The following is a 56,383-nucleotide window of genomic DNA, read 5'->3' as shown; positions in this document are numbered from 1 at the left end:
CGACGTTCCGAAAGGGAATGACCACCATGGACACCATGCGTGACCGCCTCGCGCCCGTGCTGAGCCGGCTGCTCGACGAGGACCCCAGGGTCGCGGTCGTGCTCGCCGAGATCGGCAAGGACGGCTTCACCGACGCCCTGCGCACCCACCCCGACCGTGTGCTCAACGTCGGCATCCGGGAGCAGTTGCTCGTCGGCACCGGCGCGGGGCTCGCGCTCACCGGAATGCGCCCCGTCCTGCACACCTTCGCCAGCTTCCTCGTGGAGCGGCCCTTCGAGCAGGTGAAGCTCGACTTCGGGCACCAGGGCCTCGGCGGCGTCCTGGTGAGCGCCGCCGCCTCCTTCGACTGGCCCGCGGGCGGCTTCACCCACATGTCGCCAGGGGACGTGGCCCTGATGAGCACCCTGGACGGCTGGACGATCCATGTGCCCGGCCACCCCGACGAGGCCGAGACCCTGCTGCGGCACGCGGTCGCGGCGGGCGACGACCGGGTCTACGTACGGCTCTCCCTCCAGTCCAACGCCACGGGCCTGCCGGTGGACGGGGCCAGGCTGCTTGCGGTGCGCGAGGGGCGGCGCGGTGTCGTCGTCGCGGTCGGGCCGATGCTGGACGCGGTGCTCGACGCCACCGAGGGCCTCGACGTGGCGGTGCGCTACGCCACGACCGTACGGCCGCTGGACGCCGGGGCGCTGCGGGCCGCGGTGCGCTCCGCGACGCCCGACGTGGTGCTGGTGGAGCCGTATCTCGCGGGCACCTCGACGGCTGCGGTCAACGACGCGCTCTCCGACGTCCCGCACCGGGTGCTCGGGCTGGGCGTGGCCAGGCCGGAACTGCGCAGGTACGGGCAGCTCGACGAGCACCTGGCCGCACACGGCCTCGACCGCGCGGCGCTGCGCGAGCGGATCGGCGGCTTCCTCGGCCTGCCGCCGTCCGGCGGCTGAGCTGGCCGCGTCCGCGGCCGCGCGGCGGCGGCCCGCTCAGTGCGGCTCGTGCGGGGCCAGGCCGGCGTCGGGGCGACCGGTGCCACGGGGGGCGGCGGGTGCGGGGCCGCCCGCGGCGGACACGGGCGGGTCGGCCCGTACCAGGTTGCGTATCGCGGGGACGCAGAGCAGGGTCGCGGCCACGATGAGGGTGACGACGGCGCCCGACAGCAGGACGCGGTCGGTCCCGAACACCCCGGCGGCGGGGCCCGCCAGGGCCTGGCCGACCGGCACCATGGCGAGGGAGCCCGCGACGTCGTAGGCGTGGATGCGGTTGAGGACGTCGGAGGGGACCTGGGTCTGGACCGTGGTCGCCCACATCACGCCCCAGAAGGCGTTGCCTATCCCGGCGACGGCCGCGCCCGCCACCATCACCGGCACCCCGAAGCCGCCGCCGACGACCGCGGGGAAGACGGCGAACAGGAACAGCGCGCTCGCCCCGGCGCGCAGCATCCTGCGGGGGCGCAGGGAGAGCGCCAGCAGGCCCCCGACGACGGTGCCCGCGCCGAGCGCCGAGTTCACGAGGCCGTACGAGCCCGCGCCGTGGCCGGTGATGACCTGGGTGGCGACGAGCGGTACGAGGGGTCCTGAGGCGCCGAGCATCAGCAGGCACCAGATGGCGATGACGCCCCACAGCCAGGTGCGGGAGCGGAACTCCCGCCAGCCGACCGCCAGATCGGTGCGGAAGCGCGCGGTGGGCGCGCCCGGGGCGCGCTCGGGCGGCAGCCGTACCAGCAGCAGGCCGAGGGCGCTGAGCGCGTAGGTGCCCGCGTGGGCGGCGAAGACGGCCCCCGGCGAGGCGAAGCCGACCAGGGCGCCCGCGAGGGCGGGCCCGGCGAGCTGGGCGCAGGACTCGGCGACGCGTATCGCGCCGTTGGCGGCCTGGACGTCGGCGGCGATACGGGGCACGGTGCTGGCGACGCCCGGCTGGAAGATGGCGGACGCGGCGCCGTTGACCGCGCCGATGACGCACATCTGCCAGAGCGCCACATGGTCGGTGAAGAAGAGCGCGGCGGCCGTCAACTGGCTGACCAGGCGCGTCAGATCGGCGCCGATCATCAGCTTGCGGGGGCTGAAGCGGTCCGCGAGCACACCGCCGAAGATGACGAGCCCCGCGAAGCAGGCCACCGAGGACGCCGTCGCTAGGCCCACGGCCCCGGCCCCGTACCCGTACTGGAGCAGTCCCGCGGCGAGGGCCACCGGGAGCATCGTCTCACCGAGCTTGGCGACGGCGCGCGCGGTGAAGAACGAGGTGAAGTTCCGCGACCAGAGGCGGCCAGAACCCCCGCCCAGCACGTCCTTGCCCCGCGGGCGCCCCCGCCCCGGCCGCCCGGCCGTCCTCATCATGCCCCTCCGCCCGCCGTCGTGCCGCACCGCGTGGATCATGCCACGGGGCGCGCGGCCCCCGCCGCCCCTTTACCGGTCGCCCGTGACCACCCCGAGGCCCGGGTGGGCCTCGACGAGCCGGGGCGGGGCGGCCTGGCGCCAGGAGTCGGCGAGGATGTCACGCAGCTCTGCCGTGCCGTCGAGGGCGGAGAGGCGGACCCTGATCCAGGCGAAGGCCGCCTCGTGGCCCGCTATCCAGAACTTGCCGGGCTCCGCGAGCACCAACTCGTCCCGCTCCTCGCGGGGGCAGCGCACGGCCATCGAGGTCTCGTCCTCCGGCAGGGTCGCGAACATCTTGCCCGCGACCCGGAACGTGGGCATGCTCCACGCGGTCTTCTCCGCCGTCTCGGGCAGGGCGAGGGCGGTACGGCGTACGTCGTCGGCATCCGGCATGGCAGAAACCGTAGCGGGCACCACTGACAGCGCCCCCGACAGAGCCGCCGACCGCCCACGGCGGGCGCCCGCGGCCGGTTCAGGGCGCCCCGTGCTCCAGGCGGTTGACGCGCTCGGCGAGTTCCGCGGCGAGGGTCTTGACGGTGGCGAGCCCCGCGGGCCCCCAGCGGCGCGGCCCGACGTCGAGGGCGCAGAGCGCGCCGAGGGCCATGCCGGTGTGGTCGATGAGGGGTGCGCCGAGGTAGGAGCGCATCCCGATGAGGTCGACGAGGGGGTTGCCCGCGAAGCGGGGGAAGTCGGTGACGTCGTCGAGGACGAGGGCGGTGCGGCGCACGACGACGTGCGGGCAGTAGCCGTGGTCCCTGCAGAGGCGGCGGTCGAGGCCGCCGTGGGCGCCGGGTCGGGTCTCCATCGGGGTGTGCAGGCCCGCGAAGTACTGGTCGTCCTCGGCGACGAAGGTGACCATCGCGTACGGGGCGCCGAGGAGCCCGGCGAGGTGGTGCGCGTAGGCGTCGAAGGCGGGCTCGGGGCGCCCGCCGATGCCGAGGCCGCGCAGCCTCCTGACGCGGGCGGGCGCGTCCTTGTCGACGGGGGTGAGCAGCAGGCGTCCTGGGAGGTCGAAACTCATGTGTGGGCTCCATGGCTCGGGGCGGCCTCGGGCGCGTGCGCCAGCAGATGGCGTACGAGGGTGACCAGGGTCTGGATGGCGGAGCTTGAGATGCGCGCGTCGACGGGCACGACGGGGACCCGGGGGTCGAGGTCGATGGCGGCGCGCACCTCCTCAGGGGGGTAGCGGTGGGCGCCGTCGAACTCGTTGACGGCGAGGATGAAGCCCATGCCGCGCTGCTCGAAGAAGTCGACGGCGGGGAAGCAGTCGGCGAGCCTGCGGGTGTCGGCGAGGACGACTGCGCCGAGCGCGCCCCTGGACAGCTCGTCCCAGAGGAACCAGAAGCGCTCCTGCCCCGGGGTGCCGAAGAGGTACAGGACGTGGTCGGAGTCGAGGGTGATGCGGCCGAAGTCCATGGCGACGGTGGTCTCGGCCTTCTGCTCGACGCCGTCGAGGCTGTCGGTGCCCTCGCTGACCGTGGTGAGCAGTTCCTCGGTGCTGAGCGGCGCGATCTCGCTGACGGCGCCGACAAAGGTCGTCTTGCCCGCCCCGAAGCCGCCCGCGACGAGGATCTTGAGCGCGGTGGGGAAGGAGTCAGAGCTGTCGTCGAAGTCCATCGAGCACTGCCTCCAGCAGCGACAAGTCGGTTGAGGGGTGGTCCACGGCGGGGGCCTGGGTGGTGAGGGCGCCGCAGTCGAGGAGGTCGCCGAGCACCACCTTGGCGACGGCGGCGGGCAGTCCCAGATGGCCCGCGACCTCGGCGACGGAGACGGGGGCGCCGCAGAGCGCGAGCGCCCTGTCGTGCTCGGGGCCGAGGTAGCCGAGGGGGGTGGCGCCGGTGACCCTGACCTGGGAGAGCAGGTCGAGGGCGGCGTTGGTCCTGGTCCTGCCGTTGCTGACGGCGAAGGGGCGGACCAGGCGCCCCGCGGCGTCGTCGAGCCAGGGCCCGTCCTGGGTGGTGGGCATCGTCAGCGCCTCAGCGCCGCGGGCCGCCTCGGGGCGGTCACCAGGAACGGCCGTACGCTCTTGACCAGCATCGCCATCTCGTAGCCGAGGACGGCGGCGTCCGCCTCGCGGCCCGCGAGCACGGCGAGGCAGGTGCCGGAGCCCGCGGTGGAGACGAAGAGCAGCGAGGAGTCGAGTTCCACGACGACCTGCCGCACCTCACCGCCGTCGCCGAAGCGGGCCCCCGCGCTGCGGCCGAGCGCGTAGAGCCCGGAGGCGAGTGCGGCCATGTGGTCCGCGGTGTCCTCGTCGAGGCCGTGGAGGGACTTGACGAGGCCGTCGCTGGAGAGGAGCACCGCGCTGCGGGTGTGCGGCACGCGCCGCACCAGGCCGCTCATCAGCCAGTTGAGGTCGGTGGCCCCGCCGGTCGGCGCGTTGCTCGCCATGGTCGATCGACTCCTTGGTCATGAAGGGCCGCGGGGCGCGGGGGCCCCGCGCGGTCGTGCGGTGGTGGGGGTCGGCCCGGCCCCCGCGGGGGTCAGCGGGCGTCATGGGCGGCGTCCTCGGGCGTGTCGTGCGGGGCGGTCTGCGGGTCGGTGCGGTCCGGCCCGTGGTCGGGCCGGGGGGCGGAGCGGGGGTCGTGGTCGGCGCCGCGGTCGTGGTCGGGGGGCGGGTCGTCCTCGGCGGGCTCCTCGGGGTGCGGGGCGGCGAGTTCGGCGAGGGTGACGCCGCGCTGGAAGGCGGCCATCAGTCCTGGGTCGTGGCCGACGTGCCCGTCACCGTCGCCGCCCGCACCCCCCGCGCCGTCTTCGGCGCCGCCCCAGGCCCCGTTTCTGAGCTGGGGCGCGAGGTGCTGCTGCGCGTGCCGCCTGGGCAGCGCGGGCCTGTCCGGCGGACCGTCGCCGACAAGGGTGTCGGCGGCAGGGGTGTCGGCGGCAGGGGGCGCGCCGTCGGGCGCGAGGACGCCGGGCGGGGGCGCGGGGACGGGCAGGGGGTGGTCGGGTACGGGGGCTTCGGGGGCGGGGCGGTCCGGTGCGGGGCGCCCGGGCCGTGGGTGGTCCGCCGGGGGTGCGGGGGAGCGGTCGGCGCGCGGGGCGCCGGGGGCGAGCGCGGGGAGCGCGGGGGCGCCTCCGGGCAGGGCGCCGCGCTCCCGTGCGCCCACTGCCTCGCGGTGGGCGGCGTGTTCCGCGCTGCCGTCGCTGCCGAGCAGTTCCCTGGGCAGCACGAGGACGGCCTGGACGCCGCCGTAGATGTTGCCGCCGAGGCGCACCGAGATGCCGTGCCTGCGGGCGAGTTGGGAGACCACGAACAGCCCGATGCGGCCGTCCTTGAGCAGCCCTCCGACGCTGGTGCGGCAGGGGTCGGCGAGCAGTGCGTTCATCCGCTCCTGCTCGCCCGCGGGCATGCCGAGTCCGCGGTCCTCGACCTCGATGGCGAGTCCCGAGGTGACCGGGTCGACCTTGAGCAGCACATGGGTGTGGGGCGCGGAGAACACGGTGGCGTTCTCGATGAGTTCGGCGAGCAGGTGCACCACGTCGGCGACGGCGTGGCCGTGCAGGGTGCCGTTGGTGGGCGGCACGAGCCGCACCCTGGAGTACTGCTCGACCTCGGCGGTGGCCGACCTCAGGACCTCGGTGACGGGTACGGGCCTGCTCCACTGGCGGCGGGAGACGGCGCCGCCGAGCACGGCCAGGTTCTCGGCGTGGCGGCGGGTGCGGGTCGCCAGGTGGTCGATGTGGAAGAGGCTCTTGAGCAGGTCGGGGTCCTCGATGGCGTCCTCGATCTCGTCGAGGAGCAGGATCTCCCGGTGCACGAGGGCCTGGAGGCGGTGCGCGAGGTGATTGAAGACCTCCATGGCCTGGGCGGGCGGCAGGGGCGCGCCAGGTCCTGGCCCGACGGGCTCGGCGGGGGTGCCGGCCCGGCGCACGGCGGCGAGCGCGGTGTCGTGGGCGCGGCGCAGCGCGTCGGCGAGCAGGTCGAGGTCGTCGGGCTCGTCGACGGGGGCGCCGCGGCCGTGGCGGCCCCGTACGGCGGGCGGCTCCTCGCCCCTGGCCAGGGCCTCGGCGACGCCGGTCAGGTCGTCGGCGCGGCGGACGGCGGTGCGGCGCAGGGCGACGATCCGGTCGCGGAAGGTCTTGGCGACGCGGTCGGCGGCGACGGCGGAGATGACGAGGCCCGCGAGGACCAGCGCGGCGGCGCCCGCGAGGACGACCCAGAGCGCGGGGTCGGGGCGGCGGCCCGTGGTGCGGACGGTGAAGAGGACGACGGCGCAGGAGCACAGGGCCATGGCGAGCGAGGGCAGCACCGCGAGCCTGAGCATCTGGGTGCGTATGTGGGCCTCGGGAAGCGGCAGCGCGAGGCGGCCTTGCGGCCTGCCGTGCCTGCCGCCCTCGCGGCGTTCGGCACCTGGGGAGGGTGCGCGGAGCTGGGGCATGGGTGTCCTTAACACGGGTCGTTCCTGCGGCGACTCACGGTAGTCGGATGGGTGTGTGCGGTGAGGCGGAGTCGGCGCACGCCACTCGCGGGGGCGAAGTGTCGAATGTATGTTCGTTATAGGGTGGCGCCGCCGGGACGTGCGGCCCCGCGGCCGGTGAACCGCCTCGCGGCGGCGGCACGCCCGGGATGGCCGGTTCACGCTCCAGCCAATCCGGTACGGGGCCGTCTACTGTCGGCTCTGGTCGCCGAGGCGGGGGCACGTCGGCACGCGGCGCCATCCAGACCAGCCGTCGTCCGTGAAGGAGACACGACATGGCCACCGAAGGGATCACCACGGTCCTCCCCCCGCCCCGCCGAGGCGAGGCCGCAGGTCACCGAGGGAACGGGGGCGGGCTGTGAGCGGCAGCGACACCCGGGTGGGCCCGGACGACACGGCGGTACGGGTGGCCCTCTGGCGGGCCCTGCACGTCCTGGTGGACGCGCCGCCGCATGTGCTCCACGACAAGGTCGGGCTCAGCATCGCGGACCCGGACCCCGGCTGGCGCGAGCGCGGCGACATGCATCCGGACGGCACCCGCGCCTTCCGGGCGGGCATCGTCGCACGGGCCCGTTTCGTCGAGGACCTGGCGGTGGAACGGGCCGCGCACGGCCTCACGCAGTACGTGCTGCTGGGCGCGGGGCTCGACACCTTCGCGCAGCGCAGGCCGGAAGCGGCGGCGGGGCTGCGGGTGTTCGAGGTCGACCGCCCCGGGCCGCAGGAGTGGAAGCGGCGGCGGCTCGACGAACTCGGCCTCGGCGTCCCCGGGTGGCTGCGGCTCGTGCCGGTGGACTTCGAGACCGACGGGGCGTGGTGGGAGCGGCTGACGGCCTCGGGGTTCGACCCCGGGATGCCCGCCGTGGTGGCGTCCACCGGCGTGAGCATGTATCTGACCAGGGAGGCCAACGCGGCCACGCTGCGTCAGCTCACCGCGCTCGCGCCGGGGTCCACGGTGGCCATGACGTTCCAGGAGCCGCTGGAGATGCTCGACCCCGGGATGCGGGTCGCGCGGCAGGCCGCGGAGCGCGGCGCCGCTGCGGCCGGCACCCCCTTCATCAGCTTCTTCACGCCCGAGGAGATCGTGGCGCTCGCCCTGGACGCCGGGTTCGGCGAGGCCCGCCATGTGTCGACGGATCTCCTGAACGAACGGTACTTCGCCGGACGGGCCGACGGGCTACGTACACCCAAGGGCGAGGAGATGCTGCTCGCCACCGTCTGACCCGGCCCTGTCCCGACTACCAGGAGGGGCGGCGCGGGCGGCGCGTACCGTGCATGTCCGCGCGCGTCCGCGCCCGCCGGGGCCCGGGTCAGCCGATGGGCTGGGCCTCGCGGGGGCCGCTGCCCGAGCCGTCGTGCCCCGCGGGCGGCTCGGGGCGCCCGGGGCCCTGCCCTGGCTCGGGCCAGCCGCCGGCGGGCGGGAGCGCCGCCTCGCGCCACCAGGGGGCGGTCGGCAGCCGGTCCCCGGTGGGCTCGAAGGGCTCGCCCGGGCGCGGCAGCGCGGGGGTGGCGCCCGCGGCCCTGGCCGCGGCGAGGGTGCCCTCGCCCGGCTCCGCCCAGGGGTGCGGCGCCAGGTTGAAGGTGCCCCAGTGGATCGGGAGCAGCACGCCCGCGGCGGCCCTGCCGCCCTGGAGGTCGCGGTGCGCGCGTACGCCCTCCTCGGGGGTCATATGGATGTCGGGCCAGTGCTCGCTGTACGCACCGATCTGGATCATGGTGGCGTCGAACGGGCCGTGCTCGGCGCCGATGGCCTCGAAACCGCGGAAGTAGCCGGTGTCGCCGCTGTGGTAGACGCGGTGCTCGGGGCCCCGCACCGCCCAGGACGCCCAGAGCGCGTGCTGTCGGCTGCGCAGGCCGCGGCCGCAGAAGTGGCGGGCCGGGGTGGCGGTCAGGGTGAGCCCCCCGGCCTCGGTGGACTCGCCCCAGTCCAGCTCCCGCAGCCGGCCCGGCGGCACGCCCCAGCGCTCCAGGTGCGCGCCGACGCCGAGGGGCACCGCGAAGAGGGTGTCACGGTGGGCGAGCGCCCTGATGGTGGGCAGGTCGAGGTGGTCGTAGTGGTCGTGGGAGATCACCACCGCGTCGACCGGGCCGAGCGAGGCGAGCGGCAGCGGCACCGGGTGCAGCCGCTTGGGGCCCACGAAGCCGAACGGGGAGCAGCGCTCGCCCCACACCGGGTCGAAGAGCACCCGGGCGCCGTCGATCTCGGCGAGGACGCTCGAATGGCCCATCCAGGTGAGCCTGAGGCCGCTGGCGGGGGGCCCGGCCAGCTCGGCGGCGGTGGAGTCGTGCACGGGGATCACGCCGCGGGGGGCACGGCGAATCCTGTTCTCCTTGCGGAAGTACGTCCTCGCCATGGCGAGAGGGGTGCCGGTAGGACTGGTGCGCGCCCCCTGCGGGTTCTGGAACGAGCCGTCCGCGAAATTCGGCGAGCGGTGGATACGCGCCAGCCGGTCGCCCGCCGGGTCCGCGCCGAAGGCGAGCGGCCGCAGCGAGCGCAGTCCGGAGTGCGGGGGTCGGGTACCGGGCACAACGCCTCCTGGGGGTAGAGCCATCTCATTCCATTATGTGATGCGCCGGTGACACTGCCGTATCACCGTGGTGAGTGGGATGCCGCACGGGCCCCCGGGGGAAGGACGCCGGCCGCGGGCCCCGGGATGTCACATCCGCCGGGTCTCCTTCCGTCTCCTCCGTGACGCACCGTCCACGGCACCCGCCGGGACAGACCTTCGGAGGTGGCACCCATGCCCCGCATTTCTCCCACCCACCAGCCCGGTACTTCCCCCACCCACCAACCCGGTACTTCCCCCACCCACCAGCCCGGTACTTCCCCCACCCACCAGCCCGGTACTTCCCCCACCCACCAGCCCGGTACTTCCCCCACCCACCAGCCCCGTGTTTCCCTCACCCCGCCCCGCACGCCCTTCTTCCGCATCATGGAGTGGTACTCACGGCGCGCGTACGGCAAGGTCCTCGACCCCGGGAAGGCGATGGCGCACAGCCCGCGCGCGCTCTGGACGTATCTGCGCTTCGAGCAGTCCGTGGCCAGGTGGCGGCGGGTCGACAAGGGGCTCGCGCACCTCGCGGAGCTGGTGGCCGCGGGGGCGGTCGGCTGCTCCTGGTGCATGGACTTCGGCTACTGGGAGAGCCACCGCGGCGGCATGGACCCGCGCAAGCTGCGGGACGTGCCGGTGTGGCGGGACAGCGACGCGTACACGGACCTGGAGCGCGACGTGATGGCGTACGCGGAGGCCATGACGGCCACCCCGCCGACCGTGGACGACGCGCTGTCCGGCAGGCTGCGCGCGGCGCTCGGCGAACCGGCGCTCGTGGAGCTGACGATGCTGGTCGCGGTGGAGAACCTGCGCTCGCGCGTGAACTCGTCGCTCGGCCTGACGAGCCAGGGCTTCAAGGACTCCTGCGACCTCGCCGACCACGCCGCCGCCGGGGGCGCCCGGGCGGCAGAAGACGGACGGGGCGGGTCCGCGTGAGAGCCCTTAGGGTGACCCTGTGGTGAGGAATGTGCGGCTGAGTGTGGCGGAGCGGCGGGAGGAGCTGCTGCGCGCCACCGTGGAGCAGATCGAGGAGCGCGGGGTCGCCGCGGTGCGGATCGGCGACGTGGCGACCGCGCTCGGGGTCAGCAACGCCCTGGTGCTGTACCACTTCTCCAGCAAGGAGAAGCTGGTCGCGGCGGCCTTCTCGCACGCGGCGGAGTGCGATATGGCGACGCTACGCGCGATGACGTCCCGGCGTACCAGCGCGGTGCGCAGGCTGCGCGCCTCGGTGCGCTGGTACGCGCCGTCCGGCGCCCCCAAGGGATGGCGGCTGTGGATCGAGGCGTGGGCGGTGGCGCTGCGCGAACCTGCGCTGCGCGAGGTGGCCCGCGACCTGGACCTGCGCTGGAAGGCCGCGCTCACCGGGTTGATCGAGGAGGGCGTCGCCGCGGGCGAGTTCCGCTGTGCGGACCCGGTGGCGGCGGCGCAGCGGCTGACCGCGCTGCTCGACGGCCTCGCGGTGCAGGTCACCTCGTACGACGGGGCGCTGCCGCGGGCGCGGGTGTACGCGTGGGTGGACGAGGCGCTGGCGAGGGAGCTGAGCCTGGACTGCGCCGCGCTGCGCGCGCCGTCCGCGGCGCGCTGAGCCGCGGCCCCGGGCTCACCCCGGGCTCAGCACGTGCCGGGCGCTTCGAGGGGTTCGAGTTCCGGGCGCTTGGCGTACGCCAGGTCTCCCGAGGAGCGGCCGCGCAGCCGCCGCCCGATCCAGGGGACGAGGTGCTCGCGGGCCCACTGGACGTCGTCGCGGCGCAGATCGAGCGGCGCCCGGTACGGGGCGGGCGGCCAGGGGCGGAAGGGGTCCGTGGGGACGTCGGCGCCGAGGAGGCGCCCGGCGAGCAGTGCCACCCTGGTGTGGCCCTCGGTGCCGAGGTGGAGGCGGTCCCCGGTCCAGGCGCGCCGGTCCTGGATGGTCTTCAGCGACCACAGGTCGAGGACGAGGCAGCCGTAGCGGTCGGCGATGCCGCGGACATGGCCGTTGTACGTCGCTATCTTGCCGCGCAGCCGCTGGAGCACCGGCACGCCCCGGGTGTCGAAACCGGTGGAGACCACGACGGTGCCGCCCGCCGAGGTGAGGGCGGCGACGGCGCGCTCGAAGCGGTCGGCGAGGTCGTCGGGGTCGGTACCTGGGCGGATGATGTCGTTGCCGCCGGCCGCGAAGGTGATCAGGTCGGGGGCGAGTTCGACGGCCCTGGGGACCTGGTCGCGGACGATCTGGTCGAGGAGCTTGCCGCGCACCGCGAGGTTGGCGTAGCGGAAGTCGCCCCCGGGGGCGCGGGCGGCGAGCATGACCGCGAGCCGGTCGGCCCAGCCGACGTAGCGGCCGTCGGGTCCTGGATCGCCCACGCCCTGCGTGAAGCTGTCGCCCACGGCGGCGTAGGAGGTGAACGGTTCTGGTGCCAAGGTCGTCTCTGCTGCCACGTCCGCCCATTTTGCTCCCGTCCGTCGGGCTGATGCCAGCGGGTCGGGGGCGGTACGGGGTGAGATGTGCCACCGCCGCCCCGCGGTGGGTGCCGGGGCGGCGGTGTGCGGGTGGGCCCGCGGCCGGTCAGAGGTCGACGCCGTGCGCCCTGAGGTAGGCGACGGGGTCGACGTCGGAGCCGTAGTCGGGTCCTGTGCGCACCTCGAAGTGCAGGTGCGGGCCCGTGACGTTGCCGGTGGCACCCGAGACGCCGAGCTGCGTGCCCTCGGTGACGGTCTGGCCCGCCGAGACGTTCAGCGAGGTCATGTGGGCGTACTGGGTGTACTTGCCGTCGGCGTGCTCGATCACGACCTGGTTGCCGTAGGCGCCGCCCCAGCCCGCGGTGACGACGGTGCCGTCGGCCAGGGCGTGGACGGGGGTGCCGGACGGCACCACGAAGTCCTGTCCGGTGTGGTGGCCGCTCGACCACATGCTGCCCGCCTGGCCCCAGGGGGTGCCGAGGGTGGCGCCCTTGACGGGGAGTGTGTAGCCGGTGCCCGTGGTCGCGGCGGCGGTGGTGGCGGAGGCCGTGGACGGCTTGGCCGCGCCGTCGAGGACGAGCTTGAGGCCGGGGTGGATCAGGCGCGGGTTGTCGCCTATGGCCTGGTGGTTGTCCTGGTAGAGCCGCTGCCAGCCGCCGGGGGTGTGCTGGGCCCTGGCGATGCTCGCCAGGGAGTCGCCCCGCTCGACGGTGTAGGTGTGGGTGGCGTCGGCGGCGTGGGCGTTCGCGGCGCCGACGAGCGGCAGTGCGAGCGCGGCGCCTCCGGTGCCTGCGACGGCGATGCCGCGGGCGAGTCGCCCGGGCCTGGGACGGCGGTGCTTACCCTTCGCGGGCATGGGGTTTCCTCTCCGGCGCCTGCGGGGTGAGCTGTCGGGTTCGGACTGGAGCTGCCCGGCCGCTGGTGCGGCTTCACCCCCAGCCGTCCGGGGGTCCGGAGCGGCGTACTGCCTGTGGGTCCCCCGCTCCTGCCGTCACGGGTGTCTTCGGGTTCCTCCGGGCGGCGGCAGGACTGGGCGTCCGCCGGGAGTCGGGGTGACGCTAGGCCGGGCGCCGCCGCCGCGACAAGCGAGGAGCGGGTTCCCGCAGGAGGGCCACGGGGCCGCCGGGGTGGGCGGGAGGCGCGCGGCGGGGGCAACTGGGCGCGTGGGACGGGCACTTGTGGGTGCCGGGTCGGTGCCGGTATGACCGCTATGATCCTGCTCACGTCGGCCGGTCCGAGGGGGTGCTTTTCGCGGCGAGTTGGTCCACAGGCCGCATTGCGGCCATAGCGGGTGTGCCGGTGCGTAAGCCGCGGAGGGTGGCATGGTGGGCGGGTGCGCGGTGGTGCGTGGGAGGCGGCGTGCGCCGTAGGGTCGCGGTGGCGGCGCCCGGGCGCCGGGTGGTGAGCGGTGAGAGGGAGGTCGTCCGTGTCGCAGCAGGACGCGTCGTGGGAGCGTGAGCTGGCCGGGGTGCGCAACTTCCGGGACGTGGGCGGGCTGCCCGCCGCGGACGGCAGGCGGCTGCGGTACGGGCTGCTGTTCCGCAGCGGCCATCTGGCCGGTGCCACCACCGACGACGTGGCGTACCTGTCGTCGCTCGGGCTGCACACCGTCTACGACTTCCGCAACGAGGCCGACCGCACCCTCGACGGCCTCGACGTGGAGCTGCCCGGTGTGCGGAACGTGAACATACCGCTCAACGACCCCGCCGACGGCGCCGAGTTCTGGCGGATGGTGCGCAGGGGCGACCTGGACGAGCTGCGCGAGACGCTCTCCGGCGACCTGGGCGGGCGGCGGATGCTGGCGTCGTACCGCACCATCGTGACGGAGCGCACCGCCGAGCACGGCCGGATACTGCGCGAGGTGGCGACGGAGAGCGTGCCGGTGCTGCTGCACTGCGCCGCGGGCAAGGACCGGGCGGGGGTGTCGGTCGCGGTGATCCTGCTGGCCCTCGGGGTGGAGCGGGAGGCGATCGAGGAGGACTACCTGCGCTCCAACGCCCTCCACCGCCGCTACCGGCTGGGCCGCCCCGGCTCGCCCTACTCGCCGGAGGTACGGGCCCTGCTCACCCCGCTGTTCGAGGCGCGGGCCGAGTACCTGGCCGCCGCGTTCGAGACGATCGACGCCACCTGGGGCGGCACCGAGGCGTATCTGTCCGACGGGCTCGGCCTCACGCCCGCGCTGCGGGAGCGGCTGCGGGCCGGGCTGCTCGACGGCTGAGCCGGCCCGGCCGGGAGTGTGTCACTGGTTGTGGGCGCCGAGGACGAACAGCAGGTAGAGGAAGCCGGCGAAGAAGTGGGCGCCGACGACGTAGATGAGGACGCGCACCCACAGGGCGGCGGGCATCTTCTCCTCCACCACGACCTTCCGCCTGGGCTCGGGCGGCGTACCGTCCTGGGGCGCGGCGGCGGGCGCCGCGGGGTCCCCGGCGGGGGTGGGGGTGTCGGACGGGCGGGGTTCCACGGGTGAGGTCATCGGATGTCTCCCGGGTAGTGGCCCGTGGCCGTGGCGCCGAGGCACAGCACGGCGGCCGGGCTCTGGAGCAGGGTGTGGACGAAGAGGAGTTCCACGCCGTCGTGGTCGGCGGCGGCGATGCGGTGCGGGGTGAGCGAGTCGAAGTGGGCGCTGTCGCCGGGCGGCAGGGTGTGGACGTCCTCGCCGAGGCGCAGCCGCAGCCGCCCGTGCAGCACGTAGAGCCACTCCTCGCCGGGGTGCACCCGCACCAGGTCGCCCTGGGTGCCGTACGGCACCCGGACCCGCAGGGCCTGCATGCCGCGTCCCGTGGCGCCTGCCTGCCAGTAGGTCCAGCCGCCCGCGCGGGTGGGCTCGACGGCGGGGGCGCGGGTCACGGCGTGCTGGTCCACCGGGGTCTCCCCCAGCAGGCCCGAGACGGTCGTACCGTAGACACGGGCGAGGGTGAGCAGCATCGGCAGCGAGGGCTGGCGGTTGCCGGTCTCCAGCCGGGAGAGGTGCGCGGGTGAGAGCCCGGCGGCGCGGGCGGCCGCCTCCAGGGTCAGCCCGGCGCGGCGCCTGAGGTCGCGCAGTTGGGGCGCGACGGCGGGCAGCTCGGCGGGCGGTGCGGCCTCGGGGGCCGCTGCGGGGTCCTGGTGGTCACTGCTCACACCATCGATTCAGCCAGAGCAACGCCTCTCGGGCAAATTTCTTGCCCGAGAGGCAAAAGCCCATGGTGCCCGGGGTCAGCGGTTGGCGATGGCCTGCTTGACCAGGGTCTTTCCGAAGTCCCACATCAGTCCGCTGTCGTGCGCGTCGTCCATGACGGCGGTGAAGGCGGCGACGAAGCGGTCCACGTCGGCCTCGTCCACGACCAGCGGCGGGATCAGCTTGATCACTTCGAGGTGGTCGCCGGAGACCTGGGTGAGGATGCGGTGCTTCTGGAGCAGCGGCACGACCACCATCTGCGCGAAGAGCCCCTTGCGCGCGGTCTGGAGCATGGTCCAGCGGCTGCGCAGCTTCAGCGAGGACGGCCTGCCGAACTCGATGCCGATCATCAGGCCGCGGCCGCGCACGTCGCTCAGCAGCTCGTAGCGGTCGACGAGGGCGCTGAGCCGGGACTTCAGCAGGTCGCCCGTGGTCCTGGCGTTCTCGACGATCCCCTCGTCCGCCATCGCGGAGAGCACCGCGAGCCCCGCGGCCATGGCCTGGGCGTTGGCGCCGAAGCTCGCCGAGTGCACGAGGACGCGGTCCATCGACGAGTAGACCTTCTTGAAGATCCAGTCCTTGCCCAGGGTGGCGCTGACCGGGACGTAGCCGCCGGAGAGCGACTTGGCGACGCACACGAGGTCCGGCTCGACGCCTGCCTCGTGCTGGTAGGCGTAGAAGTCGCCGGTGCGGCCGAGCCCGGTCTGCACCTCGTCGGCGATGAGGAGCGCCTTGTGCTTGCGCAGCAGCTCCTGGGCGGCGAGCAGATAGCCGGGGGGCGTCTCGTGGACGCCCTTGCCCTGGATGGGCTCGACGATGAGGGCCGCCACGTCGCCCTTCTTCAGCTCCTTGGCGAGCGCGTCGAGGTCGCCGAGCGGCACCGGGGTGTCGGGCAGCAGCGGCGCGAACCCGTCCTTGAAGCCGGTCTCGCCGTTGACAGAGAGGGAGCCGGTGGTGAGCCCGTGGAAGGCGTGGGTGCAGTAGAGGACGCGCTTTCGCCCCGTGGCGTAGCGGGCGAACTTCAGCGCGGTCTCGACAGCCTCGGTGCCGCTGTTGCCGAAGAACACCCGGTCGAGGTGGGGGGTGTACGACAGCAGCTTCTCGGCGAGCAGGCCCGGCAGCGGCTGGCAGTCGAAGCGGGTCAGGTCGGCGAGGGAGGCGTCGAGGACGTCGTGCAGCGCCTTGCGGACGACCGGGTGGTGCCTGCCGAGGCCCATGACGCCGAACCCGGCGAGCATGTCGAGGTAGTCGTTGCCCTCCGCGTCCCAGAAGTGGGCGCCCTCGGCGCGCTCGTAGACCTTGTCGAAGCCGATGGTGTGGAGCATGCGCGGCAGTTGGTGGTTGAGGTGCTTGGTGTGCAGCTCGTAGCGTTCGCCGCCGCGCTCGGCCAGCAGCCTGGCCAGGTCGAAGCCCTTGCCGTCGGCGGCGGGCGCGGGCCCGCCGTCCGGGCCGGTCCTGGGTGGGGTGCTCATGCGTCGTTCTCCTTGGCTGCCAGTGCGCCGCCGATGCGTCCGGCGATCTCTACGGGGGTGAGCCCGATGTCGGCGAGTACCTCGCCGCGCTTGGCGTGCGGCAGGAACTGGTCCGGGATGCCGAACCGGCGTACCGGCACGTCCACTTCCGCCTCGCCGAGCGCGAGGGCCACCGCCGCCCCCACACCCGAGGCACGGCTGTTGTCCTCAACGACGGCCACCATACGGTGGCGCTCGGCGAGGGTGACGAGCGCGGGGTCGACCGGCTTGACCCAGCGGGGGTCGACGACGGTGCAGCCGTAGCCGCGGGCTTCTAGCAGCTCGGCGGCCTGGAGGCAGACGGGCGCCATGACGCCGACGGCGACCAGCAGCACCTGGGGTTTCTCCGCGCGGTGCAGGACGTCCACGCCGCCCTCGCGGTCGACGGCGGGGATGGCGAGGCCCACGGACTCCTTGGGGAAGCGCAGCAGGGTCGGCGCGTCGTCGACGGCGACGGCCTCGCGCAGTTGGGCGCGTAGCTGGTCGGCGTCGCGCGGGGCGGCGATCCTGAGCCCCGGCACCACCTGGAGGATGGACATGTCCCACATGCCGTTGTGGGAGGCGCCGTCGGTGCCGGTGACGCCGGCCCTGTCGAGCACGAAGGTGACGCCGCAGCGGTGCAGCGCGACGTCCATGAGGAGTTGGTCGAAGGCGCGGTTGAGGAACGTGGCGTACACCGCCACCACCGGGTGCACTCCCCCGGTGGCGAGCCCGGCCGCGGAGACCGCGGCGTGCTGCTCGGCGATGCCGACGTCCCAGACCCGCTCGGGGAAGCGCTCGGCGAACTTGGTGAGGCCCACCGGGTGGAGCATGGCCGCGGTGAGGGCGACGACGTCCGCGCGTTCCGCGCCGATCTCGGCGATCTCGTCGCCGAACACCGAGGTCCAGGAGGGGCCGCCGGAGGGCGCCAGCGGCTCGCAGGTGAGCGGGTCCATGGCGCCCACGGAGTGGAAGCGGTCGGCCTCGTCGGTGAGCGCGGGCTCGTAGCCGCGGCCCTTCTCGGTGAGGCAGTGCACGATGACGGGGCCGCCGAAGCGCTTGGCGCGGCGCAGCGCGGACTCGACCGCGCCCACGTCGTGCCCGTCGATGGGGCCGACGTACTTCAACCCCAGGTCCTCGAAGAGTCCCTGGGGCGCGAAGGCGTCCTTGAAGCCCTTCTTGGCGCCGTGCAGCGACTCGTAGAGCGTCGAGCCGACGACGGGGGTGCGCTGGAGCACCTCCTTGCCCCAGGCCAGGACGCGTTCGTAGCCGTCGGTGGTGCGCAGCGCGGCGAGGTGGTTGGCGAGGCCGCCGATGGTGGGCGCGTAGGAGCGCTCGTTGTCGTTGACGACGACGATGAGCGGGCGGTCCTTGGCGGCGGCGATGTTGTTCAGCGCCTCCCAGGCCATGCCGCCGGTCAGCGCGCCGTCGCCGATGACGGCGACCACGTGGCGGCGCTCGCCCAGCACCTCGCCCGCCTTGGCGAGGCCGTCGGCCCAGCCGAGCGCGGTGGAGGCGTGGCTGTTCTCGACGATGTCGTGGTCGGACTCCTCGCGGGAGGGGTAGCCGGAGAGGCCGCCCTTGCCGCGCAGCTTGGAGAAGTCCTGGCGCCCGGTGAGGAGTTTGTGGACGTAGCTCTGGTGCCCTGTGTCCCACACGATGCGGTCCACGGGGGACTCGAAGACCCGGTGGAGGGCGATCGTCAGCTCGACGACTCCCAGGTTGGGGCCGAGGTGGCCGCCCGTTCTCGCCACGGCCTGTACCAGGAACTCCCGGATCTCCGCGGACAGTTCGTCGAGTTGTTCGCCGGACAGCGCCTTGAGATCGCGCGGCCCCCGGATGCCTTCCAGAAGGGTCATGCTCGGGCCCCCTACGCTTTCGTTTCTGTTGTGTCTTCGGTGGTTGTCCGTCCTGTGCCTCGTCGTCGGCGTCAGCTCACCGTGACGGCGGGTTCGCCGGAGGCGACGCCGTCCTTCTCCATCTGCTCCGCGATCTTCATCGCCTCGTCGATCAACGTCTCCACGATCTTCGACTCCGGCACCGTCCGCACCACCTCACCCTTCACAAAAATCTGCCCCTTCCCATTACCCGACGCCACCCCCAGATCAGCCTCCCGCGCCTCACCCGGACCATTCACCACACACCCCATCACCGCAACCCGCAACGGAACCTCCATCCCCTCAAGACCCGCCGTCACCTCATCCGCCAACCGGTACACATCCACCTGCGCCCGCCCACACGAAGGACACGACACAATCTCCAGACCCCGCTGCCGCAACCCCAACGACTCCAAAATCTGCGCCCCCACCTTCACCTCCTCCACCGGAGGAGCCGACAACGACACCCGAATCGTGTCCCCGATCCCCTCCGACAACAACGCACCGAACGCCACCGCCGACTTCACCGTCCCCTGAAACGCAGGACCCGCCTCCGTCACCCCCAGATGCAACGGATAATCACACGCCCGCGCCAACTGCCGATACGCATTCACCATCACCACAGGATCATTGTGCTTCACCGAGATCTTGATATCCCGGAAACCATGCTCCTCGAACAACGACGCCTCCCACAACGCCGACTCCACCAACGCCTCAGGCGTCGCCCGCCCATACTTCTCCAGCAGCCGCTTGTCCAACGACCCCGCGTTCACCCCGATACGAATCGGCGTCCCCGCCCCCGCCGCCGCCCCCGCAATCTCACGCACCTTGTCGTCAAACTGCTTGATATTCCCCGGATTCACCCGCACCGCCGCACAACCCGCATCAATCGCCGCAAACACATACTTCGGCTGGAAATGAATATCCGCAATCACCGGAATCTGCGACTTCCGCGCAATCACCGGCAACGCGTCCGCATCATCCTGCGTCGGACACGCCACCCGCACGATCTGGCACCCCGCCGCCGTCAACTCCGCGATCTGCTGCAACGTCGCACCCACATCCGACGTCCGCGTCGTCGTCATCGACTGCACCGACACCGGCGCATCCCCACCCACCGCCACAGAACCCACCTGGATCTGACGGCTCCTGCGCCGCTCGGCTATGGGGCGCGGCGGCAGGGCGGGGAGGCCGAGGGAGACGGGGTTCGATGCCGTGTCATTCACTGTCGTTCACCTGTTTCCTGAGACGGTCTCGCGGGCGGCGCGCAGGGACTCGGTGAGCGAGCCCATGGTGGCGAGGACGGCGGTCGGCTCGTAGCCGCAGTGCGCCATGCAGTTGTCGCAGCGCTCGTCGCGGCCCCGGCCGTAGGAGTCCCAGTCGGTCTTCTCGACCAGCTCCTGGTACGTGGGGACGTAGCCGTCGCTCATCAGGTAGCAGGGCTTCTGCCAGCCGAAGAGGGAGTAGTTGGGGATGGCCCACGCGGTGCAGGGGAAGTCGACCTTGCCCTCAAGGAAGTCGAGGAAGAGCGGCGAGTGGTTGAGCCGCCAGCGCAGCCTGTTGCCGCCCGAGAACGCCTTCTTGAACAGCTCGCGGGTCTGCTCGACGCCGAGGAAGTGCTCCTGGTCGGGGGCCTTCTCGTAGGCGTAGGCGGGCGAGATCATCATCTCGTCGACCTTCAGGTCGTCGTTGAGGTAGTCGAGCACCTCGATGATGGTCTGCGGGGTGTCGGTGTTGAAGAAGGTGGAGTTGGTGGTGACCCGGAAGCCGCGGCGCTTGGCCTCCTTGATGGCCGCCACCGCCTCGTCGAAGACGCCCTCCTTGGCCACGGACTCGTCATGGCGCTCCTTCAGGCCGTCGATGTGCACGGTGAAGGCGAAGTAGGGCGAGGGCTTGAACTTGTCGATCTTCTTGCGCAGCAGCATCGCGTTGGTGCACAGGAAGACGTACTTCTTCCGGGCCACGAGCTGGCGCACGATCTCGTCGATCTTCGGGTGCATCAGCGGCTCACCGCCCGCGATGGAGACCATCGGGGCGCCGGACTCCAGCACCGCGCCCACGGCCTGCGCGACCGGCATGCGCTGCTTGAGGACGCCTGCCGGGTGCTGGATCTTGCCGCAGCCCTCGCACTTCAGGTTGCAGGCGAAGAGCGGTTCCAGCTCGACGATGAGCGGGAACTTGTCGCGCTTGCGGAGCTTCTGTTCCATGAGGTACGTCGCGACCTTGATGGACTGACGCAGTGGCATGGCCATGGGGAGTCACCTCCGGTGGAGCGGCACATCGCGGTGCCAGGTATGAAAAGCGGGCAGTATGCAACGCAGCACACGGAAGGCGGCTATTCCACCGCGGAGTGTGCCGATTCGGACAAGTTCATGTTCTGGAGCGTCCACGACCACTCGGACGGCCGCAACCGGGCGCTCCCCCGCCGCCAGGGCGGTCCGCAGCGTGGCGGCCGACTCCATGTCGACCGCGACGGCTCCGGTGGCGGCGAGACCGGCCCGCTCCGGGCCGCGTACCACGTGGTCCGAGCCGGTCAGGGCCCCGACATGCACTTTCCGTGAAGGTATGGCCCAGGCAAGGGCGTCCGCGAGCACCCCGGTGCCGACACAGGGTGTTGTGCCGTACGGGTCACGGGTCTCCTCGGCGACCACCACGTCACCGGGGTGCATCCCGGGCACAAGACCCGCGCAGAACCCGGTGGCGAGCACCGCCCCCGGCGCGGGCCCCGGCCGCCCGAGGGCGCCGCGCACGGCGCGCTCCGCGGCCTCCGGGCCCATGCCCGTACGCAGGACGGTCACGGGCCCGCGGGGGCCGCCGCCCGCGCCGAGGCGCAGGGCGAGCCGTTCGATGCCGAGCGCACAGGCGATCAGCAGTGGCGAGGGTTCCCCGTCGGGGGCCCCCGGCGCCGGGGTCGGTGCCATCAGCTCCCCTTGACGGAGAACGGCTCTCCGTTGACGTACCTGCCGAGCGCCGTCAGGGGGAAGACCTGCCGGTAGAGGTGGTAGTTGATGGAGAAGTCCCAGGGGAAACCGGTGCCGGTGAAGTACGGCTCGTCCCAGGTGCCGTCCTCGCGCTGGGTCTCGGCCAGCCAGGTGACACCGCGCCGTACGGCCTCCGACTCCTCGCCGCCCTCGCCCGCCGCGAGCAGCGCCATCAGCGCCCAGGCGGTCTGGGAGGCGGTGGAGGCGCCGCGGCCCGACCACTTCTCGGCCTCCGGGTAGGAGCGCAGGTCCTCGCCCCAGCCGCCGTCCTCGTTCTGGACGCTCTCCAGCCAGCGCACGGCGCGCCTGATCGACGAGTGCGAGACGGGCAGCCCGGCCGCGACCAGCGCGGGCACCACGGAGCCCGTGCCGTAGACGTAGTTGACGCCCCAGCGGCCGAACCAGGAGCCGTCGCCCTCCTGGTGGTCGAGCAGCCAGTCGACGCCGCGCCCGGCGCGCGGGTCAGAGGCCATGCCCTCGACGGCGAGCATCTCCACCACATGGGCGGTGACATCGGCCGACGGGGGGTCGATGACCTCGCCGAAGTCGCAGAACGGCAGCTTGTTCGGCAGCGGGCTGGTGTTGTCGACGTCGAACGCGCCCCAGCCGCCGTCCTTGGACTGCATGCCCAGGTTCCAGCGCACCCCGCGGCCGACGGCGCGGTCGAGCCTGGCCTGGTCCGGGTGCCTGACCCGGCGCAGCGCCAGCACCACCTCCGCGGTGTCGTCCATGTCCGGGTAGCTGTCGTTCTCGAACTCGAACGCCCAGCCGCCGGGCGCGAGCTGCGGCCTGCGCACCGACCAGTCGCCGGGGCGCATCACCTGCTCGGCGAGCATCCAGTCGGCGGCCTTCACGAGCTGCGGGTGGTCGGCGGGCAGGCCCGCGTCGGCCAGTGCGATGGTGGCGAGGCAGGTGTCCCACACCGGCGACTGGCACGCCTCGATCATCCGGGCGCCGTCCTCGCGCCAGACCGCGAACCGGTCGAGCGAGGCGAGGCCCTCCCGCAGCACCGGGTGCTTCAGGTCGTAGCCGAGCAGGTGCAGCGCGATCACCGAGTAGACGGCGGGGGGCTGGATGCCGCCCCAGCAGCCGTCGTTGTCCTGCCGCTCGATGATCCAGCGGGCCGCCTTGTTCATGGCCGCCCTGCGCAGGCCGCGCGGTGCGACGCGGTGGAAGCCGTGCAGCCCCTTGTCCAGCGCGTGGAAAACACCGTCCCAACTGGTGAGCGGGGCGGCGGGGCGCGGCGGGTTGGGCCTGGCGGGGTCGGTGTGCAGCTCGTCGATCGCGAACGGCGCGGGGCGCACCGGGCGCTTGGCCGAGACGATGGTGAGCGGCACGATGGTGCCACGCGCCCAGGACCCGAAGTCGTAGATGTTCAGCGGGAACCAGTTCGGGAAGAAGATCAGCTCCGGCGGCAGCTCGGGCAGGTCCTCCCACTTCCACCAGCCGAACAGGGCGAACCAGATCCGGGTGAAGACCCGGCTGGCGGCGAGGCCGCCCTGCTCCCGCACGAACGCGGCGGCGCGGCGCATGTGCGCGTCCTCGGGGCTGTCGCCCGCGAGCCGCAGCGCCACGTACGCCTCGATGGTGGTGGAGAGGTCGGCGGGGCCGCCGTAGAAGGTGGCCCAGGTGCCGTCATCGCGCTGCTCGCCGCGGATGAACAGGGCGGCGGCGCGGGTGGTGTCGGCGTCCTGGATGCCGAGGAACTGACGCAGCAGCAGATCCTCGGCGTCCATCGTCACATTGGTCTCAAGGTCGCCCTTCCACCAGCCCGCGGGGTCCTGCGTGCGCAGCAGGTGGTCGGTGGCCCGCCGTACCGCGACACGTGCGAGGTCGTCGGTGCTCGCGGGCGGCGGTGCGGTGCTCTCCCCGGCTTCTCGCGCCCTGGGGTCCTGTTCCCCCGTGCTGTTGCCGGTCGTCGCTGTCATGGCTTCCCCTTAGTGCAGTGACGGGAGCGCGGGGCCCGCCCGCCGGTCCCCAGGACCTGGCAGCAGCCCGCCACGGCTCCCTCGACTGCGCGAAAACGCGTACCTGCCCGCCGGTTGGCGGTTACTTCTTGCGTACGACCACGAAGTCGGCGAGCGCGATGAGCTGCTGCCTGACCTCTTCGGGCATCTCCACCTCGCGCAGCGCCCCGATGGCCACGGAGTACTGGCGGCGTGCCTCGTCGGTGGTCCAGTCCCGGCCGCCCGCCTCCTCGATGAGCGCGGCGCGCACCGCGAACTCGTCCTCGGAGAAGCTGTCGAAGTCGTTGCTCTTGGCGTCGGCCGCGAGCAGGTCGCCCAGGCGGCGCGCGGCCGCGTTGTCGGCGGCGAGCGCGGCGACGACGGGCAGCGACTTCTTGCGCTGGCGCAGGTCGCTCCAGGTCTGCTTGCCGGTGGACTCCGGGTCGCCCCAGATGCCGAGGAGGTCGTCGACGGCCTGGAAGGCGAGGCCGAGCCGGTAGCCGTAGGTGGCCAGGGTGTCGGCCAGGCGGTCGTCGGCGCCGCCGAGCACGGCGCCGATGGAGGCGGCGCAGGCCAGCAGCGCGCCGGTCTTGTTGCCCTCCATGTCGAGGCACTCGTCGACGGTGACCCGCTCGCGGTGCTCGTACGAGATGTCCTGCGCCTGGCCGTCGATGAGGGCGCGGGTGGCGGTGGTGAGGCGGCGCGCGGCGCGGCCGGCCTCGACGGTGCCGAGTTCGAGCAGCACCTCGTTGGCGAGCGCGAAGAGGGCGTCGCCGACGAGGATGGCCTGGGAGGGGCCGTGCACCTTCCACACCGTGTCGCGGTGGCGGCGCTGCTCGTCGCCGTCCATCAGGTCGTCGTGGAGCAGCGAGAAGTTGTGGACGAGTTCGACCGCGACGGCACCGGGCACACCGGCCTCGGGAGCGGCCCCCGCGGCCTGCGCGGAGAGCACGGCGAGCGCCGGGCGCACGGCCTTGCCGCCGTCGCCGTCCGCGGGGTTGCCGGCCGCGTCGATCCAGCCGAAGTGGTAGGCGGCGACGGTGTCCATCGGGGGCGCGAGGCGGTCCACGGCGGCTCTCAGCACCGGTGCCGCCAGGGTGCGGCCGTGCTCCAGCAGCGCGGACACGTCCGCGCCGGCGGATTCGCCGGAGGACACAGTGGACACAGTCTCTCCTTCAGTTGCGGTGCGTGCGGAGCCCGGGGCGCGGGGGTCCTCCCCCTGCGCCGACGGTGGCTGCGTGGTCTGCGTGTTCGGCATGGTCAGCGGGCCTCCTCGGCGAAGAGATGGCCGCCGGGGCGGCCGAGCGCGCGGAGGGCGGCCCGGGCGGCGGTGGCTCCGCTGCGTACCGCGCCCTCCATCGTGGCGGGCCAGCCGGTGTCGGTCCACGAACCGGCCAGGAAGAGGCCCCGGGCCCGGGTGGCGGCGCCGGGGCGCAGCCGTCGCACGCCGGGGGCGGGGGTGAACGTGGCGGTGCGCTCCCGGGTGACGAAGAAGTCCCGCACCCCGGCGCCGCGGGCGGTGGGCAACAGCTCCTTGAGCGCGGGCAGATAGCGCTCGCGCAGCTCGGCCACCGGGCGTTCGACGTCGTCGTGGGCGACGGACTGGGAGAGCGCCAGGTACTGGCCGCCGCCGGTGAGGCCCGAGGCGTCGGTGCGGTCGAAGACCCACTGCACGGGCGAGCCGATGGCCGCGAGGAACGGGGTGCTCAGCACGGGCCTGTCGTAGATGACGTGGATGTTGAGGATCGGCGTGGTGCCGATCTTCCGCAGGGCCTCGGGCTCGGGCAGGGCGCCGGACGGCAGCAGGGCGTGGGCGTCGTGCTGGGCGGCGGCGAGGACGACGGTGCCGGCCTCGATCCGCTCGCCGGGAACTTCCACGCTCCAGCGCCCGTTGTCCAGGCGGGAAACGGAGGTGACGCGTGTACGGAGTTCGGTACGTACGCCCGCGGAGTCGAGCGCCTTGCGGGCCAGGGCGTCATGGATGTCACCGAGGGGCACACGCGCCCAGCCGATGTCGGCGGCGCCCGGGGCGGACAGCAGCCCGGTCTTGAAGACCTTGGCCGCGAGTCCCAGTGACGCGTCGCCCGCCGCGGAGTTGAGGGTGGCCACGCCGACCAGGTCCCAGAGGGCCTCGACGGCGCGCGGCGACTGCCCGTGGCGGTGCAGCCAGTGGCCGAAGTCCTCACCGTCCAGGGCGGGGTCGGCGGGGTCGAGACGGCCGAGGGCGAGCGCCGCGCGGCCGACTGCGGCGCGTTCCGCCAGCGACAGGTGCGGGTAGGTCGCGAGGCTCCGGCCGAGGTGCAGGGGTACGGGCAGCGCGTCCCGGCGCAGCCGCCCGAGTCTGCGGCCCTTCGGGGCCTTGGCGTCGAGTACGGGGACGTCGAGGCGTTTTTGCAGTGGGGCGAGTCCGGCCGCGCCCACGCGGTCGAGGAACCACTGGTAGGCGGTGCAGCAACGCAGGTAGACATGCTGTCCGTTGTCCACGGTGAGGCCGTCGCGCTGGAAGGAGAAGGCGAGTCCGCCGAGTCTCGGTCTTCCTTCGAGCAAGGTGACGCGCAGGCCCGCGTCGGCGAGGCCGAGTGCCGTGGTGATGCCCGCGAGGCCGCCGCCGATGACCACGGCCGTCTCGGCCCGGCGGTCGTCTTGCGGGGGTGCGTCGGGGGCGGTGTGGTGCTCCGTCATGCGCGCTCCCCCTTGGCCTTCGCCCTGTCCTGCGCTCGGTGTGCACGACGGGCCGTCTCGGTAGGGGACGCCATCCGATCTCGCGAGGTTGCGCGGGGCGTGCGGCGGGCTGGGCTGTGGCCGCAGCGCTGGTGCATCAGGAGCGCCTCCTGACGCTCTTTCGGGTGACGCCCCGGGTCTCGACCCCGGACAGGCCGCGCACGGCCACGTACGCCTTCTCGCGCCCCGGCAGGGAGACCCTGCCGCGCAGCACTGCCTCGGGGTCGCGCTCGATGCGGTCGAGGAGTCTGCGGTAGATCCCGGCCATCGCGGCGACGCAGGCGCCGCTACGGCGGTCGAGCATGGGCAGCAGCCGGTAGCCCTCGGCGAACAGGGCGCGTGCCCTGCGCACCTCGAAGTGGACGAGGCCCGCGAAGTCGGCGCCTGCGGGCGGGTTGGGGCCGCCGAAGCCGGCGGAGCAGCCGAACTTGCCGAGGTCGTCGGCGGGCAGGTAGGTCCTGCCGCCCTCGGCGTCCTCGCGGACGTCCCTGAGGATGTTGGTGAGCTGGAGGGCGAGTCCGAGTGTGTCGGCGTACTCGGCGGCCCGTTCGGCGCCGCGGGCGCCGGGCTCGGTGCCGAAGACGCCGAGTGAGAGACGGCCGATGGCGCCCGCCACACAGCGGCAGTACACCTTCAGGTCGTCCCAGGTCTCGTAGGTCTCGCCGCGCACGTCCATGAGGACGCCGTCGATGAGTTCGTCGAGCGCGTCGAGCGGGAGCGGGAAGTGCGCCTCGGCGTGGGTGAGGGCGACGGCCACCGGGTCGGTGTCGTCCTCCTCGACCTCGCCCGCCCTGACGCGCGCGAGCACCTTCCTGGTCTCGTCGAGCCTGGTCTGCTTCGCCTCGGGCGCGAGCGGGCCGTCGCCGATGTCGTCGACCCGCCTGGAGAACGCGTACAACGCCGACATGGCGCGACGCTTGGCCGCGGGCAGCAACCTGATCCCGTAGGCGAAATTCCGGGCCTGCTGCCCGGTCACGGCCTCGCAGTAGCTGTATGCGGCGAGTACCGGTGCGGACACGTGCTGGTCGGTCTCCACGCTCCCGCTCACCCCTTTCCTCGCAGAGTCGCGCCCACCTCGCGCAGCAGTCGAACCTTGCTGGCCCTGGGCGGTCCTGGCAGTACGTCGTAGGAGGCGTCCTTGATGGCACGGACCGCGGCGCGGCCGCCGGCCACGAAGCCCGCGAGCAACAGCCGCAGCCTGCCGTGGACGCTACCCACCAGGGGCGTGCCTTCATTCAGAAGGTCCACGGCGCGCTGTGCCTCGAAGGCGATCAGTGCGCGCACCGATGCGCCCGCACTCGCTTCCGCGAGATCCTCCTCCTCGACGTGGAATCGTTTCATGTCCTGTGCGGGCAGGTAGATCCGGCCCCGTCCGAGGTCCTCCGACACGTCCTGGAGGTGCTCGACGATCTGGAGCGCCGTGCAGACGGCGTCGGACCTGCGCACGCGTTCCGGGGTGGCGGTGCCGGTGACGCCGAGGACGAGGCGGCCGACCGGGTTCGCGGACAGCTCGCAGTAGGCGGCCAGGTCGTCGTAGGTCTCGTACCGGGTGACGAGCTGGTCCTGGCGGTTGGCCTCGATGAGTCCGAGGAACGGCTCGGGGTCGAGGCCGCGGCGGCGCACGGTGGGCACGAGGCGCCGCAGCAGCGGATGGCCCGGCCCTTCCCCGGTGTCGAAGACGGCGCGCAGGTCGGCCTCGAAGGCGTCGAGCATGGCGAGCCGGTCGTCGGCCTCGGCCTCGGGCACCCCGAGGTGGCGGGCGTCGGCGCCGCCGGGGGCGAGGTCGCCGTCGCCGATGTCGTCGACGAGGCGGGCGAAGCCGTAGACGGCCATGAGGTCGTCGCGCCAGGCGCGGGGCAGGAAGAACGGGGCCACGGGGAAGTTCTCGTCCGCGGCCTTGTCCAGGGTGCCGCGCACCTCGGCCTCGGCGCGTGCCTCCTCAGCTCCCGTCACCGCGCGCTGCCCGGTGCGGTAACGGCCCGTGCACCGCGGAGCTGGGAACTTCCCGTAGCCATTGCCGTCACATCTCCCGTTCTACACTGCCGACCCATTAGTCACTATTTCGGACACGCCGCCCGGATCGGCGCGCGGCGGCCTCGTCCCGGTGTCTGGATGGTGCGCATCTTCGCCCCGGTAGAGGTCGTCAGCACCGGTACAGCTTACGTTGTACAACGCACCGAGGCCGGTGGGGGTGTCCTGCACATCACAACAACACACCGATCAGTTCAAGATTCCGGAGCGGGCATCATATTCCCCGGTGGGCAACAATTTTCCCGTTGCCGAACCAAGTTGGTACCAGGCCGTGAAGGGGTGCCGGGCGGTGGCGCCGGGGGCCGGGGCGGCGACGGTGGGCGGCCGCTCGCGGGGCCGCAAGAAGTGCCGGGTGGCGGGGGGCGCCGGGCGGCGGCGAACCGGGGGGCCGCTGACGCGGCCTCAGAATCCCGGACGCGTCGGTGGTCCGACGGCGGGGGGCGGCCCCGGGTGCACCGGGGCCGCCGTGACGGCTACTTGCCGGTGAACTTCTCGTACTCCTTGATGACCTCGTCGGTCGGGCCGTCCATGCGCAGTTCGCCGCGCTCCAGCCAGATCACGCGGTCGCAGGTGTCGCGGATGGACTTGTTGTTGTGGCTGACGAGGAAGACGGTGCCGGCCTCCTTGCGCAGTTCCCTGATGCGGTTCTCGGAGCGCTTCTGGAACTTGCGGTCGCCGGTGGCAAGCGCCTCGTCGATCATCAGGACGTCGTGGTCCTTGGCGGCGGCGATGGAGAAGCGCAGCCGCGCGGCCATGCCGGAGGAGTAGGTGCGCATCGGCAGGGTGATGAAGTCGCCCTTCTCGTTGATGCCGGAGAAGTCGACGATGTCCTGATAGCGCTCCCTGATCTGCTCCCGGCTCATGCCCATCGCGAGGCCGCCGAGGATGACGTTGCGCTCGCCCGTGAGGTCGTTCATGAGGGCGGCGTTCACGCCGAGCAGGGACGGCTGGCCGTCGGTGTAGACCTTGCCGCTCTCGGCGGGCAGCAGCCCCGCGATGGCGCGCAGCAGGGTGGACTTGCCCGAGCCGTTGGAGCCGATGAGGCCGATGGCCTCGCCGCGGTAGGCGGTGAAGGAGACGCCCCTGACGGCGTGCACCTTGCGCACACCGCGCTCCTCTCCCTTGCCCCGCCTGAGGATGCGGCTGAGGGCGGCGGTGGCGCTGCCCCTGCCGGTCCTGGCGCCGTTGACGCGGTAGACGATGTGGAGTTCGTCCGCGATGACGGTGGGGACGTGGGACCTGTCGGGGAGTTCGGAGATTTCAGCCACGGCCGTACTTCTCCTCAGCCTTCCAGAAGTACACGAATCCGCCGGCCGCGAAGAGCACGGCCCAGCCGAGCGCGACGGCCCACACGTGCGGCGGCAGGTTGCCGGAGCCGTAGCCGTCGATGAGCGAGAAGCGCATCAGGTCCATGTAGATGGCGGCGGGGTTCCACTGGAGCAGGTCGGCGATCAGCTCGGACCTGCCCTTGAGCATCGTCGGGATGGAGAACATCACCCCGGACGCGTACATCCAGGTCCGCATGACGAACGGCATCAACTGCGCCAGGTCGGGGGTCTTGCTGCCCAACCGCGCGAAGATCAGCGCGAGCCCGGTGTTGAAGAGGAACTGGAGCGCCAGGATGGGGAAGATCAGCAGCCAGGACATCCCGGGGTAGCTGCCGAACCCGATGGCCACGACGAAGAGCACGACCATCGAGAACAGCAGTTGCTGGAGCTGCTGGAGCGCGAAGGAGATGGGCAGCGAGGCGCGCGGGAAGTGCAGGGCGCGCACGAGCCCGAGGTTGCCCGAGATCGCCCGTACGCCCGCCATCACGGAACTCTGGGTGAACGTGAACACGAAGACCCCGGTGACCAGGAACGGGATGTACACGTCGTGTGACATGCCGCGGTCGGCCTTCAGGATGAGCCCGAAGATGAGGTAGTAGACCGCGGCGTTCAGCAGCGGGGTCGCCACCTGCCAGAGCTGCCCCAGCTTGGCCTGGCTGTACTGGGCGGTGAGCTTCGCCTGCGAGAAGGCGAGGATGAAGTGGCGGCGGCCCCACATCTGGCGCACGTACTCGGCGAGGCCCGGCCGGGCGCCGCTGACCGAGAGGCCGTACCGGGCGGCGAGGTCGCCGCGGGACAGTCCGCCGTCGGGCGACGGAGGGGCGGTCACCGCGATACCACCGTCATGCGTTGTCTCACTCACAAGTGGAAACTTTCGTCGTCAAGAGTCAGGCGGGCCCGGGCACCGCCGAATGTTCTCAGACCCGAGCTTGTCAGATGACGGGAGGTCGGCCCAGCCGCGTCAGGCGCCACACCGTACGCCACTTCATGGGCCTGCGGTCACCCGCGGGTGTGGTCAAGCCCTCGCGGAAGCCCCCGAACCACGCCTTCAGCGCCGCGCCGGAGGGGCGCCGGGCCACCGTGAGCAGGGTCCATACGCCGAGATAGACAGGGATGAGTACGGCGGGAAGATTGCGTCGGGCGAGCCACACCCGGTTCCTGGCGACGTTGCGGTGGTAGACGGCGTGCCGGGAGGGGGCGCTCGCGGGGTGCAGCAGGAGCATGTCGGAGCGGTAGTCGATCATCCAGCCCGCGTCCAGGGCGCGCCAGGCGAGGTCGGTCTCCTCGTGGGCGTAGAAGAAGGCGCCGGGCAGCTCGCCGACCTCGGCGAAGACCTGGGCGCGTACGGCGTTGGCGCCGCCGAGGAAGCTGGTGACGCGCGAGGAGCGCATGGGGTCGGAGGAGCGCAGCCGGGGGACGTGGCGGCGCTGGGTGACGCCGGTGTCGGGGTCGGCGATGCGGAAGCTGACGATGCCGAGGGCGGGGTCGGCGGCGAAGGCGGCCCTGCACAGCTCGGCGGTGTCGGGGCGGCCGAGGAGCCCGTCGTCGTCGAGGAAGAGCAGGATGTCGGCGTCGTAGCCGCCGTCCTCGCGGGCGAACTGCTCGATTCCGACGTTGCGCCCGCCGGGGATGCCGAGGTTCTCCGAGACCTCGACGGTGCGCACCGGGCAGGAGAATCCGGAGACGTCGGGGACGGGTGAGCCGTTGCCGACCACGACCACCTCGACGGGCTCGCCCTCCTGTTTGGCGATCGAGTCGAGCAGGGCACGCAGTTCGTCGGGGCGGGTGCCCATGGTGATGACCACGGCGCCGACCTTCAGGGGCTTGCTCACGGGCGTCCTCACTTCAGCCTGCTCGACGCCAGGATGGAGACGAGGTGCAGCAGGGTCTGGACGATCGCGATCCCGGCGAGTACGGCGATGCCGAGCCGGGTGAAGAACAGGTCCCCGTGGGCCAGGTCGAGGAGGGCCATCACGAGGATGAAGAGGCTGGCCTCGACACCGCCGACGAGGCGGTGGAACTTGAGGGCGGCGGCTGCCCTGCGGGCCAGTGCTACGCCGGAGGAGCGGGGCACGGACGCCTCGTCCTTGACGGCGGGCAGGCCGCTGCGGGCGCGGGCGACGTCCACGAGGTCGGTCTCGGCCTTGATGAGGATGGCGCCGAGGGCGGCGAGGGTGCCGAGGAAGGCCCACAGCCATGCGGGGCGCCCGTCGCCGAGGACGTCGGCGCCGCGCACCCCGAAGCCGACGAGCAGCGCGGCTTCCGAGAGGTAGTGGCCTATCCGGTCCAGGTAGACCCCGGTGATGGAGGTCTGCTTGCGCCAGCGGGCGACCTCGCCGTCGACGCAGTCGAGGAGCAGGTAGAGCTGGATGAGCAGGGCGCCGACGAGCGCCCCCGCGAGCCCGGGGATCAGCAGGGCCGCGCCCGCGAGGACACCCGCCACGACCATCAGATGGGTGAGCTGGTTGGGCGAGATCCTGGTGTTCACCAGGTACGGGTCGATGTGCAGCGAGATCTCCCGCATGTACAGGCGTCCCGCCCAGTGCTCACCGCTGCGCCGGTCCTTCACCCCTTCGGGATGAACGACGGGGCGGAGTTCAGCTACTGATGGCCTTGGCATAGTCGGCGTATGCGTCCTTGATCTGGTCGGTGGTGAGGTCGAGGTGTTCGAGGATGGTGAAGCGGCCCGGGCGGGTCTGCGGTGCGAACTCCACGGCGCGGACGAACTCGGCCTCGCTGAAGCCGATCTCGTCGGGGAACACCGGCAGCCCGTGGTGCCGCAGCACGTCGGCCATCAGCCCCGACTCCTCGGCCGCGCCCCGCAGGTGCATGGCGAACGCGGCGCCGAGGCCGCACTGCTCGCCGTGGCTCGCGGCGCGCTGGGGGTAGAGCAGGTCGAGGGCGTGGTTGATCTCGTGGCACGCTCCCGACGAGGGCCGGGAGTCCCCGGCGATCGACATGGAGATGCCGGTGAGCACCAGGCCCTCGGCCAGTACCTGGAGGAAGGCGTCGTCGCCGACTCCGCCCGGATGGCGCAGCACCGCCTCACCCGCCTGGCGGGCCATGGCGGCGGCGAGGCCGTCGATCTTCTCGCCGTGCACCTGGGCGGCCAGCTCCCAGTCGGCGACGGCGGAGATGTTGGAGAGCGCGTCGCCGATGCCGGAGCGCACGAAGCGCACCGGGGCGTGCCGGATCACGTCGAGGTCGATGACGACGCCGATCGGGGTGGGCACGCCGTACGAGCCGCGGCCCGCGTCGTTGTCGAGGGTGGCGACGGGCGAGCAGAGGCCGTCGTGCGCCAGGTTGGTGGCGACGGAGACCAGCGGGAGCCCGACGCGGGCCGAGGCGAACTTGGCGCAGTCGATGATCTTGCCGCCGCCGAGGCCGACGACGGCGTCGTAGTGGCCCTTCTTCATGGCGTCGGCGAGCTTGATGGCGTCGTCGAGGGTGCCGCCGCCGACCTCGTACCAGCTCGCGCCGGGCAGCGCGGGCGCGAGGCGGGCGCGCAGCGCGGTGCCCGAGCCGCCGCTGATGGCGACGGCGAGCTTGCCCGAGGGCGAGATGCGCTCGTCGGCGAGGACGGAGGCGAGGTCGTCGAGGGCGCCTGCCCTGATGTCGACGACGACGGGCGAGGGGATGAGCCTGGTCAGTACCGGCATGCGATCTCCCTTCCCCTGGCGAGGTCGTCGTGGTTGTCGATCTCGACCCAGTCGATGTCGCCGATGGGCGCGACGTCGACGCGCAGGCCCCGGTCGACCAGCTCCTGGTAGCCGTCCTCGTAGTAGAGCTGGGGGTCGCGCTCGTAGGTGGCGCGCAGCGCGTCGGCGAGGTCGGCGGCGGCCTCGGGCTCGATGAGGGTGACGCCGATGTACTCGCCGGTGGCCTCGGCGGGGTCCATCAGCTTGGTGATGCGCCGCACCCCGTGCGCGTCGTCGGCGACGACCTTCATCTCCTCGTCGGCGAGCCGCTTGACGGTGTCGAGCGCGAGGATGATCCTGCGCCCCTCGCCGCGGGCGGCGAGCAGGGTCTTCTCGACGGAGACGGGGTGGACGGTGTCACCGTTGGCGAGGATCACGCCGTGGCGCACCGCGTCGCGGCCGCACCACAGGGAGTAGGCGTTGTTCCACTCCTCGGCCTTGTCGTTGTCGATGAGGGTGAGGGCGACGCCGTACTCGGCCTCCAGCGCGTCCTTGCGCTCGTAGACGGCCTCCTTGCGGTAGCCGACGATGATCGCGGCCTCGGTGAGGCCGACCTCGGCGAAGTTGCGCAGGGTGAGGTCGAGCACGGTGGGACCGTCCTCTATGCCCGCGGGTCCCACCGGCACCAGAGCCTTCGGGAGGCTGTCGGTGTAGGGACGCAGACGCCGTCCGGCGCCGGCCGCGAGCACGAGGCCGATCATGCGGTTTCTCCTTCGTCGTGTACGGCGGGTGAGCCCGAGCGCGACTGGGCGATCCAGAAGCGGATGCTCTCGGTCAGCACCACGAGCGCCACGCACACGGCGCAGACCGTGAGCGCGACGGCGAACCCGGTGGCGGACAGGACCGCCGCCACCACGGTGACCAGGAGCGTTCTGCCCTCGTGTCCGCCGATCGCGCGCACGAGGCGCCGCGGCGGTGCGCCACTGCCGCCCTTGATGCGGTACACCGTGTCGTAGTGATGGTAGGCGACGGCGGCCACCAGGCCGTAAGCCGCCGGTAGCGCGCCGTTCACGTCGGCGCGGGCGGCGAGCAGCAGGACGGTGCCGTACTCGGCCGCCCTGAAGAACGCGGGCACCAGCCAGTCGAGCGGCCCTGTGAGGGTCCGTGCGACGGCTGCCCCTGACGCGGCGCAGTACACACAGGCGCCGACGACGGGCCAGGCGCCGCCGGCCGGTGCGAAGGCCGCGGCGGCGACCACCGCGGCGCCGCCTGCCAGGGCGAGCAGCGGCGGCGCGAGCGACGGCAGCCGCCGGGCGGCGCCCTTGAAGAGCGCGGCGAACGCCTCGGCGAGCACCCCGGTGTCGGCGAGGTCGGCCAGCGCCCTGGCGGCCCTCCCGGTACGGCGCGCGGTGCGGGTCAGCGAGCGCAGCAGCCGTCCCGCGCTGGTGTAGCAGGCGGCGAAGCCGCAGCCGACGAGCAGGACGACAAAGACGGTCCTTGGCGTGGTGACGGCGGTGAGGACGGCGATCAGCGCCCAGCGCTCCCCGATCGGCAGGACGATCATGCGGCGCAGCCAGACCGTCCAGCCGACGCGGTCGAGGCGGTCGGAGAGCGCGGCGGTGGGGCTGGTGTTGGCCTGGCCGCCCGCGGCGGTCGCGGCCGTCGCGGCGGTTATGTCAGAGGTGGCCTCGTTGAAGCTGGAGTCCAGCAGGTGCCGGCAGGTCTGGAGGACCATCGCGCCGAGCGCAAGCGCCCACACGTCGTCGCCGCCGCGCGCCGCGCCGAGCGCGAGGCCCGCGTAGTACGCGTACTCCTTGGCCCGGTCGAAGGTGGCGTCGAGCCAGGCGCCGAGGGTGGAGTACTGGAGGGAGTAGCGGGCGAGCTGGCCGTCGGTGCAGTCGAGGAAGAAGGAGGCGAGCAGCAGCACGCCTGCCGCGACGAAGCCGCCCCTGGTGGCGGTCGCCGCGCAGACCGCCGCGACAATCGCCGTCAGCAGGGAGGCGGTGGTGACCTGGTTGGGCGTCAGGCCCCTGCGGGCGCACCAGCGGGCGAGGTAGCGGGAGTAGGGGCTGATGACGTGGGTGGTGAAGAAGCCGTCGCGGGACTTGACCGCGTTACGCAGCCGTACGGCCTCCTCGTCGACGGCGTCGACGGCGCGGCGCGCCTCGTCGCGCCCGTCGGCGTCGGCGGGGACGGCCGCGACGAGGGTGCCGAGTTCCGGCCTGTGCACCGCGGTGCCGCCCTCCTGGAGCGCGGCGACGACCCGGTCGGGCAGCCCGAGGACGACGGTGCCCGTGCCCCCGGCCGTGGTGGCGTGGCCCTCGTCGGCGACGGACTCGTGGAGGGCGTGGGTGAGGGCGCGGCGGGCGGCGGGCTTGGCGGTGACGGCGCCGGGTACCGAGGCGGCGTCGAAGCGGGGGTCGGTGAGGCCGAGCCGCAGCGCGTGGCGGTGGCCGACGAAGCGTCCGTCGACCACGGCGACCCGTTCGTCCGCGGGGGCGGCGGCGAGCAGTTCGCCCGTCTCGCCCGCGTCCGCCGCGCGGCGCACCTCGAAGCCGAGGGACCGCAGATCGCCCTCAAGCGATGATCCGGGGACCGGCTGGCCGGTGACGATGGCGGTGGACAGACGAACCCACTCCTCGGGTTCCGGCGGATGGCGCCGGGGTGTACGCATGGTGGACGCGCCCTGGCGCGAAACGGCCGGGCGGCTTGTCGGCAGAGGTTATCCGATGAATGCGAAGCGGTGTTCACCGCCCGTTCATGTGGCGGCCGTGGTGAGGCCGTTGGGGCTTCCGGGGCCCCCTGGGGCGGGCGGCCTCCGGGTCCGCGTGCGGTCGTGCCACACGCCCTCGCGCGCGCCGCGGGGCGCGCGGGCGGCGGTGCCCTGGGGTCCGGGCGAGGGTGCCGTCCGGGGGCGAGTGTGACAGGGCAAGCTGTGGGCGCCGACGGGCCGCCGCCGTGTCGACGCCCGTTCGGCCCCCGGGTACGGCTCTTCGGGGTACGGAGGCGTGGGCGCGGGCCGCTTAGGGTGGGGCGCATGACATGGCTGATCACCGGCGGAGCCGGATACATCGGGGCCCATGTGGTGCGGTCCATGACGGCCGCGGGGCTGCGGGTCGTGGTCTTCGACGACCTGTCCTCGGGGGTCTCGGAGCGGCTGGCGCCCGAGGTGCCGCGGGTCAGGGGCGAGGTGTCGGACACGGCGCTGCTGAAGAGCGTGCTCGCGGAGCACTCCGTGACCGGGGTGGTCCATCTGGCGGCCCGCAAGCAGGTCGGGGAGTCGGTGGAGCGCCCGCTGCACTACTACCGGGAGAACGTGGGCGGCCTCACCGGTCTGCTGGAGGCGGTGGCGGAGGCGGGCGTGCGCCGCTTCCTCTTCTCGTCCTCCGCCGCGGTGTACGGCAACCCCGACACCGACCCGATCACCGAGGACACCCCCTGTGTGCCGCTGAGCCCCTACGGCGAGACCAAGCTCGCCGGGGAGTGGCTGGTGCGGGCGGCGGGGCGGGCGCACGGGATCGACACGGCGTGCCTGCGGTACTTCAACGTGGCGGGCGCCGCCGAGCCCACGCTCGCGGACACGGGTGTGTTCAACATCATCCCGATGGTCTTCGAGCGGATCACGGCGGGCGAGGCCCCACGGATCTTCGGCGGCGACTACCCGACCCCGGACGGCACCTGCGTACGGGACTACATCCATGTGGCCGACCTCGCCGACGCGCACCTGGCCGCGGCGCGGGCCCTGGAGGCGCGGGGCGCGGCCGGGGGCGGGCAGGGCAGGGACCTGACGCTGAACATCGGCCGCGGCGAGGGTGTCTCGGTGCGGGAGCTGATCGAGCTGATCGCGGAGGTGACCGGTGTGCGGCGGGCCCCCGTGGTACAACCGCGGCGTCCCGGCGACGCGCCGCGCGCGGTGGGCTCGACGGCGCGCGCCGCGGCGGAGCTGGGCTGGACGGCCGGGCTCGGAGTGGACCAAATGGTGGAATCCGCCTGGCGCGGCTGGTGTCTGCGGCATCCGGACGCGGCCCGCGCCTGACCGGCCCCCGCCCCGCCCGAGCCCCCGGCAGGCCCGTGACCAGGCCATCGTTTCCGCAGGTCAGGACAGTGACAACGGTGTTCAGTGCCATGTTGCCCGGCACCCCGCCGACGTAGTTCACTGGCAGTGCGCCCGGCCGCACGGCGGGTTCCGGCGCGCACGGATCTTCCGACCGGGACCGATGCGGAGGCGGCTTGCATGGGGGCTGGGCACGATCACGGACACGCGCACGGCTCGCTCCCCGAGGGCGGCCCCGCCACCGTGACCGGCGGCTACCGCGACCGGCTGCGGGTGGCGCTGTCGATCACGCTCTTCGTGATGGTCGCGGAGATCGCGGGCGGGCTGCTCGCCGACTCCCTGGCGCTGATCGCCGACGCCGCGCACATGGCCACGGACGCGCTGGGGCTCGGCATGGCGCTGCTCGCGGTGCACTTCGCGGGCAGGCCGCCGAGCGGCAACCGCACCTTCGGCTACGCGCGGGCGGAGATCCTGGCGGCGCTCGCCAACTGCCTGCTGCTGCTCGGCGTCGGCGGCTACGTGGTGTACGAGGCGGTGGAGCGGTTCGTCTCGCCTGCCGGTACGGACGGCGGGCTCACGGTGGTCTTCGGCCTGGTCGGCCTGGTGGCGAACGTGCTGTCGCTGACGCTGCTGATGCGCGGGCAGCGGGAGAGCCTGAACGTGCGCGCGGCGTTCCTTGAGGTCGCGGCGGACGCGCTGGGCTCGGTGGCGGTGCTGGTCTCGGCCGTGCTGATCATGACCACGGGCTGGGAGGCGGCCGACCCCATCGCCTCGCTCGCCATCGGTCTGATGATCGTCCCGCGTACGGTGAAGCTGCTGCGGCAGACGCTGAACGTCCTGCTCGAAGCGGCGCCCGAGGATGTCGACATGACGCAGGTGCGGGAGCACATCCTGGCTCTGCCGAACGTGGAGGACGTGCACGACCTCCACGCCTGGACCATCACCTCCGGGATGCCGGTGCTCTCCGCCCATGTGGTGGTGGATTCCGAGGCGATGACCGCCATCAGCCACGAGAAGATGCTGCACGATCTCCAGGGGTGTCTGGGGGCGCACTTCGATGTCGCGCACTGCACCTTCCAGTTGGAGCCCGGGGGGCATGCGGAGCACGAGGAAGGTCTTTGCCAGGGGGCGTGAACGCCCCGGGGGACGGCGCTTCGGTGGGGGTTCGCGAGGCGCCTCGCAGGGCGAGTGAGCCGGAGGGTGCGTCGGTGTCCCGTGTCCTCGCGCGCGGAGGGGAGCGCGAAGGAGCGTACTGAGCACGGGAGGGCGCGGGACACCGACTCCAGCGCCCCGGAGGCGAACGAGCCAAGAAAATACGGCAGACTTGCCCCCCTGGACCGAGGCGAAGGATGGGTATGCCGATCACACCTGCCACCACCGGGCACCGTTCGTCGAGCGACGCGGCCGAGGCGATCCTGCTGGAGTTGGTCGACGAGCACGGCACGACGATCGGCACGGAGGAGAAGCTCGCGGCCCATCAGCCCCCGGGCAAGCTGCACCGGGCGTTCTCGGTGTTCCTGTTCGACGAGCGGGGGCGGCTGCTGATCCAGCGGCGCGCTCTGGGGAAGTACCACTCCCCCGGTGTCTGGTCGAACACCTGCTGTGGGCATCCGTATCCGGGCGAGTCGCCCTTCGCCGCGGCGGCCCGGCGCACGTTCGAGGAGCTGGGTGTCTCGCCGTCGCTGATGGCCGAGGCGGGGACGGTGCGTTACCACCATCCCGATCCGGCTTCCGGTCTGGTGGAGCAGGAGTACAACCATCTTTTCGTGGGGCTGGTGACCGAGGCGCCGCGGCCCGATCCCGAGGAGATCGCGGAGACCGCGTTCGTGACGTCGGCGGAGCTGACCGTGCGGCACTCAAGCGACCCGTTCTCCGCCTGGTTCGGGACGGTGCTGGACGCGGCGCGGCCCGCGATCAGCGAGCTGACCGGCCCTGCGGCGGACTGGTGAGCCGAGGGGGGTACGGCGCGGGGTGCGCCGGCGTGGGGACGGCCTGGGAAGCGGCCGCGGGCCAGGGGGCCGGGGTCGCGGCGGGCGTGTGAGGTGCGGGGGCGTGTGCCGTGGGGGGCAGGGGCAGCGCCGCCCAGATGATCTTGCCGCCACCCGGGGTGGGCTCGCTGTCGCAGACGCCGCCCGCCTCGCCGGTGATCTCCCGTACCAGCAGCAGGCCCCTGCCGCCCGTTCTGCCGTGGTCGGCGACGAGGGCGGTGGGCCGGTAGGGGTGACCGTCCTCCACGGCGACCCTGACCCACTCCGCGCCGATGCCGACCTCGACGGCGATGGTGGGTGACAGCAGGGCGGCGTGCCGTACCGCGTTGGTGACCAGTTCGGAGACGATCACCAGCAGCCCGTTCAGCAGGTCCCGGTCGAGGCGCACGCCCTGTCGCGCCAGGAGTTCCCGTACGGCGTGTCTGGCCTGGGGCACGGAGGCGTCGACGGCCGCCGCGGTGTAGCGCCAGACGCCTTCGCGGGGCGCGGGGCCCGCCGGTGGCTCGGGTGCCGGTGGCCGTGCGGGCTCGTCCTCGGGGCGTCGGAACTCTCTCCAGCCGCCGCTTTCCATCGTCAGGTCTCCGCCCTCGCGCTCGCTCATCACCTCACGAGTCTTGGTAACGCGCGGGACCAACCCGGAGCACTGACCACAAGTCGACACTTATCGACGGAATCTGACCCCGGGTGTCACACAACGCCAATTCCTGGATCACTCCTGCCCTTCTTGTTCCGCCTTCAAGCTCTTTTCGGGTTGTACGGGTTGTGTGACAGGGGGCGTGGGTCCTGCGGGGGCGGCCGGAGGCGTCCCGGGGCCGCCGGTGCCCTCGGTGGGCGCGGCGCTCGGGCCGTGTGCGCCCGGCGTGTGGGGGGTGTCCGCGCCGCCGGGCGCGCCGTGGGCGCCCTGTGAGGCGTCGCGGGCGCCGTGGGCGGTGTCCGGTCGGCGGGCGAGGCGCCTGTCGGTGTCCGTGTCGTTCACGACCATCGTGACGATGCGCCTGCCGCCGTATCCGAGGGCGATCAGGCCGAGGCCGTCGAAGAGCAGCGCGAGCGAGATGAAGGCGCCGACGGTGTAGCGGCTGCCGCTCGGCCGCCCGGCCAGCACCAGCACCCCGAGCAGCAGCCCGAACGCGCCCTGCACCAGCGGCAGTCCGACCTGGGGGCCGCGCACCACGGCCGAGCCGATCAGCCGGAACGCCCCGCCGGTGAGGAACAGCAGCGCGGCGGACATCACGAACGCCTCCGCCGGGGCGTGCGGGCGCGCGAGCACCACCGCCCCCGCGGCCAGGTTCAGCGCCGCGACGACTGCGGCGAGCCAGAAGTAGCCCTGTCCTCGCGAGTACAGCGCGTGCAGCAGTCCGACCGCGCCGCCGAGCAGCAGCAGCCAGCCGAACAGCGTCATCGACGTCAGGGTCGCCGCGCCCGTCCACACCAGGCCGACGAGGCCGGCGCACACCAGTACCGCGCCGAGCACGGCGAGCCGTCCGAAGCTCCTCGTCAGGCCGCCGCCGACCGTGTTCGAGGCCGCCATGGCCACCTCCAGGTTCCCGGGCGTCCACACGGCCCGACCTGCCGTCGGGGGGCGCGGAACGCGTCGATACGATCCGGCGCATGGAGCCGCAGCTACTGCACACCGTCGAGGACGGTGTCGCCACCGTCGTCATCCACAACCCGGCCAAGCGCAACGCGATGACCGCGCCCATGTGGCGCGCGCTCCCCGCCCTGCTGGACGGCCTCGCGGCCGACCCCGGGGTGCGGGTCCTGGTGCTCACCGGGGAGGGCGACACCTTCTGCTCGGGCGCCGACATCTCCTCGATGCGCGACTCCACCCACTCCTCTCCGTCCTCGTACCCCGAGGGCCCCGGATATGCCGGTCCTGGAGCGGAAGACGCGGGCGCGGCTGCCCCCGGGGGCGGCGCCGACGGCGCGGCGCCGATCGGGCGGCACGCCACGCAGGCGCTCGCGGTGCGCGCGGAGGAGGCGCTGGCCGCGTTCCCGAAGCCGACCGTGGCGGCCGTGCGGGGCCACTGCGTGGGCGGCGGCTGCCAGCTCGCCGCCGCCTGCGATCTGCGCTTCGCCGACGAGCGGGCGCTGTTCGGGGTGACCCCGGCCAGGCTCGGCATCGTCTATCCGGCGCCCGCGACGCGCCGCCTGGTCCGTCTCGTGGGTCCCGCGACCGCCAAGTACCTGCTGTTCTCGGCCGAACTCGTGGGCGCCCAGCACGCGTTGCGTACCGGGCTGGTGGACGAGGTGGTGCCGCACGGGAGGCTCGGGGAGCGGGTCACCGCCTTCACCCGGGTGCTCACCTCACGCTCGCTGCTGACGCAGGCGGCGGCCAAGGAACTGGTGGACGGCCGCGGGTGGGACGGCGAGGGCCGGGGCGAGGGTGACGGGAACGGTCAGGACCGGTCCGAATACTGGGCCGAACAGGTCGAAAGCAGTGGCGAAAGAGCGGAGGGCGTGGCGGCCTTCCTGGAGCGCCGCGCGCCGCGCTTCGGCTGGAACGCGACCAGGGGTTAGGCCGTGTCGTTCGGATCTTCGCGGGGGTGCGACGCCAGCTACGGCACCTCGCCGCGTTGTCGGACCGTCCACGTACGCCCAGTACGAGGACGATCCTCCGCCTTGCGATGCTCCCCCACAGCCCGAAGGGCGCGGGAGGTACCCCCAGCATCTGACGCCGCACCCTGACCCACGAAGATCCAAACGACACGACCTAGCCGCCCCGGCCCCGCGGGGGTCGCCGGGGGCGGTCGCGGCCGGGCCGCCGTGGTGCCGTGGCGGGGGATGTCGGCGGGGCCTGCCACAATTGCGGCGCAACCTCAGTGGAGAAGGCGGTACGGGACGTGACCACACCCCTCGCAGGGTCCATCGAAGGCAGGATCGCCGAGGAGATCGGCGTACGGGAGCGGCAGGTGACGGCCGCCGTGGAGCTGCTGGACGGCGGCTCGACGGTGCCCTTCATCGCCCGCTACCGCAAGGAGGCGACGGAGCTTCTCGACGACGCGCAGCTACGCACCATCGAGGAGCGGCTGCGCTATCTGCGGGAGCTGGAGGAGCGGCGTACCGCGATCCTCGACTCGGTGCGGGAGCAGGGCAAGCTGACCGAGGAGTTGGAGGCGCGGATCAGGGAGGCCGAGACCAAGGCCCGCCTTGAGGACATCTACCTGCCCTACAAGCCGAAGCGCCGCACCAAGGCCGCCATCGCGCGCGAGGCGGGCCTCGAACCGCTTGCGGAGGGGCTGCTGTCGGACCCTTCGGTGGAGCCCGCGGCCGCGGCCGAGGCGTTCGTCGACGCGGAGAAGGGCGTGGCGGACACGCAGGCGGCGCTCGACGGGGCGCGTGCCATCCTCGCCGAGCGCTTCTCCGAGGACGCCGACCTGATCGGCGAGCTGCGCGAGCGGATGTGGACGCACGGCAGGCTGGCGTCGAGGGTCAGGGAGGGCAAGGAGGAGGCGGGCGCCAAGTTCGCGGACTACTTCGACTTCGCCGAGCCCTTCACCGAGCTGCCCTCGCACCGGGTGCTCGCCATGCTGAGGGGCGAGAAGGAGGACGTACTCGACCTGGTGCTCGAACCGCAGCCCCCGGCCGAGGACGGCGACACGGGCGCCCCGTACGAGGCGATGGTCGCGTCGAGGTTCGGGGTCGCGGAGCACGGCAGGCCCGCCGACAAGTGGCTGGTGGAGACGGTCCGCTGGGCGTGGCGCACCCGCATCCTGGTGCATCTGGGCATCGATGTGCGGCTGCGGCTGCGCACCGCGGCGGAGGACGAGGCGGTGGGGGTGTTCGCGGCGAACCTGCGCGACCTGCTGCTCGCGGCCCCCGCGGGCACCCGGGCGACGCTGGGCCTCGACCCGGGTTTCCGTACAGGTGTGAAGGTGGCCGTGGTGGACGCCACGGGCAAGGTGGTGGCGACGGACGTGATCCACCCGCACGTGCCGCAGAACCGCTGGGACGAGGCGCTGGCGAAGCTGGCCGCGCTGGCGGCGGCGCACCGGGTGGAGCTGGTCGCGATCGGGAACGGCACGGCGTCCCGTGAGACGGACAAGCTGGCAGGTGAGCTGATCGCGAAGCACCCGGACCTGAAGCTGACGAAGGTGATGGTGTCCGAGGCGGGCGCGTCGGTGTACTCGGCGTCGGCGTTCGCGTCGCAGGAGCTTCCGGACATGGACGTGTCACTGCGCGGCGCGGTGTCCATCGCGCGGCGGCTGCAGGACCCGCTGGCGGAGCTGGTGAAGATCGACCCGAAGTCGATCGGGGTCGGCCAGTACCAGCACGACCTGTCCGAGGTGAAGCTGTCGCGTTCGCTGGACGCGGTGGTGGAGGACTGTGTGAACGGTGTCGGGGTGGACGTCAACACCGCGTCGGCGCCGCTGCTCGCGCGGGTCTCGGGCATCGGCTCCGGGCTCGCGGAGAACATCGTGTCGCACCGCGACGCCAACGGCCCCTTCACCGGCCGTACGGCGCTGAAGGACGTGCCGCGGCTCGGCCCGAAGGCGTTCGAGCAGTGTGCGGGCTTCCTGCGGATCAGGGGCGGTGACGACCCGCTGGACGCGTCGAGCGTGCACCCGGAGGCGTATCCGGTGGTGCGCAGGATGGCGGGCGGCGCGGAGGGCGGTGTGTCGTCGCTCATCGGGAACACCGCGGTGCTGAAGTCGCTCAGGCCGGACGACTTCGTGGACGACACCTTCGGGCTGCCGACGGTGACGGACATCCTGCGGGAGCTGGAGAAGCCGGGGCGCGACCCGCGGCCCGCGTTCCGCACGGCGACGTTCAAAGAGGGCGTGGAGAAGCTCGGGGACCTCGCGCCGGGGATGGTCCTGGAGGGTGTGGTCACCAATGTGGCCGCGTTCGGCGCGTTCGTGGACGTCGGTGTGCACCAGGACGGCCTCGTGCATGTCTCGGCGATGTCCAGGACGTTCGTGAAGGACCCGCGGGACGTGGTGAAGCCGGGGGACATCGTGCGGGTGAAGGTGCTCGACGTGGACATCCCGCGCAAGCGGATCTCGCTGACGCTCCGTCTTGACGACGAGGCCGCGCCCGCGGACGGCGGCGGCGGGCAGGGCGGCGGCAGGTCCCGCGGCGGCCGCGGCGGCGGCGAGCGGCGGGCGCCGCAGCAGCGCGGTGGCCAGCAGCAGCGTGGCGGCGGCCAGCAGCGGCGCGGTGGCGGGCGGCAGGCGCCGCCCCCGGCGAACAGCGCGATGGCGGACGCGCTGCGCAGGGCGGGCCTGGTCGACCCGAAGCGGTGAGCCGTGGGCGGGGCGGGCGTGCGGTCCGCCCCGCCGGGTGCGGCGGTCAGTCCTCGGTGACCCGCCCGGCGTCGAGGCGGAGCCTGCGGGTGGTGTGGACGGCGTCGAGCATGCGGCGGTCGTGGGTGACCAGCAGCAGGGTGCCGGTGTAGGAGGCGAGGGCGGACTCCAGTTGCTCGATGGCGGGCAGGTCGAGGTGGTTGGTCGGCTCGTCGAGCACCAGGAGGTTGACCCCGCGGCCCTGGAGGAGGGCGAGGGCGGCGCGGGTGCGTTCGCCGGGTGACAGGGTGGCGGCGGGGCGCAGCACGTGCGCGGACTTCAGGCCGAACTTCGCCAGCAGGGTGCGTACGTCGGCGGGCTCGGTGTCGGGCACGGCGGCGCGGAAGGCGTCGAGCAGGGTGGCGGGCCCGGTGAACAGGCCGCGGGCCTGGTCGATCTCGCCGACGACGGTCCCGGAGCCCAGTGCGGCGTGGCCCGCGGTGGGCCTTTCGCGGCCGAGGAGCAACCGCAGCAGGGTGGACTTGCCCGAGCCGTTGGGTCCCGTGATGGCGACGCGGTCGGCCCAGGCGATCTCCAGGGAGACGGGGCCGAGGCGGAAGTCGCCGCGGTGCAACTCGGCGCCGCGGAGGGTGGCGGCGACGGCGCCCGAGCGGGGGGCCGCGGCGATCTCCATCCGCAGCTCCCACTCCTTGCGGGGCTCGTCGACGGTGTCGAGGCGCTCGATGAGGCGCTGGGTCTGGCGGGCCTTGGCGGCCTGCTTCTCGCTGGCCTCGGTGCGGAACTTGCGGCCGATCTTGTCGTTGTCGCCGCCCGCCCTGGTGGCCTTGCGGCGGGCGTTCTTGACGCCCTTGTCCATCCAGGCGCGCTGGGTGCGGGCGCGGTCCTCAAGCGCGGCCTTCTTCTGCGCGTACTCCTCGTAGTCGCCGCGGGCGTGCCGCCTGGCGACCTCGCGCTCCTCCAGATAGGCGGTGTAGCCGCCGCCGTAGAGGTTGACCCGGCCCTGGGCCAGGTCGAGTTCGAGTACGGAGGTGACGGTGCGGGTGAGGAACTCGCGGTCGTGGCTCACGAGGACGGTCCCGGCCCGCAGCCCCCTGACGAAGTCCTCCAACTGTTCGAGCCCCGGCAGGTCGAGGTCGTTGGTGGGCTCGTCGAGGAGGAAGACGTCGTAGCGGGAGAGCAGCAGGGAGGCCAGCGAGGCGCGGGCGGCCTGGCCGCCGGAGAGGGAGGTCATGGGGCGGTCGAGGGCGACGGTGAGGCCGAGCTGTTCCACGGTGGCCTCGGCGCGCTCCTCCAGGTCGGCGCCGCCGAGGGCGAGCCAGCGCTCCAAGGCGTCGGAGTAGCGGTCGTCGGCGCCCTGGGCCTCCTCCGCGAGTGCCTGCGCGGCGGTGTCCATGGCGTGCTGGGCGTCGTCGACGCCGGTGCGGCGGGCCAGGAACTGCCGCACGGTCTCGCCGGGGCGCCGCTCGGGCTCCTGGGGGAGGTGGCCGACGGTGGCGCCGGGCGGGGAGAGCCGGAGCGCGGGGCCGGGGGCGGCGAGGAGCCGCAGCAGGGTGGACTTGCCGGCCCCGTTGGGCCCGACGAGGCCGATCACGTCTCCGGGGGCGACGACGAGGTCGAGGCCGCTGAAGAGCGAGCGGTCGCCGTGGCCCGCGGCGAGGTTCTTGGCGACGAGTGTGGCAGTCATCGGGGCCGATCCTAAGCGCTGTCCATGCCCCGTCCCGCCCTCTTTCCCGGCGCCGCCCCGCCGCGGTCCCGGGCCGGTCAGCCCGCGGCGAGGAGGGCGGGCAGGGGGTCGCGGGCCGTCACGGGGTGGTCGGTGGCCCAGCCCACGTAGGCGTCGGGCCGGATGAGCAGGGCGGCGGCGCCGAGCGGCGTGGGCGAGGTGGCGCGCACGAGGTCGACGCGGGGCGGGAGCGCGAGGCCGGCGGGGACGGCGTCGGCGAGGTCGAGCAGGACGGCGTGGCCGGTGGTGAGCAGCGCCGGGATGCGGGTGGGCCCGGTGTCGGTGAGCAGGTCGGCGTCGGGGGCGCGGCGGCCGGTGAGCGGGTGGTCGCCCGGCAGTTCGTAGCGCAGGGCGAGGCCGGACATCAGGCCCGCGAGGTGGCGGTTGACGTCGGGCAGGCGCATCAGGTCGGTGAAGATGTCGCGCAGGGCGGCCACGTCCTCGGTCGGCCGCGGGTCGGCCAGGACGCGCTGGGCCGAGGTGTGGTGCAGGACCTGGGCGGCGACGGGGTGCCGCTCGGTGTGGTAGCTGTCGAGGAGGCCGTCGGGCGCCCGGCCCTGGAGCGTCGCGGCCAGTTTCCAGCCGAGGTTGAAGGCGTCCTGGATGCCGAGGTTGAGCCCCTGGCCGCCGAGCGGTGGGTGGATGTGCGCGGCGTCGCCCGCGAAGAGGACGCGGCCGGTGCGGTAGCGCTCCAGTTGCCGGGTGGCGTCGGTGAAGCGGGAGGCGTTGTCGACGTCGCCGAGGACGGTCTCCTGGCCGTAGACGGCGCGCAGCGCGGCGGTGATCTCGTCCGGGGCGACGGGGGTGTCGCGGTCGGTGCCGGGCTGGTCGACGCAGCCGAAGGTGAAGCGGTACCGGTCGCCGCCGAGGGGCACGAGCGCGGCCCAGTAGCCGCCGGTGTACCGGGTCAGGGTGCTGAAGTGGCCGCGCTGCCGCGGCACCTCGGCCGAGGCGGCCGCCAGGCGGATGTCGGCGACGACGCAGGGCCGAGTGCCGGCGCGTCCGGGGAAGGGCAGGCCGAGCAGCCCGCGCACGGTGCTGTGCGCGCCGTCGCAGGCCACCAGGTAGCGGGCGCGCACCGTGGTGCCCTCCGCCGTCACGAGCACGCCGTCGGTGTCCTGCTCGACCGCCTGGACGGGGCTCGCGGGCAGGACGCGGGCGCCGAGGGCGCACGCCCGCTCCTGCAACACCTCCTCGATCTCCCACTGCGGGACGGCGATCGGGAAGGGGTGCCTGGTGTCCCAGGGCGCGCAGTCGAGCGGCACGGGCAGGGCGGCGAAGTGTCCGCCGACAGGCTCGCGCGCCGCGGCGCGGCGCCGTATCGGCTCCAGCAGGCCGCGGGTCTCCAGCAGTTCTGCGGTACGGGGCTGGACCCCACCGCCCTTCACCTGCTCGATGCGCCGCGGCAGCTTCTCCAGCACCAGGGGCCGGGCACCGGCGAGCGCCAGCTCGTACGCCAGCGTCAGACCCGTCGGTCCCGCGCCCACGATGACGACCTCGGCGGTGGTCTCTGTCACCATCTGTCACTCCGTCCTATCGCTCGACTCGGAGCAAATATATACCAGGTGCAGAAATATCCTCGGGGCAGATATCTGCTATGGTGGCGGCGTGGACAGCAAGCCAGGGCTGCGGGAGCGGAAGAAGCAGCGGACCCACGCGGCCATCTCCGAGGCCGCGATTTCGCTCTTCCTCGCCCACGGGTTCCAGCACGTCTCGGTGGCCCAGGTGGCCGAGGCCGCGGAGGTGTCGAAGCGCACGCTGTTCGCGTACTTCCCGGCGAAGGAGGACCTGGTGGTGCACCGCCTCGCCGACCACGAGACCGAGCTGGCCCGGGTGGTGGCGGCCGCGGGGCCCGGGGGCGCGCCGCTTGCCGCGGTGCGGGAGAACTTCCTCAGGGGCCTGCGCGAGCGCGACCCCTTCACGGGGCTCAACGACCGCCCCGATGTGCGCGCGCTGCTGCACATGATCCTCGACACGCCCGCGCTGGTGGCCCGCATGAACACGTTCAGGACGGGCGCGGAGCGGGCGCTCGCCGGGGCCCTGCGCGAGGTGGGCACGCCGGACCTCACCGCGCGGCTGACGGCCGTGCAGATCGTCGCGGCGCACTGGACACTGGCCATGGACAACGCCGAGCGCCTCACCCGCGGCGAGTCGGCGCACGCGCGCTACCCGGGCGCGGTGACCGACGCGGAGCACGCGTTCGCACTGCTGGAGCACGGGGTGACGGGCGGGCCGCCGCGCTGACCCGCCCTCAGGGAAGGTCGTCCGCGCGCTGGGCGCCGGTGTCGTCGGGGTTCGCCGGGCCGATGCGCAGCTCGAAGTCCCCGTTGTACTCCCGGTGGCCCGCGACGACCGCCGACTTGACGGCCTCCTCGCCGATCTGGCGGCGCACGATGAGCGGGTCCCTGCGCAGGTCCCGCATCAGCGCCACGCACATCAGCACCATCACGATGGTGAACGGGGCCGCCACCAGGATGGTGAGGTTCTGGAGCCCCGTGAGGGCGTTGTCCGAGCCGTTGCCGATGAGGAGCATGATGGCGCCGACCGCGCCGGTGACCACGCCCCAGAAGATGACCACGAAGCGGCCCGGCTCCAGCGCGCCGCGCTGCGACAGCGTGCCCATCACGATGGAGGCGGCGTCGGCGCCCGAGACGAAGAAGATGGCGACCAGGATCATCACGAGCAGGCTGGTGACGGTGGCGAGGGGATAGGACCGCAGCACCCCGAAGAGCTGCTCCTCCTGGGAGGTGTCCCCGGCGAGGCCGCCGTTCTCCTTGAGCCGCATCGCCGTGCCGCCGAAGACCGCGAACCAGATGAGGCTGACGGTGCTCGGCACCAGGATCACCCCGCCGACGAACTGCCTGATGGTGCGGCCCCTGCTGATACGGGCGATGAACATGCCGACGAACGGGGTCCAGGAGATCCACCACGCCCAGTAGAAGACGGTCCACTGGGAGAGCCAGTCGGCGACGCCCTTGCCGCTCGACGCCTCGGTGCGGCCGATCAGTTGGGGCAGCTCGCCGAGGTAGGAGCCGAGCGAGGTGGGCAGCAGGTCGAGCATCAGCACCGTGGGCCCGACGACGAAGACGAACACGGCGAGGATCAGCGCAAGCACCATGTTGATGTTGGAGAGCCACTGGATGCCGCGCTCCACACCGGAGACCGCGGAGGCGACGAACGCGACGGTGAGCACCGCGATGACGGTGACCAGCAGCCCGGTGCCCGCGTGGTCCATCCAGTCGAGCACCTCGATGCCGCTGCCGATCTGGAGCGCCCCGAGCCCGAGCGAGGCCGCGGAGCCGAAGAGGGTGGCGAAGATCGCGATGATGTCGATGACGCGCCCCCAGGTGCCGCGGGCGTGCCGGGTGCCGATGAGGGGTTCGAAGACGGCGCTGATCGTCTGCCGGCGGCGGCGCCTGAAGGTGCTGTAGGCGATGCCGAGGCCGACCACCGCGTAGATCGCCCAGGGGTGCAGCGTCCAGTGGAACAGCGTCGTGGCCATCGCGGTGGCCATGGCCTGGCCCGAGTCGGCCGGGTGGGTGCCGGGGGGCGGGGTGGTGTAGTGCGCCAGCGGTTCCGAGACGCCGTAGAACATCAGGCCGATGCCCATACCGGCGCTGAACATCATCGCGATCCAGGAGACGGTGCGGAACTCGGGCTCCTCGCCCTCGTGGCCGAGGGTGATCCGGCCGTAGCGGCTCATCGCCAGCCAGAGCGCGAAAATCACGAAGCCGGTGGCGGCCAGCATGAACGCCCAGCCCGCGTTGTGCATCAGGCCGCCGAGCAGGGTGTCGGAGACGCTCTCCAGGGAGTCGGTGCCGACACCGCCCCAGATCAGGAAGGCCAACGTGAGGGCGGCGGTGACGCCGAACACCACCCGGTCGGTCACCGGAGCGCGCCCCTGTCCCGGATGGGGCGCCTCGGGGTCCGTCACGTCGTCATGGGTCACGGGTGGCACCTCTCAGGGGGCGGAAACGGGCATTTTGCTCCATACGAACTACCACATACGGACCCTTTTCCCGGCCCCCGGCACAGGTGTGTGTCGGCCCCGCGGGCCGAAACGTGGCCCGACGGCGCCCATCGTCACGCCACGTTCATGGACACGGGGGGTACGGGAGTGCTCAATGGGAGGGCGAACACACCTCACCCCCCACGGACTTGGAGCCTTCGTGTACCGCAGACTCATCGTCCCCGGCGCGCTCGCCTTCGCGCTCGCGCTGGCCGTCCCCGCCACCGCCGCCGACTACTCCCCCGGCGCCCCCGGCATCGGCGACCCGTACTACCCCGTGAGCGGAAACGGGGGCTACGACGTGCGGCACTACGGTCTCGACCTGACGTACCACCCGGACAGCGACCTGCTGGAGGGCACGGCGACCATCCGGGCCACCGCCACCCAGGACCTGTCACGCTTCGACCTGGACTTCGGGCTGCCCGTCAAGAGCGTCACCGTGAACGGGAGGAGCGCCGCGCACCACCTCTCCGGCGACCAGGAGCTGGAGGTGACCCCGGCGGCGGGGCTGCGGGACAAGGCCCGCTTCACGGCCGTCGTACGGTACGCGGGCAAGCCGTCGGACCTGGTCATCAACGGGTTCACCTCCTGGGCGCGGACGCCTGACGGGGCGGTGGCGGCGCAGGAGCCCGAGTCGTCCGTGTGGTGGTATCCGGCCAATGACCATCCGCTGGACAAGGCGACGTACGACATCTCCGTCTCGGTCCCGAAGGGCCTCGACACCGTCTCCAACGGCGTCCTGACCGGGCAGCACACCAGGAACGGCTGGACCCGCTACGACTGGCGCTCCGACAAGCCGCAGGCCACGTATCTGACAACGTTGGCGATCGGCAAGTTCGACATCCACCACGGGGTCACGGACGACGGCATCCCGGTGACCACCGCCTACAGCAAGGACCTCGATCCGGCGGAGGCGGCCGGGGCGCGGGCCTCGGTGGAGCGGACCGCGGAGGTGGTCGAATGGCTGGAAACCCTCTACGGCCGCTACCCGTTCAGCGCGGCGGGCGGCTATGTGCCCAATGTGACCAGCGGTTTCGCGCTGGAGACCCAGACCAGGCCGATGTACAGCCCGTCGATCTTCAAGAACGGCGAGAACATCTCGGTCGTGGCGCACGAACTGGCGCACCAGTGGTACGGCGACAGCGTGTCGGTGCACGGCTGGAAGGACATCTGGGTCAACGAGGGCTTCGCCGCGTACACGGAGTGGCTCTGGTCGGAGCAGCACGGCGGGCCGAGCGCGCGTGAGTCGGCGGACGAGACGTACGCGGCGCACCCGGCGGACGACGCGTTCTGGACGGTGCTGCCCGGCGATCCGGGACCCGACAACCAGTTCGACGCCGCGGTGTACGACCGCGGCGCGATGGCGATCCAGGCGCTGCGGGACGAGGTGGGCGACAAGGCGTTCTTCAAGCTGCTGAAGAAGTGGCCCCGGCTCCACCGCTACGGCAACGGGTCGGTGGCGGCGTTCCGGGCTTACGCGGAGCGCGAGACCGGCAAGGACCTCGGGGCCCTCTTCGAGACGTGGCTGTTCACACCGGAGCGGCCGGCTTCCCCCGGGGGCGCCGCCTAGCTGTACTTCCGGTGGCCCGAGGGTTTCGTGCCTGCTTGTTTCTTCCCCTCTTGGCGAGGCTTCCCCCAATTCTGTGAGGCTTCCCCCAATTACGTGAAGTTTTCGCCCCGTTCCGCCTTCTCGACCAGGAGGCGTGGCGGGGCGAAACGGTCTCCGTAGGTCGCTGCCAGGTGCCTGGCGCGGGCCGTGAAGCCGGCGGGGCCGCCCTCGTAGCCGTTGATGTACTGGAGGACGCCGCCGGTCCAGCCGGGGAAGCCGATGCCGAGGAGGGAGCCGATGTTGGCGTCGGCGACGGAGGTGAGGACGCCCTCCTCCAGGAGCCGCACGGTGTCGAGGGATTCGGCGAACATCATGCGGTCGCGCAGGTCGCGCAGCGGGACCCGGGCGTCGTCGCGGGTGAAGTGGGCGCGCAGTCCCGGCCAGAGGCGGGTGCGGCGGCCGTCCTCGTAGTCGTAGAAACCGGCGCCGCCGGCCTTGCCGGTGCGGCCGAACTCCTCGACCATACGGTCGATGACGGCCTCGGCGGGGTGCGGCCGCCAGGTCTCGCCGGCCTCCTCGGCGGCGCGGCGGGACTCGTCGCGGATGCGGCGCGGCAGGGTGAGGGTCAGCTCGTCCATGAGCGCGAGGACCTTCGCGGGGTACCCGGCCTGGGCGGCGGCCTGTTCGACGGAGGCGGGCTCGACGCCCTCGCCGACCATGGCGACGCCCTCGTTGAGGAAGCGGCCGATGATCCGCGAGGTGAAGAAGCCGCGGGCGTCGCGGACCACGACGGGGGTCTTGTCGAGCTGCCGTACGAGGTCGAAGGCGCGGGCGAGGGCGGTGTCGGAGGTCTGCGCGCCGCGGATGATCTCGACGAGCGGCATCCGGTCGGCGGGCGAGAAGAAGTGCAGCCCGAGGAAGTCGTGGGGGCGTTCGACGCCTTCGGCGAGCTGGGTGACGGGGAGCGTGGAGGTGTTGGAGCAGAGCAGCGCGTCGGGGGCGACGAGGTGCTGGATCTCCTGGAACACCTTGTGCTTGAGGGCGGTGTCCTCGTAGACGGCCTCGATGACGGCGTCGCAGCCCGCGAGGTCGGCCGGGTCGGCGGTGGGGGTGATACGGGCGAGGAGGGCGTCGGCGGCGTCGCGGGTGCTGCGGCCCTTGGCGACGGCCTTGGTGGTCAGCGCCTCCGAGTGGCCCTTGCCGCGTGCGGCGGCCTCCGGGGAGACGTCCTTGAGGACGACGTCGATTCCGGCGCGGGCCAGGGTGTGGGCGATGGCGGCGCCCATCATCCCGGCGCCGAGGACGGCGGCCCTGGTGACGGGGCGGCGCGCGACGTCCCGGGGGCGCGCGGCGCCCGAGTTGACGGTCTGGAGGTCGAAGAAGAACGCCTGGATCATGTTCTTGGCGGTCTGCCCCGTGGCCAGGTCGGTGAAGTAGCGGGACTCGACGGTGCAGGCGGTGTCGAAGTCGACCTGGGCGCCCTCGACGGCGGCGGCGAGGATGGCGCGCGGCGCCGGGTAGGGGGCGCCGCCGGTCTCCTTGAGGAGCGTGGCGGGGAAGGCGGGCAGGCTCGCGGCGAGCCTGGGGTCCGCGGGGGTGCCGCCGGGCATGCGGTAGCCCGGGGTGTCCCAGGGCTGGTGGGACTCGGGGTGGGCGTCGATGAAGGCGTGGGCCTGGGCGATCATGTCCTCGCGGCTGGCGGCCACTTCGTGGACGAGGCCGGTGGCGAGCGCGCGTGCGGGGTCGTAGCGGGTGCCCTTGAGCAGCACCCTGGTCAGCGCCTCCTGCACGCCGAGCAGCCGTACGGTGCGCACCACGCCGCCCCCGCCGGGCAGCAGGCCGAGCGTCACCTCGGGCAGGCCCACGACGGCGCCTGGGGCGGCGAGCACGATGCGGTGGTGGCAGGCGAGGGCGATCTCGTAGCCGCCGCCGAGCGCGGCCCCGCCGAGGGCGGCGACGACGGGGATGCCCAGCGTCTCCAGGCGGCGCAGGTCGCGCTTGACGGCCTGGCCCGCGGCGAAGACGCGGGGCGCGTCGGCGGGGGTGGCGGCGATGAGGTCGCGCAGGTCGCCCCCGGCGAAGAAGGTCTTCTTGGCGGAGGTGACGACGACGCCGCGTACCGCGTCGCGTTCGGCCTCAAGGCGGTCCACGACGGCCGTGAGGGAGGTCCTGAACGCCTCGTTCATGGTGTTGGCGGACTGTCCCGGGTCGTCGAGTACGAGGGTGACGACGCCGGCCCCGTCCTGCTCCCAGCGGATGGTGGTGGCGGGGGTCTGCGCGGGCTCGCTCATCGGGCTCTCTTCCTTGGTGGGCGGCGGCGGTGCGGGGGCGGGGCGCGGTCAGAGGCGTTCGACCACGGTGGCGATGCCCATGCCGCCGCCGACGCAGAGGGTGACGAGCCCGAGGTGCTTGTCCCGGCGTTCGAGTTCGTCGACGAGGGTGCCGAGGATCATCGCGCCGGTGGCGCCGAGGGGGTGGCCGAGGGCGATCGCGCCGCCGTTGACGTTGACCTTGTCGAGCGGGAGGTCCATCTCCCTGGCGAAGCGCAGCACGACCGCGGCGAACGCCTCGTTGATCTCGACGAGGTCGATGTCGCCGATGGACAGGCCGGCCCTGGCGAGGGCCTTGCGGGTGGCGGGGGCGGGCCCGGTGAGCATGATGGTGGGCTCGGAGCCGGAGACCGCGGCGGAGACGACGCGGGCGCGCGGCCGCATCCCGGCGCGCTCTCCGGCCTCCCGGGAGCCGATGGCGACGAGGGCGGCGCCGTCCACGATGCCGGAGGAGTTGCCCGCGTGGTGGACGTGGTCGATCGCCTCGACCCAGTGGTACTTCTGCAGGGCCACGGCGTCGAAGCCGCCGCGTTCGCCGATGTCCGCGAAGGACGGCTTGAGGCGGGCGAGGGTGTCGGCGGTGGTGCCCGGCCTGAGGTGTTCGTCGTGGTCGAGGACGGTGAGCCCGGCGCGGTCGCGCACGGGGACGACGGAGCGGTCGAAGAGGCCGTCCTTCCAGGCGCGCGCGGCGCGCTCCTGGGAGAGCGCCGCGTACTCGTCGACGTCGCGGCGGCCGAGGCCCTCGATGGTGGCGATGAGGTCGGCGCCGATGCCCTGGGGGACGAAGCCGACGCCGAGGCTGGTCATGGGGTCGGCGAACCAGGCGCCGCCGTCGGAGCCGATCGGCACCCGTGACATGGACTCGACGCCCCCGGCGAGCACCAGGTCCTCCCAGCCGGAACGGACCTTGGCCGCGGCCAGGTTGACCGCTTCGAGCCCGGAGGCACAGAAGCGGTTCTCCTGCACTCCGGCGACGGTGTCGGGCAGGCCCGCGGCGATGGCGGCGATCCTGGCGATGTCGGAGCCCTGGTCGCCGAGGGGGCTGACGACGCCGAGGACGATGTCGTCGATGGCGGCGGGGTCGAGTCCCGGCTGCCTGGCGCGCAGTTCGTGGATGAGGCCGACGACGAGGTCGACGGGCTTGGTGCCGTGCAGGGCGCCGTTCGCCTTGCCTCGGCCGCGCGGGGTGCGGAGGGCGTCGTAGACGTACGCTTCGGTCGGCTGGGAGGGCACGGCTGCGGCCTTTCGACGGGGCTTCTACGGGGCTTCTGCTGGGCTTCTAGCGGGCTTCGGGGCTTCGGGCCTGCCCGCCGTGTCCGCCATCGTCCTCCGTGAGCGCGACGTCCCAGTCGCGCGCCACCGCCGCGGTGTCGGCGCCGGGGTGTGGGGGCGGCTGCGGGGTGGCCGTGGGGGTGGCGGAGAAGCGGGGCGCGGGGGCGGGCTGGGTGGTGCCCTCGACGGTGGTGAAGGTGGCGCGGGCGGCGAGGTGGGGGTGGGCGGGGGCCTCGCGCAGCGAGAGGACGGGGGCGACGCAGGCGTCGCTGTCGGCGAAGGCGGCGGTCCACTCGTCGCGGGTGCGGGTGGCGAAGCGGTCGGCGATGAGCCGCCGCAGCGCGGGCCAGTTGTTTTGCTCCGCGCGGTCGGGCGCGTCGTCGCCGAGGCCGAGCCGGGTGGCGAACTCGCCGTAGAAGCGGTCTTCCAGGGCGCCCACGGCCATATGGCCGCCGTCGGAGGTGCGGTAGCAGCCGTAGAAGGGGCTGCCGCCGTCGAGGAGGTTGGCGCCGCGGCCGTCGTTCCAGAGTCCTGCGGCGAGCAGGCCGTGGACGGCGGTGGCGAGGTGGGCCGCGCCGTCGACGACCGCGGCGTCCACGACCTGCCCGAGGCCGGTGGCGCGGGCGTGGTGCAGGGCGGCGAGTACACCGGTGACGAGGTAGAGGGAGCCGCCCGCGTAGTCGCCGAGGAGGTTGGCGGGCACGGTGGGCGGCTCGTCGGGGGCGCCGATCATGCCGAGCACCCCGGTCGGCGCGATGTAGGCGATGTCGTGGCCCGCGCTCGCGGCGAGCGGGCCGTGCTGGCCCCAGCCGGTCATACGGCCGTAGACGAGCCGGGGGTTTCTGGCGTGGCAGTCGGCGGGGCCGACGCCGAGGCGTTCCGCGACGCCCGGGCGGTAGCCCTCGACGAGGATGTCGGCGCGCTCGGCGAGCGCGAGGACGCGCTCCGCGCCGTCCGGGGCCTTCAGGTCGACGAGGACGGAGCGCTTGCCGCGGCCTGTGGTGTCGTACCGCGGCGCGACGTCGAAGGGCTGGCCGCCCGGGCGGTCGACGCGTACGACATCGGCGCCGAGGTCGGCCAGGAGCATGGCCGCGAAGGGGCCAGGACCGATGCCGGACAGTTCGAGCACCCGGATTCCGGCCAGTGGTCCCCGGCGCCCGTGTGCGGCGCCGTCCTCGTCTGCCATCGAGCCCCCGTCAGCGTGGAGAACCTGCGGTAACACCCGTGATGGTAGGAACCGTGGAAACGCCGCACAAGAGGCGAGCAAGCGCTCG

The 56,383-nt window shown here is 72.9% G+C and carries 47 protein-coding genes, 2 pseudogenes and 1 riboswitch; of the genes and pseudogenes, 12 read left to right on the top strand and 37 right to left on the bottom strand.

Going from position 1 to position 56,383, the window contains the following annotated elements:
* The first annotated feature begins 26 nt into the window (after positions 1-26).
* A complete protein-coding gene (locus ACIBIW_RS26705; protein WP_399339589.1) occupies positions 27-941 on the top strand; it encodes a transketolase family protein in 915 nt (304 codons plus the stop codon).
* A 36-nt stretch (positions 942-977) separates the two neighbouring features.
* Here the strand turns inward: ACIBIW_RS26705 and ACIBIW_RS26700 are convergent, their stop codons facing one another.
* The 7 genes from ACIBIW_RS26700 to ACIBIW_RS26670 form a co-directional block, all read right to left on the bottom strand.
* Entirely contained in the window at positions 978-2,327 is a 1,350-nt protein-coding gene (locus ACIBIW_RS26700; protein ID WP_399339588.1) for an MFS transporter, read from the bottom strand.
* Between the two features lie 69 nt (positions 2,328-2,396).
* Positions 2,397-2,759, bottom strand: a complete 363-nt coding sequence (locus ACIBIW_RS26695) for an MmcQ/YjbR family DNA-binding protein (RefSeq protein ID WP_399339587.1) — start codon at positions 2,757-2,759, stop codon at positions 2,397-2,399.
* A gap of 79 nt (positions 2,760-2,838) precedes the next feature.
* Positions 2,839-3,387, bottom strand: a complete 549-nt coding sequence (locus ACIBIW_RS26690; RefSeq protein ID WP_399339586.1) for a GAF domain-containing protein — start codon at positions 3,385-3,387, stop codon at positions 2,839-2,841.
* The gene (locus ACIBIW_RS26685) at positions 3,384-3,983 is read right to left on the bottom strand and encodes a GTP-binding protein (protein WP_399339585.1); all 600 of its coding nucleotides are present in this window, start codon (positions 3,981-3,983) and stop codon (positions 3,384-3,386) included. Before ACIBIW_RS26685 ends, ACIBIW_RS26690 begins: the two co-directional genes overlap by 4 nt.
* Positions 3,961-4,332: a DUF742 domain-containing protein gene (locus tag ACIBIW_RS26680; protein ID WP_399339584.1), complete on the bottom strand. Its 372-nt coding sequence runs from the start codon at positions 4,330-4,332 to the stop codon at positions 3,961-3,963. The genes ACIBIW_RS26685 and ACIBIW_RS26680 overlap by 23 nt, the downstream gene beginning before the upstream one ends.
* 2 nt (positions 4,333-4,334) lie before the next feature.
* Positions 4,335-4,757: a roadblock/LC7 domain-containing protein gene (locus ACIBIW_RS26675; protein WP_399339583.1), complete on the bottom strand. Its 423-nt coding sequence runs from the start codon at positions 4,755-4,757 to the stop codon at positions 4,335-4,337.
* Between the two features lie 92 nt (positions 4,758-4,849).
* Positions 4,850-6,745 carry an ATP-binding protein gene (locus tag ACIBIW_RS26670; protein ID WP_399339582.1) on the bottom strand — a complete coding sequence of 632 codons (1,896 nt, stop codon included), beginning with the start codon at positions 6,743-6,745 and terminating at the stop codon, positions 4,850-4,852.
* A 397-nt stretch (positions 6,746-7,142) separates the two neighbouring features.
* Here ACIBIW_RS26670 and ACIBIW_RS26665 point away from each other — a divergent pair, with 397 nt between their 5' ends.
* A complete protein-coding gene (locus ACIBIW_RS26665) occupies positions 7,143-8,003 on the top strand; it encodes a class I SAM-dependent methyltransferase (RefSeq protein WP_399339581.1) in 861 nt (286 codons plus the stop codon).
* 88 nt (positions 8,004-8,091) lie between these two features.
* Here the strand turns inward: ACIBIW_RS26665 and ACIBIW_RS26660 are convergent, their stop codons facing one another.
* Positions 8,092-9,309 carry an MBL fold metallo-hydrolase gene (locus tag ACIBIW_RS26660; protein ID WP_399339580.1) on the bottom strand — a complete coding sequence of 406 codons (1,218 nt, stop codon included), beginning with the start codon at positions 9,307-9,309 and terminating at the stop codon, positions 8,092-8,094.
* Between the two features lie 405 nt (positions 9,310-9,714).
* On the opposite strand from ACIBIW_RS26660, the gene ACIBIW_RS26655 reads away from it, so the two are divergent.
* Positions 9,715-10,269 carry a carboxymuconolactone decarboxylase family protein gene (locus ACIBIW_RS26655; protein WP_399339579.1) on the top strand — a complete coding sequence of 185 codons (555 nt, stop codon included), beginning with the start codon at positions 9,715-9,717 and terminating at the stop codon, positions 10,267-10,269.
* A 22-nt stretch (positions 10,270-10,291) separates the two neighbouring features.
* Positions 10,292-10,918: a TetR/AcrR family transcriptional regulator gene (locus tag ACIBIW_RS26650; RefSeq protein ID WP_399339713.1), complete on the top strand. Its 627-nt coding sequence runs from the start codon at positions 10,292-10,294 to the stop codon at positions 10,916-10,918.
* A 26-nt stretch (positions 10,919-10,944) separates the two neighbouring features.
* Here the strand turns inward: ACIBIW_RS26650 and ACIBIW_RS26645 are convergent, their stop codons facing one another.
* Together ACIBIW_RS26645 and ACIBIW_RS26640 are read right to left on the bottom strand one after the other, a co-directional pair.
* Positions 10,945-11,751 (bottom strand): SGNH/GDSL hydrolase family protein, encoded by an 807-nt coding sequence (locus ACIBIW_RS26645; RefSeq protein WP_399339578.1) that lies wholly within the window; start codon positions 11,749-11,751, stop codon positions 10,945-10,947.
* A 127-nt stretch (positions 11,752-11,878) separates the two neighbouring features.
* Entirely contained in the window at positions 11,879-12,628 is a 750-nt protein-coding gene (locus ACIBIW_RS26640; protein ID WP_399339577.1) for a peptidoglycan DD-metalloendopeptidase family protein, read from the bottom strand.
* A gap of 3 nt (positions 12,629-12,631) precedes the next feature.
* A riboswitch (cyclic di-AMP (ydaO/yuaA leader) is annotated at positions 12,632-12,782 on the bottom strand.
* A 416-nt stretch (positions 12,783-13,198) separates the two neighbouring features.
* On the opposite strand from ACIBIW_RS26640, the gene ACIBIW_RS26635 reads away from it, so the two are divergent.
* The gene (locus ACIBIW_RS26635; RefSeq protein WP_399339576.1) at positions 13,199-13,990 is read left to right on the top strand and encodes a tyrosine-protein phosphatase; all 792 of its coding nucleotides are present in this window, start codon (positions 13,199-13,201) and stop codon (positions 13,988-13,990) included.
* Positions 13,991-14,011: 21 nt separating this feature from the next.
* Here the strand turns inward: ACIBIW_RS26635 and ACIBIW_RS26630 are convergent, their stop codons facing one another.
* The 19 genes from ACIBIW_RS26630 to ACIBIW_RS26540 all read right to left on the bottom strand — a co-directional run bounded on the left by ACIBIW_RS26630 (position 14,012) and on the right by ACIBIW_RS26540 (position 35,567).
* Positions 14,012-14,245: a DUF6126 family protein gene (locus ACIBIW_RS26630; protein WP_399339575.1), complete on the bottom strand. Its 234-nt coding sequence runs from the start codon at positions 14,243-14,245 to the stop codon at positions 14,012-14,014.
* A complete protein-coding gene (locus tag ACIBIW_RS26625; RefSeq protein ID WP_399339574.1) occupies positions 14,242-14,892 on the bottom strand; it encodes a helix-turn-helix domain-containing protein in 651 nt (216 codons plus the stop codon). Before ACIBIW_RS26625 ends, ACIBIW_RS26630 begins: the two co-directional genes overlap by 4 nt.
* 75 nt (positions 14,893-14,967) lie before the next feature.
* Positions 14,968-16,401, bottom strand: coding sequence for an aspartate aminotransferase family protein (locus ACIBIW_RS26620; protein WP_399339573.1), 1,434 nt, complete (start codon positions 16,399-16,401; stop codon positions 14,968-14,970).
* Positions 16,398-18,278 carry a 1-deoxy-D-xylulose-5-phosphate synthase gene (dxs, locus tag ACIBIW_RS26615; protein WP_399339572.1) on the bottom strand — a complete coding sequence of 627 codons (1,881 nt, stop codon included), beginning with the start codon at positions 18,276-18,278 and terminating at the stop codon, positions 16,398-16,400. Before dxs ends, ACIBIW_RS26620 begins: the two co-directional genes overlap by 4 nt.
* Positions 18,279-18,349: 71 nt before the next feature.
* Positions 18,350-19,522, bottom strand: coding sequence for a flavodoxin-dependent (E)-4-hydroxy-3-methylbut-2-enyl-diphosphate synthase (gene ispG / locus ACIBIW_RS26610; RefSeq protein WP_399339571.1), 1,173 nt, complete (start codon positions 19,520-19,522; stop codon positions 18,350-18,352).
* Between the two features lie 6 nt (positions 19,523-19,528).
* Complete coding sequence (gene hpnH / locus ACIBIW_RS26605; protein WP_399339570.1) at positions 19,529-20,548, bottom strand: adenosyl-hopene transferase HpnH; 1,020 nt, start codon at positions 20,546-20,548, stop codon at positions 19,529-19,531.
* A 6-nt stretch (positions 20,549-20,554) separates the two neighbouring features.
* Positions 20,555-21,217, bottom strand: a complete 663-nt coding sequence (locus ACIBIW_RS26600; protein WP_399339569.1) for a 1-hydroxy-2-methyl-2-butenyl 4-diphosphate reductase — start codon at positions 21,215-21,217, stop codon at positions 20,555-20,557.
* Positions 21,217-23,205, bottom strand: a complete 1,989-nt coding sequence (shc, locus tag ACIBIW_RS26595; protein WP_399339568.1) for a squalene--hopene cyclase — start codon at positions 23,203-23,205, stop codon at positions 21,217-21,219. Before shc ends, ACIBIW_RS26600 begins: the two co-directional genes overlap by 1 nt.
* A gap of 121 nt (positions 23,206-23,326) precedes the next feature.
* Entirely contained in the window at positions 23,327-24,481 is a 1,155-nt protein-coding gene (locus ACIBIW_RS26590) for a polyprenyl synthetase family protein (protein ID WP_399339567.1), read from the bottom strand.
* Positions 24,482-24,483: 2 nt separating this feature from the next.
* On the bottom strand, positions 24,484-25,905 hold the full coding sequence (hpnE, locus tag ACIBIW_RS26585) for a hydroxysqualene dehydroxylase HpnE (RefSeq protein WP_399339566.1): 1,422 nt from the start codon (positions 25,903-25,905) through the stop codon (positions 24,484-24,486).
* Between the two features lie 136 nt (positions 25,906-26,041).
* Positions 26,042-26,992, bottom strand: a complete 951-nt coding sequence (gene hpnD / locus ACIBIW_RS26580; protein WP_399339565.1) for a presqualene diphosphate synthase HpnD — start codon at positions 26,990-26,992, stop codon at positions 26,042-26,044.
* Positions 26,989-27,897, bottom strand: coding sequence for a squalene synthase HpnC (gene hpnC, locus ACIBIW_RS26575; RefSeq protein ID WP_399339564.1), 909 nt, complete (start codon positions 27,895-27,897; stop codon positions 26,989-26,991). The genes hpnD and hpnC overlap by 4 nt, the downstream gene beginning before the upstream one ends.
* Before the next feature lie 551 nt (positions 27,898-28,448).
* Entirely contained in the window at positions 28,449-29,234 is a 786-nt protein-coding gene (locus ACIBIW_RS26570; protein WP_399339712.1) for an ABC transporter ATP-binding protein, read from the bottom strand.
* 1 nt (position 29,235) lies between these two features.
* A complete protein-coding gene (locus ACIBIW_RS26565; RefSeq protein ID WP_399339563.1) occupies positions 29,236-30,165 on the bottom strand; it encodes an ABC transporter permease in 930 nt (309 codons plus the stop codon).
* Between the two features lie 70 nt (positions 30,166-30,235).
* A complete protein-coding gene (locus ACIBIW_RS26560; RefSeq protein WP_399339562.1) occupies positions 30,236-31,135 on the bottom strand; it encodes a glycosyltransferase family 2 protein in 900 nt (299 codons plus the stop codon).
* 8 nt (positions 31,136-31,143) lie between these two features.
* Complete coding sequence (locus tag ACIBIW_RS26555) at positions 31,144-31,923, bottom strand: CDP-alcohol phosphatidyltransferase family protein (RefSeq protein ID WP_399339561.1); 780 nt, start codon at positions 31,921-31,923, stop codon at positions 31,144-31,146.
* A complete protein-coding gene (locus ACIBIW_RS26550) occupies positions 31,901-32,962 on the bottom strand; it encodes an iron-containing alcohol dehydrogenase family protein (protein ID WP_399339560.1) in 1,062 nt (353 codons plus the stop codon). The genes ACIBIW_RS26555 and ACIBIW_RS26550 overlap by 23 nt, the downstream gene beginning before the upstream one ends.
* Entirely contained in the window at positions 32,950-33,702 is a 753-nt protein-coding gene (locus ACIBIW_RS26545; RefSeq protein WP_399339559.1) for a sugar phosphate nucleotidyltransferase, read from the bottom strand. Before ACIBIW_RS26545 ends, ACIBIW_RS26550 begins: the two co-directional genes overlap by 13 nt.
* Positions 33,699-35,567: a DUF5941 domain-containing protein gene (locus tag ACIBIW_RS26540; protein ID WP_399339711.1), complete on the bottom strand. Its 1,869-nt coding sequence runs from the start codon at positions 35,565-35,567 to the stop codon at positions 33,699-33,701. Before ACIBIW_RS26540 ends, ACIBIW_RS26545 begins: the two co-directional genes overlap by 4 nt.
* Positions 35,568-35,978: 411 nt before the next feature.
* On the opposite strand from ACIBIW_RS26540, the gene galE reads away from it, so the two are divergent.
* From galE to idi, 3 genes are all read left to right on the top strand, one after another.
* On the top strand, positions 35,979-36,977 hold the full coding sequence (gene galE / locus ACIBIW_RS26535) for a UDP-glucose 4-epimerase GalE (protein WP_399339557.1): 999 nt from the start codon (positions 35,979-35,981) through the stop codon (positions 36,975-36,977).
* Between the two features lie 198 nt (positions 36,978-37,175).
* Positions 37,176-38,129: a cation diffusion facilitator family transporter gene (locus ACIBIW_RS26530; protein WP_399339556.1), complete on the top strand. Its 954-nt coding sequence runs from the start codon at positions 37,176-37,178 to the stop codon at positions 38,127-38,129.
* 221 nt (positions 38,130-38,350) lie between these two features.
* Complete coding sequence (idi, locus tag ACIBIW_RS26525) at positions 38,351-38,944, top strand: isopentenyl-diphosphate Delta-isomerase (RefSeq protein WP_399339555.1); 594 nt, start codon at positions 38,351-38,353, stop codon at positions 38,942-38,944.
* Between the two features lie 97 nt (positions 38,945-39,041).
* On the opposite strand, the pseudogene ACIBIW_RS26520 reads toward idi, so the two are convergent.
* Together ACIBIW_RS26520 and ACIBIW_RS26515 are read right to left on the bottom strand one after the other, a co-directional pair.
* A pseudogene (locus ACIBIW_RS26520) lies at positions 39,042-39,554 on the bottom strand (ATP-binding protein); the annotation flags it as partial.
* Positions 39,555-39,953: 399 nt separating this feature from the next.
* Positions 39,954-40,511: pseudogene (locus ACIBIW_RS26515) on the bottom strand (DUF308 domain-containing protein); the annotation flags it as partial.
* Between the two features lie 80 nt (positions 40,512-40,591).
* Between ACIBIW_RS26515 and ACIBIW_RS26510 the strand changes: the two are divergent.
* Positions 40,592-41,500, top strand: coding sequence for an enoyl-CoA hydratase/isomerase family protein (locus ACIBIW_RS26510; protein ID WP_399339554.1), 909 nt, complete (start codon positions 40,592-40,594; stop codon positions 41,498-41,500).
* 323 nt (positions 41,501-41,823) lie between these two features.
* Positions 41,824-44,226, top strand: coding sequence for a Tex family protein (locus ACIBIW_RS26505; RefSeq protein ID WP_399339553.1), 2,403 nt, complete (start codon positions 41,824-41,826; stop codon positions 44,224-44,226).
* A gap of 46 nt (positions 44,227-44,272) precedes the next feature.
* Here ACIBIW_RS26505 and ACIBIW_RS26500 read toward each other — a convergent pair whose 3' ends face one another.
* Both ACIBIW_RS26500 and ACIBIW_RS26495 read right to left on the bottom strand, forming a co-directional pair.
* The gene (locus ACIBIW_RS26500) at positions 44,273-45,910 is read right to left on the bottom strand and encodes an ABC-F family ATP-binding cassette domain-containing protein (protein WP_399339552.1); all 1,638 of its coding nucleotides are present in this window, start codon (positions 45,908-45,910) and stop codon (positions 44,273-44,275) included.
* Positions 45,911-45,987: 77 nt separating this feature from the next.
* Entirely contained in the window at positions 45,988-47,469 is a 1,482-nt protein-coding gene (locus tag ACIBIW_RS26495; protein WP_399339551.1) for an FAD-dependent monooxygenase, read from the bottom strand.
* Positions 47,470-47,557: 88 nt separating this feature from the next.
* Between ACIBIW_RS26495 and ACIBIW_RS26490 the strand changes: the two genes are divergently transcribed.
* On the top strand, positions 47,558-48,193 hold the full coding sequence (locus ACIBIW_RS26490; RefSeq protein WP_399339550.1) for a TetR/AcrR family transcriptional regulator: 636 nt from the start codon (positions 47,558-47,560) through the stop codon (positions 48,191-48,193).
* Between the two features lie 7 nt (positions 48,194-48,200).
* On the opposite strand, the gene ACIBIW_RS26485 is transcribed toward ACIBIW_RS26490, so the two are convergent.
* Positions 48,201-49,883, bottom strand: coding sequence for a BCCT family transporter (locus tag ACIBIW_RS26485; protein WP_399339710.1), 1,683 nt, complete (start codon positions 49,881-49,883; stop codon positions 48,201-48,203).
* A 235-nt stretch (positions 49,884-50,118) separates the two neighbouring features.
* On the opposite strand from ACIBIW_RS26485, the gene ACIBIW_RS26480 reads away from it, so the two are divergent.
* On the top strand, positions 50,119-51,528 hold the full coding sequence (locus ACIBIW_RS26480) for a M1 family metallopeptidase (protein ID WP_399339549.1): 1,410 nt from the start codon (positions 50,119-50,121) through the stop codon (positions 51,526-51,528).
* Positions 51,529-51,617: 89 nt separating this feature from the next.
* Here the strand turns inward: ACIBIW_RS26480 and ACIBIW_RS26475 are convergent, their stop codons facing one another.
* Genes ACIBIW_RS26475 through ACIBIW_RS26465 form a run of 3 tightly spaced genes read right to left on the bottom strand, consistent with a single transcriptional unit; the run spans position 51,618 to position 56,295 of the window.
* A complete protein-coding gene (locus ACIBIW_RS26475; protein WP_399339548.1) occupies positions 51,618-53,798 on the bottom strand; it encodes a 3-hydroxyacyl-CoA dehydrogenase NAD-binding domain-containing protein in 2,181 nt (726 codons plus the stop codon).
* 48 nt (positions 53,799-53,846) lie between these two features.
* Entirely contained in the window at positions 53,847-55,070 is a 1,224-nt protein-coding gene (locus ACIBIW_RS26470) for an acetyl-CoA C-acetyltransferase (RefSeq protein WP_399339547.1), read from the bottom strand.
* Between the two features lie 46 nt (positions 55,071-55,116).
* Positions 55,117-56,295 carry a CaiB/BaiF CoA transferase family protein gene (locus tag ACIBIW_RS26465; protein ID WP_399339546.1) on the bottom strand — a complete coding sequence of 393 codons (1,179 nt, stop codon included), beginning with the start codon at positions 56,293-56,295 and terminating at the stop codon, positions 55,117-55,119.
* Between the last annotated feature and the right edge of the window lie 88 nt (positions 56,296-56,383).

Source organism: Streptomyces sp. NPDC050560 (assembly GCF_044457285.1).
GTDB lineage: Bacteria > Actinomycetota > Actinomycetes > Streptomycetales > Streptomycetaceae > Streptomyces.
This window is presented reverse-complemented; position numbering and strand designations above follow the sequence as displayed.

Coding starts and splice junctions, on each gene's coding strand:
- ACIBIW_RS26675 (WP_399339583.1), bottom strand. CDS start 4,757: ATGGCGAGCAACGCGCCGACCGGCGGGGCCACCGACCTCAACTGGCTG.
- ACIBIW_RS26655 (WP_399339579.1), top strand. CDS start 9,715: ATGGAGTGGTACTCACGGCGCGCGTACGGCAAGGTCCTCGACCCCGGG.
- ACIBIW_RS26690 (WP_399339586.1), bottom strand. CDS start 3,387: ATGAGTTTCGACCTCCCAGGACGCCTGCTGCTCACCCCCGTCGACAAG.
- ACIBIW_RS26475 (WP_399339548.1), bottom strand. CDS start 53,798: ATGAGCGAGCCCGCGCAGACCCCCGCCACCACCATCCGCTGGGAGCAG.
- idi (WP_399339555.1), top strand. CDS start 38,351: ATGCCGATCACACCTGCCACCACCGGGCACCGTTCGTCGAGCGACGCG.
- shc (WP_399339568.1), bottom strand. CDS start 23,205: ATGACAGCGACGACCGGCAACAGCACGGGGGAACAGGACCCCAGGGCG.
- ACIBIW_RS26705 (WP_399339589.1), top strand. CDS start 27: ATGGACACCATGCGTGACCGCCTCGCGCCCGTGCTGAGCCGGCTGCTC.
- ACIBIW_RS26590 (WP_399339567.1), bottom strand. CDS start 24,481: ATGCCGAACACGCAGACCACGCAGCCACCGTCGGCGCAGGGGGAGGAC.
- ACIBIW_RS26495 (WP_399339551.1), bottom strand. CDS start 47,469: ATGGTGACAGAGACCACCGCCGAGGTCGTCATCGTGGGCGCGGGACCG.
- ACIBIW_RS26530 (WP_399339556.1), top strand. CDS start 37,176: ATGGGGGCTGGGCACGATCACGGACACGCGCACGGCTCGCTCCCCGAG.
- ACIBIW_RS26500 (WP_399339552.1), bottom strand. CDS start 45,910: ATGACTGCCACACTCGTCGCCAAGAACCTCGCCGCGGGCCACGGCGAC.
- ACIBIW_RS26600 (WP_399339569.1), bottom strand. CDS start 21,217: ATGGCACCGACCCCGGCGCCGGGGGCCCCCGACGGGGAACCCTCGCCA.
- hpnE (WP_399339566.1), bottom strand. CDS start 25,905: ATGACGGAGCACCACACCGCCCCCGACGCACCCCCGCAAGACGACCGC.
- ACIBIW_RS26685 (WP_399339585.1), bottom strand. CDS start 3,983: ATGGACTTCGACGACAGCTCTGACTCCTTCCCCACCGCGCTCAAGATC.
- ACIBIW_RS26670 (WP_399339582.1), bottom strand. CDS start 6,745: ATGCCCCAGCTCCGCGCACCCTCCCCAGGTGCCGAACGCCGCGAGGGC.
- ACIBIW_RS26555 (WP_399339561.1), bottom strand. CDS start 31,923: ATGCCAAGGCCATCAGTAGCTGAACTCCGCCCCGTCGTTCATCCCGAA.
- ACIBIW_RS26545 (WP_399339559.1), bottom strand. CDS start 33,702: ATGATCGGCCTCGTGCTCGCGGCCGGCGCCGGACGGCGTCTGCGTCCC.
- ACIBIW_RS26640 (WP_399339577.1), bottom strand. CDS start 12,628: ATGCCCGCGAAGGGTAAGCACCGCCGTCCCAGGCCCGGGCGACTCGCC.
- ACIBIW_RS26550 (WP_399339560.1), bottom strand. CDS start 32,962: ATGCCGGTACTGACCAGGCTCATCCCCTCGCCCGTCGTCGTCGACATC.
- dxs (WP_399339572.1), bottom strand. CDS start 18,278: ATGACCCTTCTGGAAGGCATCCGGGGGCCGCGCGATCTCAAGGCGCTG.
- ACIBIW_RS26630 (WP_399339575.1), bottom strand. CDS start 14,245: ATGACCTCACCCGTGGAACCCCGCCCGTCCGACACCCCCACCCCCGCC.
- hpnH (WP_399339570.1), bottom strand. CDS start 20,548: ATGGCCATGCCACTGCGTCAGTCCATCAAGGTCGCGACGTACCTCATG.
- ACIBIW_RS26695 (WP_399339587.1), bottom strand. CDS start 2,759: ATGCCGGATGCCGACGACGTACGCCGTACCGCCCTCGCCCTGCCCGAG.
- ACIBIW_RS26510 (WP_399339554.1), top strand. CDS start 40,592: ATGGAGCCGCAGCTACTGCACACCGTCGAGGACGGTGTCGCCACCGTC.
- ACIBIW_RS26700 (WP_399339588.1), bottom strand. CDS start 2,327: ATGATGAGGACGGCCGGGCGGCCGGGGCGGGGGCGCCCGCGGGGCAAG.
- galE (WP_399339557.1), top strand. CDS start 35,979: ATGACATGGCTGATCACCGGCGGAGCCGGATACATCGGGGCCCATGTG.
- ACIBIW_RS26620 (WP_399339573.1), bottom strand. CDS start 16,401: ATGAGCACCCCACCCAGGACCGGCCCGGACGGCGGGCCCGCGCCCGCC.
- ACIBIW_RS26465 (WP_399339546.1), bottom strand. CDS start 56,295: ATGGCAGACGAGGACGGCGCCGCACACGGGCGCCGGGGACCACTGGCC.
- ACIBIW_RS26680 (WP_399339584.1), bottom strand. CDS start 4,332: ATGCCCACCACCCAGGACGGGCCCTGGCTCGACGACGCCGCGGGGCGC.